Source organism: Streptomyces sp. NPDC052079 (assembly GCF_040680275.1).
Lineage (GTDB): Bacteria > Actinomycetota > Actinomycetes > Streptomycetales > Streptomycetaceae > Streptomyces.
In genome coordinates this window covers 57,453-115,123 of sequence record NZ_JBFAWL010000020.1, presented here as the reverse complement: position 1 = coordinate 115,123, position 57,671 = coordinate 57,453, and the positions used below count along the sequence as shown (strand labels likewise).

General features: G+C 70.4%; 42 protein-coding genes, 1 other RNA gene and 1 pseudogene (1 of these 44 only partly in view). 10 read left to right on the top strand and 34 right to left on the bottom strand.

What is annotated here, in order from left to right:
• From AB0L56_RS25115 to AB0L56_RS25080, 8 genes are all read right to left on the bottom strand, one after another.
• Window positions 1-2,007 carry the 5' portion of a 2Fe-2S iron-sulfur cluster-binding protein gene (locus AB0L56_RS25115; protein WP_365426675.1) on the bottom strand. It extends 555 nt beyond the left edge of the window, so 2,007 of the gene's 2,562 nt are visible here — the first part of the coding sequence; the start codon lies at window positions 2,005-2,007; its stop codon lies off the left edge, out of view.
• Complete coding sequence (locus AB0L56_RS25110) at window positions 2,004-2,897, bottom strand: FAD binding domain-containing protein (protein WP_361030721.1); 894 nt, start codon at window positions 2,895-2,897, stop codon at window positions 2,004-2,006. Before AB0L56_RS25110 ends, AB0L56_RS25115 begins: the two co-directional genes overlap by 4 nt.
• A gap of 305 nt (window positions 2,898-3,202) precedes the next feature.
• Window positions 3,203-4,846 (bottom strand): beta-N-acetylhexosaminidase, encoded by a 1,644-nt coding sequence (locus AB0L56_RS25105; RefSeq protein ID WP_365426672.1) that lies wholly within the window; start codon window positions 4,844-4,846, stop codon window positions 3,203-3,205.
• A 1-nt stretch (window position 4,847) separates the two neighbouring features.
• Window positions 4,848-5,717 (bottom strand): carbohydrate ABC transporter permease, encoded by an 870-nt coding sequence (locus AB0L56_RS25100; RefSeq protein ID WP_365426669.1) that lies wholly within the window; start codon window positions 5,715-5,717, stop codon window positions 4,848-4,850.
• Between the two features lie 5 nt (window positions 5,718-5,722).
• Entirely contained in the window at window positions 5,723-6,685 is a 963-nt protein-coding gene (locus AB0L56_RS25095) for a sugar ABC transporter permease (protein ID WP_365426666.1), read from the bottom strand.
• A complete protein-coding gene (locus tag AB0L56_RS25090) occupies window positions 6,682-7,974 on the bottom strand; it encodes an extracellular solute-binding protein (protein WP_361030733.1) in 1,293 nt (430 codons plus the stop codon). Before AB0L56_RS25090 ends, AB0L56_RS25095 begins: the two co-directional genes overlap by 4 nt.
• 240 nt (window positions 7,975-8,214) lie before the next feature.
• Window positions 8,215-8,496, bottom strand: a complete 282-nt coding sequence (locus AB0L56_RS25085) for a DUF3039 domain-containing protein (RefSeq protein WP_159533333.1) — start codon at window positions 8,494-8,496, stop codon at window positions 8,215-8,217.
• 30 nt (window positions 8,497-8,526) lie between these two features.
• Window positions 8,527-9,099, bottom strand: a complete 573-nt coding sequence (locus tag AB0L56_RS25080; protein ID WP_361030737.1) for a YqgE/AlgH family protein — start codon at window positions 9,097-9,099, stop codon at window positions 8,527-8,529.
• 314 nt (window positions 9,100-9,413) lie between these two features.
• On the opposite strand from AB0L56_RS25080, the gene murA reads away from it, so the two are divergent.
• Entirely contained in the window at window positions 9,414-10,760 is a 1,347-nt protein-coding gene (gene murA, locus AB0L56_RS25075) for a UDP-N-acetylglucosamine 1-carboxyvinyltransferase (protein WP_365426661.1), read from the top strand.
• Between the two features lie 186 nt (window positions 10,761-10,946).
• Here the strand turns inward: murA and AB0L56_RS25070 are convergent, their stop codons facing one another.
• The 10 genes and pseudogenes from AB0L56_RS25070 to AB0L56_RS25025 form a co-directional block, all read right to left on the bottom strand.
• Window positions 10,947-11,228: an HU family DNA-binding protein gene (locus tag AB0L56_RS25070; RefSeq protein ID WP_361030743.1), complete on the bottom strand. Its 282-nt coding sequence runs from the start codon at window positions 11,226-11,228 to the stop codon at window positions 10,947-10,949.
• 335 nt (window positions 11,229-11,563) lie between these two features.
• Window positions 11,564-12,982, bottom strand: a complete 1,419-nt coding sequence (locus AB0L56_RS25065; protein ID WP_361030746.1) for an NAD-dependent malic enzyme — start codon at window positions 12,980-12,982, stop codon at window positions 11,564-11,566.
• A 374-nt stretch (window positions 12,983-13,356) separates the two neighbouring features.
• Window positions 13,357-15,654 (bottom strand): UvrD-helicase domain-containing protein, encoded by a 2,298-nt coding sequence (locus tag AB0L56_RS25060; RefSeq protein ID WP_365426657.1) that lies wholly within the window; start codon window positions 15,652-15,654, stop codon window positions 13,357-13,359.
• Window positions 15,655-15,714: 60 nt separating this feature from the next.
• Complete coding sequence (locus AB0L56_RS25055; protein ID WP_365426654.1) at window positions 15,715-16,476, bottom strand: zf-HC2 domain-containing protein; 762 nt, start codon at window positions 16,474-16,476, stop codon at window positions 15,715-15,717.
• 74 nt (window positions 16,477-16,550) lie between these two features.
• Entirely contained in the window at window positions 16,551-17,135 is a 585-nt protein-coding gene (locus AB0L56_RS25050) for a sigma-70 family RNA polymerase sigma factor (protein WP_004930798.1), read from the bottom strand.
• Window positions 17,136-17,427: 292 nt separating this feature from the next.
• Window positions 17,428-18,021 carry an ABATE domain-containing protein gene (locus tag AB0L56_RS25045; RefSeq protein ID WP_365426651.1) on the bottom strand — a complete coding sequence of 198 codons (594 nt, stop codon included), beginning with the start codon at window positions 18,019-18,021 and terminating at the stop codon, window positions 17,428-17,430.
• Window positions 18,022-18,135: 114 nt separating this feature from the next.
• A complete protein-coding gene (locus AB0L56_RS25040; RefSeq protein WP_365426648.1) occupies window positions 18,136-19,290 on the bottom strand; it encodes a uroporphyrinogen-III synthase in 1,155 nt (384 codons plus the stop codon).
• 119 nt (window positions 19,291-19,409) lie between these two features.
• Window positions 19,410-20,768, bottom strand: a complete 1,359-nt coding sequence (locus AB0L56_RS25035) for a nitrate/nitrite transporter (RefSeq protein ID WP_365426645.1) — start codon at window positions 20,766-20,768, stop codon at window positions 19,410-19,412.
• A gap of 236 nt (window positions 20,769-21,004) precedes the next feature.
• Window positions 21,005-21,673, bottom strand: a pseudogene (locus AB0L56_RS25030) (hypothetical protein); the annotation flags it as partial.
• Between the two features lie 26 nt (window positions 21,674-21,699).
• On the bottom strand, window positions 21,700-22,161 hold the full coding sequence (locus tag AB0L56_RS25025; RefSeq protein WP_365426708.1) for an ATP-binding protein: 462 nt from the start codon (window positions 22,159-22,161) through the stop codon (window positions 21,700-21,702).
• A gap of 51 nt (window positions 22,162-22,212) precedes the next feature.
• Between AB0L56_RS25025 and AB0L56_RS25020 the strand changes: the two genes are divergently transcribed.
• Together AB0L56_RS25020 and AB0L56_RS25015 are read left to right on the top strand one after the other, a co-directional pair.
• Window positions 22,213-23,067, top strand: a complete 855-nt coding sequence (locus tag AB0L56_RS25020; RefSeq protein WP_365426642.1) for a helix-turn-helix transcriptional regulator — start codon at window positions 22,213-22,215, stop codon at window positions 23,065-23,067.
• Between the two features lie 11 nt (window positions 23,068-23,078).
• A complete protein-coding gene (locus AB0L56_RS25015) occupies window positions 23,079-23,267 on the top strand; it encodes a DUF397 domain-containing protein (protein ID WP_365426639.1) in 189 nt (62 codons plus the stop codon).
• Between the two features lie 121 nt (window positions 23,268-23,388).
• On the opposite strand, the gene AB0L56_RS25010 is transcribed toward AB0L56_RS25015, so the two are convergent.
• Window positions 23,389-26,859: a DNRLRE domain-containing protein gene (locus tag AB0L56_RS25010; protein WP_365426635.1), complete on the bottom strand. Its 3,471-nt coding sequence runs from the start codon at window positions 26,857-26,859 to the stop codon at window positions 23,389-23,391.
• A 567-nt stretch (window positions 26,860-27,426) separates the two neighbouring features.
• Here AB0L56_RS25010 and AB0L56_RS25005 point away from each other — a divergent pair.
• From AB0L56_RS25005 to AB0L56_RS24990, 4 genes are all read left to right on the top strand, one after another.
• Entirely contained in the window at window positions 27,427-34,536 is a 7,110-nt protein-coding gene (locus AB0L56_RS25005; protein ID WP_365426632.1) for a polymorphic toxin-type HINT domain-containing protein, read from the top strand.
• A 441-nt stretch (window positions 34,537-34,977) separates the two neighbouring features.
• On the top strand, window positions 34,978-35,181 hold the full coding sequence (locus tag AB0L56_RS25000; protein ID WP_365426630.1) for a hypothetical protein: 204 nt from the start codon (window positions 34,978-34,980) through the stop codon (window positions 35,179-35,181).
• 56 nt (window positions 35,182-35,237) lie between these two features.
• On the top strand, window positions 35,238-35,747 hold the full coding sequence (locus AB0L56_RS24995; RefSeq protein ID WP_365426627.1) for a winged helix-turn-helix domain-containing protein: 510 nt from the start codon (window positions 35,238-35,240) through the stop codon (window positions 35,745-35,747).
• A complete protein-coding gene (locus tag AB0L56_RS24990) occupies window positions 35,693-36,304 on the top strand; it encodes an IS630 family transposase (RefSeq protein ID WP_365426624.1) in 612 nt (203 codons plus the stop codon). Before AB0L56_RS24995 ends, AB0L56_RS24990 begins: the two co-directional genes overlap by 55 nt.
• A 36-nt stretch (window positions 36,305-36,340) precedes the next feature.
• On the opposite strand, the gene AB0L56_RS24985 is transcribed toward AB0L56_RS24990, so the two are convergent.
• The 5 genes from AB0L56_RS24985 to AB0L56_RS24965 all read right to left on the bottom strand — a co-directional run bounded on the left by AB0L56_RS24985 (window position 36,341) and on the right by AB0L56_RS24965 (window position 43,310).
• Window positions 36,341-36,505 (bottom strand): integrase, encoded by a 165-nt coding sequence (locus AB0L56_RS24985; protein WP_365426621.1) that lies wholly within the window; start codon window positions 36,503-36,505, stop codon window positions 36,341-36,343.
• Entirely contained in the window at window positions 36,502-37,797 is a 1,296-nt protein-coding gene (locus AB0L56_RS24980; RefSeq protein WP_365426618.1) for an acyltransferase, read from the bottom strand. Before AB0L56_RS24980 ends, AB0L56_RS24985 begins: the two co-directional genes overlap by 4 nt.
• A gap of 57 nt (window positions 37,798-37,854) precedes the next feature.
• A complete protein-coding gene (locus AB0L56_RS24975) occupies window positions 37,855-40,005 on the bottom strand; it encodes a glycosyltransferase (protein WP_365426616.1) in 2,151 nt (716 codons plus the stop codon).
• Window positions 40,005-42,161, bottom strand: a complete 2,157-nt coding sequence (locus tag AB0L56_RS24970) for a hypothetical protein (protein WP_365426613.1) — start codon at window positions 42,159-42,161, stop codon at window positions 40,005-40,007. The genes AB0L56_RS24975 and AB0L56_RS24970 overlap by 1 nt, the downstream gene beginning before the upstream one ends.
• Window positions 42,162-42,341: 180 nt before the next feature.
• Entirely contained in the window at window positions 42,342-43,310 is a 969-nt protein-coding gene (locus AB0L56_RS24965) for a LysR family transcriptional regulator (RefSeq protein ID WP_365426610.1), read from the bottom strand.
• An 83-nt stretch (window positions 43,311-43,393) separates the two neighbouring features.
• Here AB0L56_RS24965 and AB0L56_RS24960 point away from each other — a divergent pair, with 83 nt between their 5' ends.
• Window positions 43,394-44,710 (top strand): MFS transporter, encoded by a 1,317-nt coding sequence (locus AB0L56_RS24960; protein ID WP_365426607.1) that lies wholly within the window; start codon window positions 43,394-43,396, stop codon window positions 44,708-44,710.
• A 249-nt stretch (window positions 44,711-44,959) separates the two neighbouring features.
• On the opposite strand, the gene AB0L56_RS24955 is transcribed toward AB0L56_RS24960, so the two are convergent.
• The 6 genes from AB0L56_RS24955 to ftsE form a co-directional block, all read right to left on the bottom strand.
• Complete coding sequence (locus tag AB0L56_RS24955; RefSeq protein ID WP_365426604.1) at window positions 44,960-45,940, bottom strand: PHB depolymerase family esterase; 981 nt, start codon at window positions 45,938-45,940, stop codon at window positions 44,960-44,962.
• A 150-nt stretch (window positions 45,941-46,090) separates the two neighbouring features.
• Window positions 46,091-46,490: a transfer-messenger RNA gene (gene ssrA / locus AB0L56_RS24950) on the bottom strand.
• A gap of 108 nt (window positions 46,491-46,598) precedes the next feature.
• Window positions 46,599-47,078 (bottom strand): SsrA-binding protein SmpB, encoded by a 480-nt coding sequence (gene smpB / locus AB0L56_RS24945; RefSeq protein WP_365426601.1) that lies wholly within the window; start codon window positions 47,076-47,078, stop codon window positions 46,599-46,601.
• Between the two features lie 72 nt (window positions 47,079-47,150).
• On the bottom strand, window positions 47,151-48,311 hold the full coding sequence (locus AB0L56_RS24940) for a S41 family peptidase (protein ID WP_361030798.1): 1,161 nt from the start codon (window positions 48,309-48,311) through the stop codon (window positions 47,151-47,153).
• Window positions 48,312-48,379: 68 nt separating this feature from the next.
• Window positions 48,380-49,297: a permease-like cell division protein FtsX gene (ftsX, locus tag AB0L56_RS24935; protein ID WP_361030801.1), complete on the bottom strand. Its 918-nt coding sequence runs from the start codon at window positions 49,295-49,297 to the stop codon at window positions 48,380-48,382.
• Between the two features lie 29 nt (window positions 49,298-49,326).
• Window positions 49,327-50,016, bottom strand: coding sequence for a cell division ATP-binding protein FtsE (ftsE, locus tag AB0L56_RS24930; protein WP_030224873.1), 690 nt, complete (start codon window positions 50,014-50,016; stop codon window positions 49,327-49,329).
• 257 nt (window positions 50,017-50,273) lie between these two features.
• Between ftsE and AB0L56_RS24925 the strand changes: the two genes are divergently transcribed.
• Window positions 50,274-50,465 (top strand): hypothetical protein, encoded by a 192-nt coding sequence (locus AB0L56_RS24925; protein ID WP_149552954.1) that lies wholly within the window; start codon window positions 50,274-50,276, stop codon window positions 50,463-50,465.
• Between the two features lie 101 nt (window positions 50,466-50,566).
• Here AB0L56_RS24925 and AB0L56_RS24920 read toward each other — a convergent pair whose 3' ends face one another.
• The 4 genes from AB0L56_RS24920 to AB0L56_RS24905 form a co-directional block, all read right to left on the bottom strand.
• On the bottom strand, window positions 50,567-51,277 hold the full coding sequence (locus AB0L56_RS24920; RefSeq protein ID WP_365426595.1) for a hypothetical protein: 711 nt from the start codon (window positions 51,275-51,277) through the stop codon (window positions 50,567-50,569).
• 306 nt (window positions 51,278-51,583) lie between these two features.
• Window positions 51,584-52,690, bottom strand: a complete 1,107-nt coding sequence (gene prfB, locus AB0L56_RS24915) for a peptide chain release factor 2 (RefSeq protein WP_361030809.1) — start codon at window positions 52,688-52,690, stop codon at window positions 51,584-51,586.
• Window positions 52,691-52,872: 182 nt separating this feature from the next.
• Complete coding sequence (locus tag AB0L56_RS24910; protein WP_365426591.1) at window positions 52,873-54,117, bottom strand: serine/threonine-protein kinase; 1,245 nt, start codon at window positions 54,115-54,117, stop codon at window positions 52,873-52,875.
• Window positions 54,118-54,226: 109 nt separating this feature from the next.
• Entirely contained in the window at window positions 54,227-55,858 is a 1,632-nt protein-coding gene (locus AB0L56_RS24905) for a serine/threonine-protein kinase (protein ID WP_365426588.1), read from the bottom strand.
• A 456-nt stretch (window positions 55,859-56,314) separates the two neighbouring features.
• Between AB0L56_RS24905 and AB0L56_RS24900 the strand changes: the two genes are divergently transcribed.
• The coding region (locus AB0L56_RS24900; RefSeq protein ID WP_365426705.1) for an FHA domain-containing protein at window positions 56,315-57,671 on the top strand (1,357 nt) is incomplete at its 3' end.

Sequence of the window (57,671 nt, the reverse complement as noted above, 5' to 3'; positions counted from 1 at the left end):
GTCCTTGGCGCCGGCCAGGCCGAGCCGCTCGCGCAGCACATAGAGCAGCGACTCGCCGATCCAGGCGTCGCTGACGGGCCGATCGGTGCCGTTGACGCGGAGCACATAGGAGGCGAGGGGGTGGTCGTCGTGCGGGGAGCTCACCGTCGCCGGTTCGGCCGAGGTACCCGGTTCGCCCGGAGTGTCGGAGTCCGGCCCGGTGTTGGGGGTGTCCTCCGCGGGCGTGCCGTCGTCGGGGGCCGCCCCGGCCGCCTTCCCTACGTCCCCGGCGTGGTCGGCGTGATCGACGGAGGGCCCTGACGGGCTGTCTGCGGCCTCGGATGTCTCGTCGGCCCCGGAACCGGGCCGTACGGCGTCCTGGGCGGCGGGGTGCGGGTGTTCCCGGAGACCGTGTTCCTCGGGCCCGGCGGAGGCAGCGTCGGCGGCCTCCGCGCCGGGGCTCCACCGGGGCTCGGCGTGGTCGTCGACGGGCAGCGGCTGGGGCACACCGGACGACCGGGGGCCGGCGTGGGCGGAGCCGTCGGCCCGCCCGGGCTCCCATGCCCCGTCGGCATGCGGGGGCTGCCCGGGGCCGTGCCCCGGGGCAGCGGCGTCCGGTCGTCCCTCAACGGGGCCGGACTGCCGGACGGCGGACGCGTCCCGGCCGTCCCGGCCGTCGTACCTGGGGTCGTCGGATCCCTGGGGCGCGCCTAGGTCCCCGCCCTGGCCGGACCCGCCGTACGGTCCCGCGGCGTGCGGGGACTGCCCGGGCCAGGCGGAGGGCTCCTGCGGGCGCTCTCCGGCCGGCCGGTGCGCGACGGCGTCCGCACCGCCGCCCTGCCCGCCGTACGGTGCCGCGGTGTGCGCGGGCTGCCCGGGACCATGCCCCGGCGTGCCGGGCGCCTCCGGCGAAGCAGCGGCGTCCGGCCGCCCCTGAACGGGCCCGGACTGCCGGGCGGCGGACGCGTCCCGGCCGTCCCGCCCGTCGTACCCGGGGTCGTCGGACCGCTGGGGCGCGGCGAGGTCCCCGCCCTGGCCGGGCCCGCCATACGGTCCTACGGCGTGCGGGGGCTGCCCGGGACCGACCCCGGGCCCGGCGGAGGGCTCCTGGGGGCGCTCTCCGGCCGGCCGGTGGGCGACGGCGTCCGCACTGCCGCCCGGCCCGCCGTACGGTCCCGCGGCGTGCGGGGACTGCCCGGAACCGTGCCCCGGCGTGTCATGCGCCTCCGGCGGGGCAGCGGCGTCCGGCCGTCCCTCAACGGGTCCGGGCTGCCGGGCAGCGGACGCCTCCCGGCCGTCGTACCCGGGGTCGTCGGGCCGCCGGGGCGCGGCAGCGTCGGCACCGCCGCCGGACCCGCTGTACGGTCCCCCGGCGTCCTGCCGCTCCCGCGCGGGACCGGGCTCGCCGCCCTGCTGCTCCGGCTCCTGCGGGACACCGGGCACGCCGGGTCCCCACGGTTGGCCGATGGTCTGGGGGGTGGCCCAGGGGGCCGGGGCGCCGCCCGGGAGGGTGGCCGGAGGCGTGCCGCCGCCCCACTGCTCGACCAGGGAGGACGTGGTGAACTCGCCCGATTCGTCCGGCAGGTCGCCGTCGGCGACCGGGATGGACCACTGGCCGGTGACATCCTGCCCCGGCGCGGGGTTCTCCGCCGCCGCGGCCTCCTCGAAGCCCCACTGCCCGGTGGCGCCCGGGTTGTACGCGAACCGGTCCCCCGCGGCCGCGTCCCCCTCGGAGGCCCCCGGCTCGTGCCACTGCGCGCCGTCGACGGGCGCGCCCGGCGCGGACCAGGTTCCGGTGGCCGCCGGGTCGGTGCCCGCGGTGGTGGCGGGGGAGACCGTTATCTGCGGCGGCACATAGCCGTGGCCGGGCGCGGCGAGCGGGCTCTCCATGGAGTCGAGCAGCGCGTCGATGCCCCCCTCGGGGAGGTTCACGAAGGCCGTGGCGCCGTCGTCGTAGTCGCCCCGGGGCAGCGGGTCCCAGCGGCTGCCGCCGGGGGGCCTGCCCTCTCCGTGCTGGTCGTCGGTCACGACAGCGCCCTCCCCAGTGCTCGTCGGGCCAGCGCGGCGACGGTGCGCCGCAGGTGCAGTACCGCGGGCGGTAGCGGTGGGACGGTGCCGTCCTCGCCGGGGTCGGCGTCGGGGATGCAGGCCGCGGCGACGTACTCCCCGAACGCGCTCAGTGCCTCGGGCACGATCGCGCGGTTGTTGTCCCAGTCGATGAGCTGCGCGACCCACTGCTCGGCGTCCAGGGGCCTGAGCGGCATCGGCGCTATGGCGCCCACCGCGCAGCGCACCCCGCGCCGCGCGGGGTCGAGCACGAGGGCGACGGAGGCGACCGCCCGGCCGGGGCCGGTGCGTCCGGTGGCCTTGAGGAACACCTGGGGGGCGTGCAGCAGCGGCACGCGCACGTAGCCGATGAGCTCGCCGGGACGCAGCAGGTCCATTCCGGCCAGCAGGTGCGACACGGGGACCTCGCGGCGGGCCCCGTCCGGGCCGGCGACGATCAGCGTCGCCTCCAGGGCGGCCAGCACGGGCAGCGCGTCCCCGGTGGGGGCGGCGGAGGCGATGTTGCCGCCGAGGGTGCCGGCGTTGCGGATGTGCGGCGGTCCGGCGGCCCGCGCGGAGGCGGCGAGCGCCGGGATGAGGGCGGCGAAGTCGGGGCGGCCCATGCGCGCGTGCGTGAGTCCGGCGCCGAGCAGCGCGTGTCCGTCCAAATACTGCCAGCCGCGGATCTCGCTGATCCGGCCGAGGCCGACCAGCGCGGCGGGCCTGAGCTGCCCGGAGTTGACGGCGGCCATCAGGTCCGTGCCGCCCGCGACGGGCACGGCTGCGGGCATGGCCGTGAGCGCGGCCACGGCCTCGTCCAGGGTCGTGGGCAGCGTGACGGCCTGCGCCGCCTGCGGTGCGTGCGTGCTCAAAACCGGCTGCCCCTTCCCGCTGCCCCACCTGGTCCCACCTGTGCGCCGTACGGTACGTGCTGACAGGGCGGACGTGGCAACTCTGGCACATCTTGGCAGGCGCCGAAGACGGGGGTCCGCTAGGAGGCATTCGCCCACCTGACCCCGGGCATGGTGGATTTCACCCGGGATCCCCAATCTGCCCTGGATTGGCACTATCGGTGACGCCTGTATCCGTATCGCACGGCCTGTTCGGCCCGGGCGCACGGACGCGCGGGACCCGTTCGGCGTCCCGGGGGCGCGGAAGAGGCGAGAGGAACGGCGGTCTACCGGTTCGGCGGCGGACCGTCGATCGGGCGTCCCAGTACGCCCGGGCGCCGCTGCCAGGGCAGCGGCCCGGTGGGCGGACGGTAGCCGACCCCGAGGGCGTCCAGGCGCCGGTAGTGGGCGGCCATCCGCCGCTCGAACCCGGCGAAGTCCCGGTCGGCGGGTGCGGGCAGGTCGCTCCAGGCGACCTCGGCGAACGCGGCGAGCCGGGGGAACGTCTGGTAGTCGACGCGCCCCTGGTCCTCCATCACCTCGGTCCACACGTTGGCCTGGGTGCCCAGCACCCGTGCGCTCTCCTCCGGCGTCAGCTCCGCCGGCACGGGCTCGAACCGGTAGACGTCCTCCAGGGTGCGCACGTACCCGATCGGCACCGGCTCGTCGGCGCCGGCGTCCTGACGGTGGTCCAGGTACACCTGCTGCTCGGGGCACATGACCACGTCGTGCCCCGCGCGGGCCGCGGTGACCCCGCCCGCGTAGCCGCGCCAGGACGACACCGCGGCGCCGGGAGCCAGGCCGCCCTCCAGGATCTCGTCCCAGCCGATCAGCCGCCGTCCCCGCGCGGCGAGCCAGCTGTCGAAGTGACCGATGAACCAGGCCTGCAGCGCGCCCTCGTCCGCGAGACCGAGGTTGCCGATCTGCTTCTGCGCGGTGTCCGACGCACGCCACTGTTCCTTGGGGCATTCGTCGCCGCCGATGTGCACGTACGGCGAGAACGGCCCGGCGTCCGCGGGGAACAGGTCCAGGACTTCCTCGAGCACCCCTTCGTAGAAGCGCAGGGTGTCGTCCGTGGGGGCGAGTACGTTCGGGTTGATCCCCCAGGTGTCCCAGACGGTCAGGGAGGCGGTGTCGACGACATCGGAGTTGCCGAGTTCCGGATACGCGGCGATGGCGGCCTGTGAGTGCCCGGGTACGTCGATTTCGGGGACGACGGAGATATGCCGCTCGGCGGCATAGGCGACGATCTCGCGGATGTCGTCCTGGGTGTAGTAGCCGCCGTGCGGCTTGTCGTCCCACAGCGGTGAGGCGCGGTGGCCGACTTTCGTCCGCGCACGCCAGGAGCCGACCTCGGTGAGCTTCGGATACCGCTGGATCTCGATGCGCCAGCCCTGGTCGTCCGTCAGATGGAGATGCAGGACGTTGAGTTTGTGCGCCGCCATGAGATCGATAGAGCGGAGCACCCCGTGCTTCGGCATGAAGTGCCGGGCGACGTCCAGCATCAGCCCTCGCCAGCGGAAGCGGGGGGCGTCCTCGATCGTCACATGCGGGACCGCCCACGCCCGGTCGCGGCGGACCGGTGCCCGGCGGAAGGCGTCGGGGCCGAGGAGCTGCCGCAGCGTCTGGGCGCCCTGGAAGACACCGGCCGCGCTGCCGCCGCTGATCCGGACCCCGCCCCGGTCGCTGACGAGGCGGTACTCCTCCGGGCCCAGCCCGGGATCGAGCGCGAGCCCGATGCCGTCCCCGGCGGCGGCGCCGGGCCCCCGCCCCTCGTGCAGCGGCAGCCCGGTCGCCTGCCGGAGGACGGTGCGCAGCCAGTGGCCGGCGCCTTCCGTCCCGTCACCGGCGTGGAGCTGGGAGTGTGCCGTCAGCCGCACCTCGCCGGAGCCGACCACAACACTGCGGGGTGCTGGAATCAGTTCAGTCACGTCAGTCCTTTACCGCGCCGCCCAGTCCGGAGACCAGACGCCGCTGTACGAGTACGAAGAAGACCAGAACCGGAATCGTCATCACCGTGGACGCCGCCATGACCCCGCCCCAGTCCGGGTCGTCGGGTTTGTAGAAGACCAGCAGCGCCATCGGCAGGGTCGACTGCGAGATGTCGCTGATGATGAAGGACTTGGCGAACAGGAAGTCGTTCCAGGTGGAGATGAAGGAAAACACGCTGGTGGCGACGAGGCCCGGCAGGACGAGCGGGAAAAGGATCTGCCAGAGAAAGCGCGCGCGGCTCGCCCCGTCGATGTACGCGGCCTCCTCCAGCGCCTCCGGAACGGCCTTCACGAATCCCCTGAGCATCCAGATCGCGAACGGCAGGGAGAACGCGATGTGCGGGAGGATCAGCGACCACAGCGTGTTCAGCTGACCGAAGTCCCGCATGACGAAGAACAGGGGGATGGTCAGCGCCTCCACGGGCACCATCTGGGCCACCAGAAACATGATCAGCAGGGTGGTCCGCATACGGAAGCGGAAACGCGTGACGGCGGTCGCGGCAAGAAAGGCGATCAGCGCGGAGGCGACCACCACGGCGACCGCGACGACGACGCTGTTGAGGAAGTACCGGCCGAATTCCTGCTGCCCGAACGCCCGCCGGAAGGAGTCCAGCGTGGGGGCGAGCGTCCAGGGACGCGGCTCGGTGGACTCGATCTCCCCGGCCGGTTTGAACGCGCTCAGGACCATCCAGTACAGCGGGAAGGCCACCACGGCGGCGATCAGCAGCGCCGCCGTCTCGGCCACCAGCCGTCCGGGACGCCGGACGAACCTGCGCACAGGTTTCACCCGGGGCCCCCGGTCCTGGCTCATGATCGTCACAGTTCCTCCCCCTGCCGGCGCAGCAGGCGCAGATAGACCAACGTGACGGCGAGCAGGATCAGCAGCATCACCACACCGATCGCCGCGCCGAGGCTGTACTGCGAGGACGCGAACGCCTGCTGGTAGGCGTAGACGTTCAGGACCATGTTCTGGCCCGCGATGCCGCCGCCGCCCGTCATGACGTAGATCTGGGTGAAGACCTTGAAGTCCCAGATGACGGACTGGATGGTGACGACCACCAGGATCGGCCGGAGCATCGGCGCGAGCACGGAGCGCCAGATGCGCCACTGCGAGGCCCCGTCCAGGGAGGCGGCCTCCAGCGCCTCGGACGGTACGGAGCGGATGCCGGCGTAGACCGTCACCATCACGAACGGGAAGGAGCACCAGACCACTTCGAGCAGCACCAGGAAGAAGGCGCTGAACCGCCCGTACGTCCATGAGTGGTCGCCGAGACCCAGTACCCGGTTGACGGGCCCGAAGTCGGGGTCGAACAGGAACAGCCACACCGTGGACCCGGTGATCGCCGGGGTCGCCCAGGCGCCGAGCGCGGCCAGCATCAGCGCCAGCCGCGGCACGGCCCGTACGCGGGTGAGCAGCACGGCGAGCGCACACCCCACGGCCAGCGTGCTGACCACACAGGCCGCCGCGAACACCACGGTGGCCAGCAGCACCTGCCAGAACTGTTCGTCCCCGAAGAGCTCGGCATAGTTCCCGAACCCCTCGAAGGTGGTCGGCTCTCCCCCGCTGACCTGCGCCTGGGTGTAGTGGAAGAGCGAGATCAACCCGAGCTGATAGATGGGGTAGGCCAGCAGCCCCCCGAGGACGACCAGCGCCGGGGCCAGATACAACCAGGGGGCACGGGAGCGCCCGCGCGAGGGGCGCGGGGCACTGCGCGACAAGCCACCGACGGCCGGCAGCCGCACACGGTCCGCGCCCCGCGAGCTCGTGGACACCGTCATCCGGCGGAGCCAAACGCCTCGTTCATCTTCTTCGCCGCATCGCCCGAGGCGGTCGCGACGTCCTTCTTCCCGGAGACGATCTCCTGGAACATCGTCGGCAGCACCTGCGAGGAGTCGATCTGCGCCCACGCCGGGGAGGCCGGCACGAACTTGGTGTCGGCGGCGAGCGTCTCGACGAACGGCTTGACGAAGGCCTCCTTCGCGGCCACCTGCTTCCGCACGTCGGAGAACGTCGGCAGGAAGCCCATGCCCTCGAACAGGGCGCCCTGCGACTTCTTCGACGCGAGCCGCTTCATCAGGTCGACGGCGAGGGTGCGGTGCGAGGTGGACTTCAGTACGCCGAGGTTGTTCCCGCCGGCGAACGCGGGGGCGATGGAGCCCGCCTCGACGCCCGGCAGCGGCACGACGGCGTACTTGCCCTTGACCTTCCCGGCCTCGACGGCCGCGTGGCTGAAGTCGCCGCCGATCGCCATGGCCGCCTTGCCCGAGGTGAAGGCGGTCACCGTGTCGTTGCCGCCCATGCCCGCGCACTTGGCGGCGGGGCAGTTGTCGTCGCCGAAGAGCGAGGTGTACGCCTCGATGCCCTTGCGGGACTCGGCGCTGTCGATGGCGGAGGCGTACGAGCCTCCCTTGCCGGTGGCGAGTTCGCCGCCGTGGGCCCAGATGAAGGGCATCGCGCCGTAGGTGTAGGCACCGCCGACCGCGATGCCGTACATCTCGGGCCTGGCGGCGTGGATCTTCTTGGCGGTGGAGATCAGCTCGTCCTGGGTCTTCGGGACGTCGAGGCCGAGGTCGTCGAAGACGTCGGTGCGGTAGTACAGGGCGCGGACGCCGACAAAGTAGGGGGCGCCGTAGACCTTGCCGTCGACGGTGACCGACTGTCTGGCGGTCGGGTCGGTGTCCTTCGCCTCTTTCCAGGCGTTGAACTCCGCGGTGACGTCGGCGAGTCCGCCGTCCTTCACATAGCCCGCGGTGTCGGTGTTGCCGTACTCGATGAGGTCGGGCGCGGACGCGGGATCGTTGAAGGCGGCCTTGATGCGCTGGGCGCGGGTCTCGACGGGTATGTACTCGACGGTGACCTCGGTGTCCTTGTGCGCCTTCTCGAACTCGGCGAGGACGGAGTCGACGACCTGTTCCTTGGGCTCGTTGTTGACCTCCTGGAAGAGCCAGACACGCAGGGTGCCGGTCTTCTCGTCCTTGTCGGAGGAGGAGTTGTGGGAGGTCTGGGGCGCGCAGGCGGCGGTGACGAGGACGGCCGCGACGGCGACCAGGCGGGCGGACAGCTTCATGGAGTTGCTCCTCCGAACGCGTTGCAGCATATGCAATGGCGATTTCGCTGTGCACAACACATCGGAGGCTAGGGACTGGGTGAACCGCGCCACAAGAGGTCTCAACCAGTCTGTGACCGGCAGACGCACCCTGCGCAACGCACGAACGGCACAAAGGCCCCCAGGGCGCGCAAAACGCACCCCAGGGGCCTCAGCAGAGGACAGACATGACCGGCCGACGCTGCCGGGCTGCCGGGCGGACTACTGGTCGCCCTTGCCCTTGTCGTCGCCGCCGGCGCCCATGGACTCGTAGATTTCCTTGCACATGGGGCAGACCGGGTACTTCTTCGGATCACGGCCGGGCACCCAGACCTTGCCGCACAGCGCCACGACGGGGGTGCCGTCGAGCGCACTCGCCATGATCTTGTCCTTCTGGACGTAGTGGGCGAAGCGCTCGTGGTCACCGTCGCCGTGGGAGGTCTGCGGCGTCGGCTCGACGAGGGTCCCCGTACCAGTCCCGCGCTCGGGCTCAAGAGTGCTCATAACAGCCAAGGGTACTGAAGCTCACACGCATCAGTTGAGCGACGGGTCGTCCGGATACGTGGCGACCATCGCCAGCTCGTTGCGCTGGCGGCGCAGCACCTCGCGCCAGAGCCGCTCCGGGGCCGGAGAGGACACGTCACCGGGCTCGGACTCCACGACGTACCAGGCGCCGTCCACCAGCTCGTCCTCCAGCTGGCCGGGGCCCCAGCCGGCGTAACCGGCGAAGATGCGCAGCGAGCCGAGCACCGTGGCGAGCAGTTCCGGCGGGGCCTCGAGATCGACCAGCCCGATGGCGCCGTGCACCCGCCGCCAGCCCAGCGGCGCGCTCTCCCCGGCCGCCCCGCCCGGGACGACGGCGACACCGAGCGCCGAGTCCAGCGACACCGGGCCGCCCTGGAAGACGACCCCGGGTTCGCCGGTGAGCGCCGCCCATCCCTCCAGGATGTCGCCGACGTCCACCGGCGTCGGACGGTTGAGGACCACACCGAGAGAGCCCTCCTCGTCGTGGTCGAGGAGGAGGACCACCGCGCGGTCGAAGTTCGGGTCCGCCAGAGCGGGAGTGGCCACGAGCAGCCGCCCTGTGAGCGAGGACACCTCGGTCATGCCAGACATGATCCCGCATCTTCCCTCCGCGCGGGGAGGGAAGATGCGGGATACGGGAGGGAATGCGGCCAGGATGCGGAGAGACGGCCTGGTAAGGCCTCGATCAAGGGTGGTGGCGGGAGGCAGGAGGGCGGACGGGAGCACGCCCGGCGCACGCGGGCAGAGCAGTGACGGCACGTGGCCGCCGGGGCACGGTTCGTGTTGTGACAGATCCATGACGTTCCCGGACCCTCCTCGGGCTTACAGAGGGGGGGTCGAGGGCGACTACCCTTTCCTCCTGGCCCTGCCCCATTCCCCCACGGAACGCGAGATCCATGACCGTCAACGGCACTGATGACGTACTGCTTGTCCACGGTGGAACCCCTCTGGAGGGGGAGATCCGTGTCCGCGGTGCGAAGAACCTCGTACCGAAGGCCATGGTCGCCGCGCTGCTGGGCAGCGCCCCGAGCCGCCTGGGCAACGTTCCGGACATCCGCGACGTGCGGGTCGTACGGGGGCTGCTGCAACTGCACGGCGTGACGGTCCGTCCGGGGGACGAACCGGGCGAACTGGTGCTCGACCCCACGTCGGTGGAGAGCGCGAACGTCGCCGACATCGATGCGCATGCCGGCTCCTCGCGAATCCCGATCCTGTTCTGCGGTCCGCTGCTGCACCGGCTCGGGCACGCGTTCATCCCGGGTCTCGGCGGCTGCGACATCGGCGGCCGGCCCATCGACTTCCACTTCGACGTGCTGCGCCAGTTCGGCGCGACCATCGAGAAGCGGGCGGACGGCCAGTACCTGGAGGCCCCGCAGCGGCTGCGCGGCACCAAGATCCGGCTGCCGTACCCGTCCGTCGGCGCCACCGAGCAGGTGCTGCTCACGGCGGTGCTCGCGGAGGGCGTCACCGTGCTGTCCAACGCGGCGGTGGAGCCGGAGATCGAGGACCTGATCTGCGTCCTGCAGAAGATGGGCGCGATCATCGCGATGGACATCGACCGGACGATCCGCATCACCGGTGTGGACAGACTCGGCGGCTACACCCACCGTGCCGTTCCCGACCGCCTGGAGGCCGCCTCCTGGGCGTCCGCCGCGCTGGCGACCGAGGGCAACATCTACGTCCGGGGTGCCCAGCAGCGCTCGATGATGACGTTCCTGAACACCTTCCGGAAGGTCGGCGGCGCCTTCGAGATCGACGACGACGGCATCCGCTTCTGGCACCCCGGCGGGCAGTTGAAGTCCATCGCGCTGGAGACGGACGTGCACCCCGGCTTCCAGACCGACTGGCAGCAGCCGCTGGTGGTCGCGCTGACCCAGGCCACGGGCCTGTCCATCGTCCACGAGACGGTCTACGAGTCCCGTCTCGGCTTCACCTCCGCGCTCAACCAGATGGGCGCCCACATCCAGTTGTACCGGGAGTGCCTGGGCGGCTCGGACTGCCGCTTCGGCCAGCGCAACTTCCTGCACTCGGCGGTCGTCTCCGGACCCACCCGGCTCGAGGGCTCCGACCTGGTCATCCCGGACCTGCGCGGCGGCTTCTCCTACCTCATCGCCGCCCTCGCCGCCCAGGGCCCCTCGCGCGTCCACGGCATCGGCCTGATCAACCGCGGCTACGAGAACTTCATGGAGAAGCTCGCGGACCTGGGAGCCAAGGTCGAACTCCCGGGCAAGGCACTGGCCTAGTTCCAGGGCCCGCACGAACGCCGATGGGGCGGTCACCCGAACCCGGGTGACCGCCCCATCGGCGTATGCACAAGCGCCCTTCAAGCGGACTGCGGACAGGTGCGGCTCCGCCGCGGGCGCGCTCAGCCGCACACTGCCGGCAGTCGCCCGCGGCGCCACACCCGAACGGCGTTCAGGCGGGTCGCCTTACTTGCCCTTGGCCGCTTCCTTGAGCTTCGAGCCGGCCGACACCTTCACGGAGTAACCCGCGGGGATCTGGATCGGCTCACCCGTCTGCGGGTTGCGCGCCGTGCGAGCGGCACGGTGCGTGCGCTCGAAGGTCAGGAAACCGGGAATGGTGACCTTCTCGTCGCCCTTGGAGACGACGTCGCCGACGACCTCGGCGAACGCGGACAGCACGGCGTCGGCGTCCTTGCGGGTCACCTCGGCGCGGTCGGCCAGCGCGGCCACCAGCTCACTGCGGTTCATTTTCTTACTCCCGTGTTCTTCTTGCCGTTGAGGCGTGCCACGCGGCGGAGCCGCATGTTGGGCACGGCCAAGCCGATGCTGCCAGGTTCCTCGTTGAGTCCCCGGACCCGGGTCCGTCGTCGGACCCTCGCGCCCAGGGACGCATCCTGCCTCTACCTGCGGCGGTAAAGCCAATCCGGCACCCGCAGGAGTCGTGAGAACACCCCAGGGAGTCACACGAAGAGCGCCACGGCCCGGCCGCCACGATAGAGGGCTGCCAGGATGTTCGGGTCCCACGACGCGCCGGTTCCACACCGGTCGTGGTGATCCTCACAGCCCTCTTGACGCCGGGCGTCCTACGGGGCAGTCGCCCCCACCGCCTTGGCCGCGTCGCGCACGGCGCCGGCGACCGCGCCCGCGACCTTGTCGTTGAACACGCTGGGGATGATGTAGTTCGGGTTGAGCTCGTCCTCGGTGACCACATCGGCCAGCGCCTTCGCGGCGGCCAGCATCATCTCGGTGTTGACGGTGCGGGACTGGGCGTCCAGCAGACCGCGGAAGACGCCCGGGAACACCAGCACGTTGTTGATCTGGTTGGGGAAGTCGGAGCGGCCGGTGGCCACAACGGCCGCCGTCTGACGGGCGATTGCCGGGTCGACCTCGGGGTCGGGGTTCGCGAGCGCGAACACGATCCCGCCGTCGGCCATCGCGGCGACGTCCTCGCCGTCGAGCACGTTCGGAGCGGAGACGCCGATGAAGACGTCGGCGCCGCGCACGGCCTCCTTCAGGGTGCCGGTGAGGTTCTCGGGGTTGGTGTTGTCGGCGATCCAGCGGAGCGCGGAGCCGGGGGCGGCGTCCACCAGGTCCTCGCGGCCCGCGTGGACGACTCCGTGGATGTCGGCCACCACGGCGTTCTTCACGCCCGCGGCGATCAGCAGCTTGAGGATGGCCGTGCCGGCGGCGCCGGCGCCGGACATCACCACGCGGATGGTGTCGATCGACTTGCCGGTGACCCGCAGGGCGTTGGTCAGCGCGGCCAGGACGACGATCGCGGTGCCGTGCTGGTCGTCGTGGAAGACGGGGATGTCGAGGGCCTCGCGCAGCCGGGCCTCGATCTCGAAGCAGCGCGGCGCGGAGATGTCCTCCAGGTTGATGCCGGCGAAGCCCGGGGCGATGGCCTTGACGATCTCGACGATCGCGTCGGTGTCCTGGGTGTCGAGGCACAGCGGCCAGGCGTCGATGCCGGCGAACCGCTTGAACAGGGCGGCCTTGCCCTCCATGACCGGCAGCGCGGCCTTGGGGCCGATGTTGCCCAGGCCCAGCACGGCGGAGCCGTCGGTCACGACCGCAACGGAGTTGCGCTTGATGGTGAGGCGGCGGGCGTCCTCGGGGTTCTCGGCGATGGCCATGCAGACCCGGGCAACGCCGGGCGTGTAGACCATGGAGAGGTCGTCACGGTTGCGGATGGGATGCTTCGACGCCATCTCGATCTTGCCGCCGAGGTGCATCAGGAACGTACGGTCGGAGACCTTGCCCAGGGTGACGCCCTCGATACGGCGCAGCTGCTCGACGATCTCGTCGGCGTGGGCGGTGGAGCTGGCCGCGATGGTGACGTCGATACGGAGCCGCTCATGGCCGGAGGCCGTGACATCGAGGCCGGTCACCGAGCCTCCGTGGGACTCGACAGCCCCGGTGAGCTGGGAGACCGCGGTTCCTCCCGCGGGCACCTCCAGCCGGATGGTCATCGAGTAGGAGACGCTGGGCGCCGTTGCCATGGCCGACTTCCTCTGCTTTACCGTGTCGCGAGTGGTGCCGTCCGATCGTCGCACCTACCCCTGGGTACGTGGTAGCCGCCCTCAATTGCGGACGTTTTGTTCACCGGGGACGCGACGATTTCGGAAAACAGTTTCCACCATACGAGAGTCGATCAGGCAACGAAAGAGGCCCACATCACTTCGGAAGTGACGTGGGCCTCTCGAAACGCTTCACGACACCGACCCGCCATGCTCGCCTCGCGGCAAGTGGTCGCTCGTAGCGACGAAGGTTGGGCCCGGGGGCTTGGATCGGGCCGGTGTCACGTCAAGGCTAACAAACGGATCCCGTCAGACCATTCCCGTGGCACAGGCGCTTTTTCAGATGCCCTGTCCCTTCAGTCCCTCAGCAGATCGGGCACCCCGGCCGCGTCCGGTTCGTCGCGGTCCGCCGAGACCACCGTGAGCTGCTGCGTGGCCCGGGTGAGGGCCACGTACAGCACGCGCAGCCCGGCCGGGGACTCGTCGGCGATCTCCGCCGGGGAGACGACGACCGTCGCGTCGTACTCGAGGCCCTTGGCCTCCAGGCTGCCGAGCGCCACCACCCGGTCGCCGAGCCCCTCGAGCCAGCGCCGGGCCTCCTCGCGGCGCTGCATGGCGACGACGACGCCGACGGTGCCGTCCACGCGCTCCAGCAGCCGGGCGGCCTCGGCGCGGACGGTGTCGCCCAGCGCATCCCCGGCGACGGCGAAGCGCGGCACGACACCGGTGGAGCGCACCGCCTTGGGGGCCGCGGAGCCGGGCATGGCGAGGGCGAGCACCTTGGACGCCAGCTCGGCGATCTCCGCGGGGTTGCGGTAGTTCACGGTGAGCTCGAAACGGCGGCGCGGGCGGGTGCCGAGGGCCTCGTCGCGGGCCTGGGCGGCCTCGTCCGGGTCGGACCAGGAGGACTGGGCCGGGTCGCCGACGACCGTCCAGGTGGCGTGCCGGCCCCGGCGGCCGACCATGCGCCACTGCATCGGCGTGAGGTCCTGCGCCTCGTCGACGATGACGTGCGCGTACTCGACGCGCTCCTGGGCGAGCCGCTCGGCCCGCTCCCGCTGGGTCTCCTCGCGCACCGGCATCAGCTCTTCCAGGCCGGTTAGCTGGTCCAGCGGGTCGAGCTCGCGCTTCTTGCGGGGGCGGGCCGGGGTGCCGAGGATGGCCTGGAGCTCGTCGAGCAGGGCGATGTCGTGCACGGAGCGGCCGTCCCGCTTCAGCGAGCGGGCGACCTTGCGGACCTCGCCCGGGTTGAGGACGCGGCGGGCCCAGCGGCCCAGGCGCTTCTCGTCCGCCATGGCGTCGAGGACGGCGGCCGGGGTCAGCTCCGGCCACCAGGCGTCGAGGAAGTCGATGAAGTCGTCCTCCGAGGTGATGTCCTCGTCGAAGGAGGCGCGCAGCTCGGCGGCCAGCTCCGGGTCGGTGTGCCGGTTCCCGGCGCCGGAGCGCTCCCACAGGGCGTCGAGGAGCAGCTTGCGGGCGCGGGGGCGCAGCAGGTTGACCGGGGCGGTGCCGCCGAGGGCGGTGCGGCGGATGTCCGCCAGTTCCGCGGCCTCCAGTTCCAGCCGCCGGCCGAACGCGACGACCCTCAGCCGCTCAGGTGAATCGTTCAGCTCCAGTGCTCCGCGCGCGGCCTTCCGCAGCACCTTGAGCATGCGGTACGAGCCCTTGATACGGGCCACCGACGGGGAGTCGTACAGCGTGGCCTCGGCGCCGTCGACCAGGGAGCCGATGGCGCGGACGGCGACCTGGCCCTCCTCGCCGAGGGAGGGCAGCACGCCCTCGGTGTAGGCGACGAGCAGCGGCGTGGGCGAGACGATCAGGATGCCTCCGGCGTACCGGCGCCGGTCCTGGTAGAGGAGGTAGGCCGCGCGGTGCAGGGCGACGGCGGTCTTGCCGGTGCCGGGGCCGCCCTCGACATAGGTCACGGAGGCGGCGGGGGCGCGGATCACCAGGTCCTGCTCGGCCTGGATGGACGCGACGATGTCCCGCATGGTGTGCGTACGGGCCTGGCCCAGCGCGGCCATCAGGGCGCCGTCGCCGATCACCGGCAGCTCGTGTCCGTCGAGGTAGGCGGTCAGCTCGGGACGCATCAGGTCGTCCTCGACGCTCTGCACCCGGCGGCCCTTGGAGCGGATGACGCGGCGCCGCACCACGCGGCCCGGGTCGACCGGGGTGGACCGGTAGAAGGGGGCGGCCGCGGGGGCCCGCCAGTCGATGACCAGCGGGGTGTAGTCCTCGTCGAGGACGCCGATCCGGCCGATGTGCAGGGTCTCGGCGATGTCGGCGGTGTTGTCGGGGCGGATGGCCCCCTCGGCGGGCTCCACGGCGGTGTACGCGCCGTCGGGTCCCTTCTTGCCGTCCTTCCCCCGCAGCAGGTCGATCCGGCCGAAGAGGAAGTCCTCGTACTCGTTGTTCAGCCGGTTGAGGTGGACGCCGGCCCGGAAGACCTGCGCGTCCCGCTCGGCGAGGGCGCCGGGCGTGCCGACGTGGCCGTGCCGGGCGGCGTCGCGCATGAGGAACTCCGCCTCGTGGATCTTCTCGTCGAGGCGCTGGTACACCCGGTCCAGGTGTTCCTGTTCGACTCGGATCTCACGGTCCCGAACGGAGTCGTGAACCGGTTCGGCCGCGGATTCCTGTTGAGCCTGAGCGGCCACCGGGCCCCCTTCTGACGTGCTGGGCAGCCGTCAACCTTACGCGAAGGGGACCCCGTGAGGCTACGCGTCGACCTGGACGAGGAGATCGCCGTCGAAGTTCATGACCTCGAAGTGATCGATGTCGTCGGGCGCGAAGGCGGCGCCGCCCTGGACGTACAGGGGCTGCTTGGCCTTGTCCGACTTGGCGTCGGGCAGGCCGTAGCCCTCGCCGGGCACGGACCAGGAGTTCACCGTCTCGCGTTCGCCGTTCTTGCCGACGGCGATCAGCGAGCACTTCTGGTCGCCCTTGACGTTCTTCAGCTCCGTGACGATCTCGGTGCCCCAGAGCTTCTTCTCCAGGGCCACGGTCGCGGTCACCTGGGTTCCGGGGTCGGTCGCCATGATCTTCTCGGAGCTCTGGTCGAACGCCTCCTTCGCGGGGTTGGCCGCGAGCGTCCGGTTGGCGCCGCTGCCGCCGCCCCCTTCGCCGCCCCCGCCGCTCGCCGCCACGGCCACGAACGGACCGCTGACGATGAGCGCGCCGGCGGCGGCCACCATGTAGAAGTTGCGGCGGCGCTTGCGCGCGCGGCGTTCGGCGACCTCGTCGACCAGCTTCTCCACCACACGCGGTGAAGGCTTGGCGGACAGCGACTCGCCCAGCGAGGGCGTCCCGGTGCCGGGAAGGTCCGCGAGCGCGGCCAGCATCGGTTCCATGCCGGCGAGCTCGTCGAGCTGCTGGCCGCACCACTCGCAGGTCGCGAGGTGCGCCTCGAAGGCGGACGCCTCGGCGTCGTCGAGGATGCCGAGGGCGTAGGCACCGACGGTCTCGTGCTCGTTCGGCACCGGTGATCCCTCCATGGCACCAGACATACCCCTACCGCCCGTGCCGAATCCCTGGTTTCCCCCGTACACACTCATCACGCCGTCACCCCCCGCTCCTCCAGAGCCAGCTTCATCGACCGCAGGGCGTAGAAGACCCGGGAGCGGACTGTGCCGCTCGGTATCCCCAGGGTCTGTGCCGCCTCATTGACGGTACGCCCCTTGAAGTACGTCTCGACGAGGACCTCCCGGTGGGCCGGGGTCAGGTCGTCGAGCGCGTCCGACAGCGTCATCAGCCACAGCGCCTTGTCGATCTCGTCCTCCGCGGGGATGACCTCCAGCGGCGACGGATCGACCTCCTGCGGCCGGGCCTGCCGGCTGCGGTGGCCGTCGATGACGATGCGCCGGGCGACCGTCACCAGCCAGGGGCGTACCGAACCGGTCGCCCGATTGAGCTGACCGGCGTTCTTCCAGGCACGGATGAGCGTCTCCTGCACGACGTCCTCGGCGCGCTGCCGGTCTCCGGCGACCAGGCGCAGGACGTAGGCCAGCAGAGGCCCGGCGTGCTCGCGATACAGCGCACGCATCAGCTCCTCGTCTGGTTCCGAGGGCTGTGAGGACATGCGATGTCGGGCCCTCGCTCCACGTTCATTGGCCACGGCCGCATCCTTGCGCACGCCCACCTCCGGTGTCCGGGGGATCCCCCAGTCGGTCGCTCGACAACCGGTACGGACGGCGGGGGTTGGGTGTTCAACGCGAGGTCACAGTTTTCTGCGGGCGGACACGACGACCGGGACATGAGCCCACATTCCCCCCGCCACTTGTTTACATTTCCGACACAGCGGCAACGACGACCGGTCTTTTTGCACCGCGCGGAGGGCGAACGGGGGTGTAACCGACGTCACTTCGGAAACTTTCTGCCGGGCGGCGCGCAGAAGTCGCATAGCGCGCAAGGCGGTTGAGTCGGACAGTCCCTCAGGCGCGGGTGAGGGCCGCGCGGCGGCGGTGGCGGGCCACGCGTTCGCGGTTGCCGCACACCTCGCTGGAGCACCAGCGCCGCCTGCGCCCGCGGGAGGTGTCGACGTACACGATGGGGCAGTTGTCGCCGTCGCACTGGCGCAGGCTCGCGCGGGCGACCGGGTCGGTCAGCAGGTCCACCGTGTCCCGCGCGACCGCCGCGAGCAGCGCGGCCCGGCCGGGCGGCCCGTCGAGCCGGCGCACCAGCGAGCCGTCCTCGCCGTGCACCGCGCGGGGGGCCGGGGGCGCCGCGCGGGCGAGCTCGTTCACCCGGGCGAGCGCCAGATCGTACGAGCGGACGCCGGGCGCCGGACGGCCGCGCACCAAGGGGCCGATCCGGCCGCGCAGTTCACGGAACGCCACCAGCCAGGAGGTGTCCGCGTGGGTCAGCGCGGTGCCCTCGGGCACGAGACCGGAGCCGGTGATCCAGGCCCGCAGCACCGCGACGGAGTCGAGCCGTTCCTCGGGATGGGTGGTCGCGAGCAGATCCAGGCAGACCCGCCCGGTGTCGAACCTCAGCTCGTAGGACGCCGTGACCGTACCCAGTGCCATGTTCCTGCCACCGCCTAGCGTGGCCCCGCGCGCGGGACCGGTGAGCGATCCGGGAAACCGTTCCCCTCCCACAGTGCCCGCCCGCACCGGCGCCCGGAACCCCTCCGGCCAACGTCAGCCCTCGCCGTACTTCGAGTCCGCCGCCGGGTCCAGGGCGAGGCGGTAGCCGCGTTTGACGACCGTCTGGATCAGCTTCGGTGTGCCGAGGGCGGACCGCAGGCGGGCCATCGCCGTCTCCACCGCGTGCTCGTCGCGGCCCGCGCCCGGCAGGGCACGCAGCAGCTCCGCGCGGGAGACGACCCAGCCGGGCTGCCGGGACAGCGCCCGCAGCAGGGACATCCCGGCCGGCGGCACGGGTTTGAGCACGCCGTCCACCAGGACCGCGTGCCCCCGGATCTCCATCCGGTGCCCGGCGACGGGCAACGCGCGGGCCCGGGCGGGCAGTTCCCGGCAGAGCAGCTGGACCAGCGGGCCTAGCCGGAAGCGTTCGGGCTGCACGGTGGTGATGCCGCGGGCCTGCAACGGCAGCGCGGTGACCGGACCGACGCAGGCGGTCAGCACGTCGTGGTCGAGGGCGGCGAGCAGGTCGTCGAGCAGCCCGCGGTCCTCCGCGCGGGACAGCAGGGACACGGCGGCGGGCGCGCTGGTGAAGGTCACCGCGTCCAGGGTGCGAGCGACGGCCGCGTCGACGAGGCGGTCGACCGGGCCGAGGTCCTCCGGCGGCAGCCACCGGTAGACCGGCACGCCCACCACCTCCGCTCCCCCGGCCCGCAGCGACTCCACGAACCCGGGCAGCGGTTCACCGTGCAGCTGTACGGCGATCCGCAGTCCGTCGACGCCCTCCTCCAGGAGCCGGTCCAGCACCTCCGCCATCGACTCCGACGCCGGCGACCACTCCTCCGTCAGCCCGGCGGCCCGAATCGCGCCCTTCACCTTCGGCCCGCGCGCCAGGATCCGCACCCCGCGCAGCCGCGCCAGCAGGTCCTCGCCCAGTCCCCAGCCGTCGGCGGCCTCCACCCAGCCGCGGAAGCCGATGGCCGTGGTGGCGACCGCGATATCGGGGGCCTGCCCGATGATGTCCTTGGTGGCGGCCAGCAGTTCGCTGTCGTCGGCGAGCGGCACGATCCGCAGGGCAGGGGCGTGCAGCACGGCGGCGCCGCGCCGTTCCAGCAGTGTGCCCAGTTCGTCGGCGCGGCGCGCCGCGGTCACTCCCACGGTGAACCCGGCGAGTGGACCGTGCTCCGGTGGCTGCTCTTGTTCGTCGTACATGGCTCTCGTCCCGGGCTCGAGTCGGCGTACCGCATGGAGGTGCGGCTCCACCTCCATGCGGCCGAGCCTGTCAACGGTCCGTGACAGGCTCGGTTCGGCTTCATGTCACCAGTGTTACGTCATACCTGGGCGTAGCTGAGCTGCGACTTCGCCTCCGTGGCCGGGCTGGTGTCACCCGGGCGGGCCGCGGGGCGGCGAAGGTATACCGCCCAGGTGACCCCGAAGCAGACCGCATAACAGGCGAGGAACGCGACGAACGCGCCGGTGCCCGAGCCGTAGGAGAGGAAGGACTGGCGGAAGGCCAGGTTGATGCCCACTCCGCCGAGCGCCCCCACCGCGCCGATCAGCCCCATGGCCGCCCCGGACAGCCGCCGCCCGTACGCGGCCGCCTCCTCGCCCTCCAGTCCGCGTGCCAGCGCCTTCGCGTGGAAGATGCCGGGGATCATCTTGTACGTCGACCCGTTGCCGAGGCCGGTGAGCACGAACAGGACGACGAAGGCGACGGTGAACAGCGTCAGCGACGCCCGCATGGAGGCGACGACCAGCACGGAGGTCGCCGCACCCATGGCGACGAAGTTCCACAGGGTGATCCGCGCGCCGCCGTACCGGTCGGCGAGCCTGCCGCCCACCGGGCGGATCAGGGAACCGAGCAGCGGGCCGATGAAGGTGACGTACGCGGCCTGGAGCGGCGTACGGCCGAACTGGGTCTGGAGCACCATCCCGAAGGCGAAGCTGTAGCCGATGAACGAGCCGAAGGTGCCGATGTAGAGGAACGACATGATCCAGGTGTGCGGGTCGCGCGCGGCGTCCTTGGCGGCGCCGGTGTCGTTCTTCACCGTGGCCAGGTTGTCCATGTGGCGTGCCGCGAGCACGGCGGCCACGACGATCAGCGGAATGTAGAGGCCGAGCAGCACCCGCGGTCCGCCGCTCGCGCCGATGATCGCGAGGGCGGCGAGCTGGATCACCGGGACGCCGATGTTGCCGCCGCCGGCGTTCAGTCCGAGCGCCCATCCCTTCTTCCGCATCGGGAAGAAGGCGTTGATGTTGGTCATCGAGGAGGCGAAGTTGCCGCCGCCGATGCCGGCCAGCAGGCCGACGAGGAGGAAGGTGGAGAAGGACGTGCCCGGCTCCATCACGGCGAACGCTGCGACGGTGGGCACGAGCAGCAGCGCGGCACTGATCACCGTCCAGTTCCGTCCGCCGAAGACGGCGACGGCGAAGGTGTACGGGACCCGGACCACGGCGCCCACGAGCGTGACCATCGACGTCAGCAGGAACTTGTCGGCCGGGGTAAGCCCGTACTCCGGGCCCATGAAGAGCACCAGCACCGACCACATGGTCCACACGGAGAACCCGATGTGCTCGGACAGCACGGAGAAGACGAGATTGCGGCGGGCGATCGGTTCTCCGGTCCGGTTCCAGAAGGTCTCGTCCTCCGGATCCCACTGCTGGATCCAGCGGCCACTGCGGGCTGTCATGAGGCCTCCACTGCTCTCCGGGGGCGCGGACGGTGCCGCGCGGGGATGGTCCCGAAGGTAGGGAGACAGCGTTTCCGGACTGTGCCGCACAGTGACCGGCAGGGAACGTTGCTCTCACCCCTGGCGGGCGCGGGGTGAGAGGTGTCCGGCGCCGGTCGGGGGCGGTGCGGTGAGGTTCAGCGGCGCGGGGGCTGCGGGGGCGGGGCGTACGGCATCGGCTGATGCTGGAAGTGCTGGGGCTGGTGCCCGTAGCCGGGAACGGGAGCGCCGTACGGGCCGCCGCCGAAGGGGTTGCCGTGCCCCGGCATCTGTCCCCCCGGAGGCAGATAGCGCACCCGGCCGGTCTCGTCCGTCACAGGGGCGAACCCGGCCGCCAGCAACCGGGCCGCGAACTTCGCATTGCGCTTGCGGTTGACGACGAGACCGATGCCGAAGACCGCCATGAGGGCGAGCCAGATCCCACCCGAGATCAAGAAGTCCGCGGACGTGCCCCCGAGCCGGTAGGCCAGGATCACGCAGCCGATGGAGACACCAAGGGCCGCCCCGTAGCCCATCCGCTTCTCTGCGCTCTTGCCGGTGAGATCGAAGTTGATGCGGGCCTTGAGGAGTTCGACGGCGTCCGGCACGAGGGGCGGCAGGGACACCCCGTCGCCGGCGTTCGGGTACTGTGCCCAGTTCTGCGCGGCCCGGGCCCGCGCCTGCGGGCCGGGGTCCGGCACGATCACCATCTTGAGCTGACTGTTGTTCCCGCCGCCCTGCCGTACGTCGGCGTACTCGTAGCCGAACTGCTGGGCGATGAAGGCGAGTCGGGCGAGCTTCTTCACGGATGCCATCGGGCTGACGAGCTCGACCGGCTCCCCGCTCGCCATCAGCCGCAGCATCTTCCGCGTCTGCCGCTTGCTCATGCGCCCTCGCCCCCTGGACACACCCTTCACTTCCGCAACTGGGGCAGTATCGCACGCCGTCCCACTTCGAACCAGAGCAGCTTCCCCGCCCCGCGCCCCGACGTGCCGTCGCCGAAGGCCCAGCCGCCCCAGGAGTCGGCGTGCTCCCGCACAAGACGTAGCCCGCGCCCGGTTTCGGCGTCGGGCGGAGCGAGCGGAACGGACTCCACGCCGGACCCGCTGAAGGGGGCGGGAACATACGGGTCGCTGTCCCACACCCCGACCCGCAGCCGACCGTCGCTCAACCCGGTGAGCCGCAGAGAAGCAGGCCCCTTGGTGTGCAGGTAGGCATTGGTGACCAACTCCGACGTCAGCAACTCCACGACGTCGACGGTGTCCTGCATGCCGTGCCCGTCGAGCGCCGCCCGCACCGTCATGCGTGCGACGCGTACGGCGCGGGGGTCATGAGGGAGGCGAAGGGCGCCAAATACGGGAGGTTCATCTTCGATTAGCTCGTGTGAGGGACATGAGAGCCGCCTCACGGCCAGGAAGGACACGCTTTGCCGCCCACGAACAATCCGACGCTGCGGCAACGGAGACTGGGCGCCGAGCTGCGCAAACTCCACGAAAAGGCAGGGTTCACGGTGACCGAGGCCGCCGAGCACTTGGGCGTCAACCAAGGACGCGTGAGCATGATCGAGACCGGTCGCAGCCCTGTGAGCGCCGACCTTGTACGCGGGATGGCGTCCGCCTACGACTGCTCCGACAAGGCTTTGGTCGACGCACTGGCCAGCATGACCGGACGCCGGCGCCGGGGCTGGTGGGAGGAGTACCGCGAACACCTGCCTGCCGCACTGGTCGATCTGGCGGAGCTGGAACACCACACACACGCACTACGCGTCGCTCTGGTGATCCACATTCCGGCGCTGCTCCAGACCACCGATCACGCCCGCGCCCTCTTCCGAACCGTGGTGCCACCCATGCATCAGTACGAGATCGAGCACCGTCTCACGTACCGCATCAAGCGGCAGGGCATCCTGCACCGCGAGGATCCGCCGTCCTACTCGGCGATCATTCACGAGTCGGCCCTCCGCATGGGTTTCGGCGGACCTTCCGTGTCCCACGGCCAGCTCACGCACCTGCTCCACATGGGCGAGATGCCCAACGTCACCATCCGGGTCATCCCGTTCGGCACGGCCTATTTCCCGAGCACCGGCCAGTCCTTCGACTACCTTTCGGGCCCTGTACCGCAGCTCGACACGGTCCAACTCGACACGCACCACGGGGGCTGCGGTTTCCTGGACGCGGAGGCACAGTTGGCCAAGTACCGAGCCGTACTGAACCACATGACGTCCTGCGCACTCGCGCCCACCGAGTCCCGCGACTTCATCCACAACCTCATCCGAGAAGCCTGAGAAGGAACGCCGTGCCCACCATCCGCTGGCGCAAGTCGTCCCACAGCGGCGACAGTTCAAACTGCGTGGAAATAGCCACCGACCCGGCGGCCGTCCTCGTACGCGACTCCAAGACAACACCCGGCCCCCGGCTCGACTTCTCCCCGACCACGTGGGCCGCCTTCCTCACGCACGTCAAGATCTGCTACAGCCCCGATTGACGCCAGCGCTTTGCCGAGCCATCCGGGGACCGCTGCAGAAATTCTCCGGGTATAAGCCTGCCGGAGGTACGCCCGGACCCGCCTTCTCAAGGAAGCGGTCCGGGCGCTCCGGGTCGGCAGGTCACCCAATGGCGACGCGGTTCTTCCAGTAGGAGCGAGCCGTGATGATCTCTGTTCCTGAGCCGGTGAGTACGTCGGTTTTCCCGGCGTACACGCGGACCGAGCCGTCTGCGCGAACAGTCCAGATGTCGGGGACGGAGTCGCCTGTGACGTCGGGAGTGCCGATGATGTGCGGGATGGAGGCACGGGACCAGCCGCTTGCGCCGTACGTGATGTCCACGCCACCGGCGGAGTTGGCCCCGGAAGTCAGCGAGTTCAGGTCGACGCCGTTGCCGGAGGCGTTGGCGATGCCCTTGCGGAGACGGAGGGAGGCGTGCGGGTCGGTCCGGTAGATCATGTCGGCGATTCCGTCGCCGGACACGTCCCCTACGGTGACGATGTCCCGCTGGTCCCAGAGGGTTGCCGTCAGCCGGGTCGCGCTGCTCACGGTGGCCCCGTGATATCCGACCAGTGCCCAAAGCTCTGTGCCGGCTCGGGCGAGGAAGTCGGTCCTCCCGTCACCGGTGATGTCGCCCGCTGCCATGATCTGGTCCATGGACGCAGGTGAAGGGGCGCCGACCGGAAGGATGATCTCCCGGCGTTTGTCGATGTTCACGGCACCGTAGCCGTCGCCCGGGTAGACCCACAGCTTCCCGCCGACCCTGACGACGAGGTCCTGGAGGCCGTCACCTCCGTAGATGTCACCGTTGTGTGTGATCAGGGAGTCCTGGAAGTGGCCGGAGGGTGCTGCGACGAACGGTGGAAGCCCGTCCTCGGAGCCCGGGTCCTTGGCGGGATTGGCGCGGTAGGCGCCGGACATGGAGTAGTCGAGGTCACCGCTGGCGCGGGCGAGGTCGGGTGTGGCCTGGGACGGGTAGAGAGCGAGATTGCCCCCGGCAGTCACGACCATGAGATCGGCCAGGTCGTCGCCCGTGAAGTCGCCGGCGCTGTCGGCTTCGTCACGCGGGCTGACGTAAAAGAAGTAGAGGGCCGGGTCAGAGGGGTTGCCTGCCGAGTCGACAGCACGGATGTAGAGGACGTTGGGGCCGGCCGTGGGAGGCTTGGCGTCGGTGATGGTCGTCGGGGTGGTGACGGCCGTCCCGGCGGTACGGCTCTTGGAGAAGTTGTAGTTGGAACCGTTGAAGGAGTACTCGAAGCGTACGGTGTCGGTGGAGCCGGCGTAGACGGTGAACGAGCCCGCCGTACCGAACTTCAGCCTCGACCAGTTGGCGTCCTCGGCATCGTTTCCGAAGCCGTTTTCCGAACCGTCCGCGTTGGGGAAGTCGGCAGAGCTGACTTTGGGGCGGTTGGGTGCGGTGGTGTCCAGGATGAACCGGCAGGGCGTCTTGGCCGGCGAGTAGCCGGAGGTGGCGCCCTTGTCGTCGACGCCGCGAACCCGCCAGGAGTAGAGCGTGCCGTTGGTCATTTTGCTGGTGGAGAAGGCGGGTGTGGAGCGGAGGGCGTCGCCGCCGTCACTACCGGTGGAAACCTTGCCCGTGGAGCCGAGTATGTCGCCGGAAGTGCCCCACCTGCCGGTGGGCCAGAGATCGAAGTCCAGATAGTCGAGGTTGGAGTCCTTGTCCTTCCCCCGTGCGGTGAAGGTGACGCTGCCCGCACCCATCCGGACGTACGGCTCGGTGGTGGTGCACTTGGCGTCGGGGGACAGATCGAGGTTGGTGGGGGACGAAGGGCGACGGTTGTAGACGAGTTCGAGTGCAGGACCGTTGTCGCCGTTGGCCTGGAACTTCTTCCAGGAATGCTGGGAATTCTCGTTCCGGGCACGCAGTCCAAAGGTGATTTTTGAACGGCCGAGGTCAGCGTAGTTCTGTGCGGCCTTCTTCACGTCGAAGGTCTCGTAGGCATCGCGACAGCCGGATTTGTAGCCATGAGCGAAGCTGCGAGTTTGCAGCTTGTTGCCATCGGTGAGTTTCGGGGCGCTCTTCCAATTGGTCTTCTTGCTGATCGCTCCGGTGACGTGGACGCTCATCGACCGCGCACTGCAGGACCAGGAGTACGTTTCCAGGAGGCGCAGCTTGGCGCTGCTGATCTTCGCACCCTTGAGGTTCTTGTCGAAGTCCATGTTGAAGAAGGAACGCGAAGTGCCCCAGGTGTCGGACTCGAAGCCGACTCGGGCCTCGTGGGTGCCGCCCTTGTTGAAGCCCTTGCCGTTGTAGAACGTGGCGTTGGGGTGCCGGCTATAGGCGGTAGTCCAGTTGTCCATGTCCTTGGTGACGGAGGGGTCGACGAAGACCGGGTAGGTCGTCTCCGGACCGTTGAGGAAGTCCAGGTCCGGGGTGATGACCCAGTTGTCGCCCGAGAGGTCGGACTCCACGGTATTGCCGAGGGAATCCGGTGACGGCCCGTCGAGGAGCGGGAGCGAGAGAGTCGCCGCTGGTCCGCTCTGCGACGGGCTCGGGGTGGGTTCGGCGGGAGCGGTGGGGGTGGCGGTCTCCGAGGGGGTGACCTCAGGGCCGTCGGTGGGGGTCGGCAGGCCCGGGGCCTCGGATTCCCGGTCGGTCTGCTCGTCCGACTCGGCGTCGTTCGTCGCCTCCTCGGACGGCACCGCTTCCGGCTCCCAGGACACCGAGTTGCTGGGCTCGGGGCTCTCCGAGCCGGCCGGCTGGGCAGTGGCTCCGACCTGTCCGTCGGTGACGGCGGGCTGGCCGGTGGAGTCCCACATGAGCGGGGTGCCGGAGCTGGCTACTTCGTTCCCGTAAAAGGTCTCCGCAGTGAGGACGCCGGATAGCGGGTCGAGGCGGAAGGTCAGGTCTTCGGAGGTGATGCCGTACGAGAGCTGTTGCACCAGCGGGTTGGCCGCGGCCGCCCGGTTCTTCAGGACGAGGAGCTGGGCGAAGCCGTCGTTGTCCGCCGTGAGTACGAGGTCGGCGCCGGGGAAGATCTCTGGGTACAGGGCGCGAGAGCCGTCGATGATGGGGTCGGGAACCGGCCCCGGCCAGGTGAGTTGGATGGCGTACTCACCGGCATCGCCCACGTAGAGCGTGACGAGGTCGCTTGCTCCGGCGGCCGCGGCGGGAGCGTTCTTCACCAGTGACACACGTTGGACCCCTGCCCGAGAGGCCCGCTCCGGGTCCCTTTTGCCTGAACCTGCGGTGAACACCATCCGGGCGCTGGTGGCCGTGGTCTCCCAGCCGGCCTCGCTGCGCCGCAGATCCGTGTTGATCGGGCGCCATTCGCCGTCCTTGTGGACTCGGACCGGCGAGGCGTGGAACCGCTTGGCAAGCTGACCGTCGGGGCGGGCCCAGGTGGTGGAGCGCTCGGTGCGGTTTGCGGTGACCTCGACCTGCTTGCCCGTGCGGGCGGCCTGGACGAAGGCGGCGCTCTCGGTGACCGCCTTCGCCCGCTGCGGCTCGGCTTGCTGTTGTCCGTCGGAGCGCGTATACCCGGCGTAAGCGATGCCGGTCGCTGCGACCGCCGTGGCGAGGGCGGCTGCCAGGGTGCGGCGTCCGGGCATGCGGAGCTGAGTGGTTGGCATCGTGAGAGGTCCCTTTCCCCATGCCCGGCACACGGATCGACGCGTGCGAGCTCCTCCGGAACGATGTGGCCGGCCATGGCGAAGCGGACCGTTCCGTACGGGGGCGCGGGCATGGCAGGGCGAGCTGATGATGACTCATGAGCTGTCTGACGTCACCCTGTGGATTCTCACGCCATGAAGTCAGACTCGGTGATTTCCGTTCGCTCGGATGTCGCTCCGTTGAGGTTGGTGGGCGTCCACCGTGCCGGGAGAGGTCTCATACCAGCACGAACCCCTCGTGCCACAGGGGCATTTGATCGTGCATCAGGCACGATCAAATGAAGTAGGGCCTACGTCAGAATGCATTGCCCTTCGGGCGAGTGGCGCCCAATCGGTGCCCTCTGTGGGTGATTACGGCGTTACGGCTGGTGACAATGATTACTAATGGTCTGAGCCTCTAGCGTTCCTTCACAGTGCCCTCACAGAATTCGCCCGATCTGTTTCGTCCTGCGCGAGGTCCATTCCGGCCCCGCTCCAAGTGGTCCGGGGGGACCCTCCGTGTTCGGTCGAACTCACCTTTCCCGAAGCATGCGTGTGCGCAGAGCTGTTGCCGCCGCAGCCGGCGCCGCCGTGCTCGTCGGTCTGCTGCCCACGGTGGCGACGGCCGTGCCGCCGGTCCCGCCGGTCGACGAACCGGGGCGCGAGGCCCTGCTTCTCGAGTCGCTCGCCAAAGTCGTCCCGGCCGACGGCACCCCGGTCAACCAGGACGTCGAGAGCCTGAAAATCGATGCTCCGCAGGACAGGGAGGCGGCGCCACCCGGCACCGACACTCCACTTCCCGCGTCCACCACAACAGTCACGTTCCCGTCCGGTGCCGCACGGAGCCTGTCCGCCGCCATCGAGCCCCAGGCGCCGGACCAGGTCCCGGTCACGCTCGCCCCGGCCGAGGGGCAGCCCACCCCCACTGGTACGTGGGGTGTCACCGTGGATGCCCGTACCGACGTCACCACGCAGGGCGTGGACGGTGCGGTCATCCGCGTCCACCCGCCGGACACGGGCGCGGTACCGGTCTCACTCTCACTGGACTACGGCACCTTCGAGAACCTCTACGGCGCCGACTGGGGTTCCCGCCTGCGTCTGGTCCAGTTCCCCGCCTGCTACCTGACCACCCCTGACGTGGAAGAGTGCCAGGCGTACACCGAGCTGGAGACGGTCAACGACCCGGACACCAACACGGTCTCCGCGACCGTCGACCCGGCCGCCGACGACATCGCCGCCCCGGAATCCGAGGGCACCTCCGTCCAGTCGGCGGGCTCACGCCTGCTGGCCGCGGAAGGCAGCGGCGACTCCACCGTGATTGGCGCGGTGGATTCCGGAGCCGGTCCCGGTGGTTCCTTCAAAGCGACCCCGCTTGCCTCGACCGGCTCCTGGTCGCACGCCGGCAGCTCCGGCGCCTTCGTCTGGTCCTACCCGCTGACTGTCCCGGCGGCCCCGGCCGGCCCCACGCCGAAGATCGCGCTTACCTACAACTCGCAGTCCGTGGACGGACGCACGGGTGTCTCGTCCCCTCAGGCCTCCTGGATCGGCGAGGGATGGGACTACGATCCGGGCCACATCGAGCGCCGCTACCGCAGCTGCAAGGACGACCGGAAGACGCTTGACGCCGGCGCTCCCAACAACACGGCCAAGACCAACAAGACGTCCGACCTGTGCTGGGTCTCGCACAACGCGGTGATGTCCCTCGCCGGCCGGAGCACCGAGCTGGTTCGCGTCGGCACCACCAACACCTACCGCCCCGCCTCCGACGACGGTAGCCGCGTCACCCTCAAGACCGGTGCGGCGAACGGTGACAACGACGGCGAGTACTGGGAGGTGACCACCACCGACGGAACCGTCTACACCTTCGGCCGTCACGAGGTCGGCGGCGGTCACGCCGACACCAACTCGGTCTCCACGGTCCCCGTCTTCGGTAATCACCCCGGCGAGCCCTGCCACGCCACGGCCTTCGCCGACTCCCGCTGCGGCGCCGGGAAGCAGCAGGCCTGGCGCTGGGGCCTGGACAAGGTCGCCGACGTCCACGGCAACGTGATGGTCGTCAACTGGAAGCAGGAGACGAACTATTACGCCGTCCGGGACAAGCGCAAGACCCCGGAAGCCTACGAGCGCTTCGCCTACCCCACCACTATCGACTACGGAATGCGCTCGGGAGACCTCTCCAAGCCCTCCGCGCAGGTCAGTTTCGGCGTCAAGCAGCGCTGCCTGAAGTCCACCACCGCCTGTGACGCGGCGAACTTCGCCAAGACCGACGACCCTGGCGCCTACCGCCCCTGGTGGGACACCCCCGGGAACCTCAACTGCAAGTCGACGTCGAAGCTCTGCCCCGGCTTCCCGTCCTTCTGGACGCAGATGCGCCTGGACACCGTCACCACCCTTGGTGCCCGGCCCGGCGTGACCGGCCTCGGCAAGGTCGACGTCTACGCCCTCCACCAGTCCTTTCCCAGTGACTGGTACGACACCTCTCCCGGCCTTTGGCTCAACTCGATCACCCGCACCGGCTTCGGCCCCGGAGACACCACCGGCACCCTCCAGTCGCAGGACGGCGTGAGTTTCGCCGAATACCGCGTCGGCTCCTCCTCCCCACTGCAGTCCCGCCTGCGTGACCGCCAACTCCCCAACCTCGTCCGCACCGGCCCCAAGGACCAGCGCCCCGCGTTCACCCGCCCCCGGATCGGCACCGTGGCCACCGAGGCCGGCGCCGACATCGAGGTCGAGTACACCGGCGGCTGCGCCACCCCGCCCGCCGAGGACAAAGAGAAGGCGAACGGAACCTGCTTCCCGGTCCGCTGGTCCCCGGACGGCGACGAGCGGACCCCAGCCAAGGTGTGGTTCAACAAGTACGTCGTCGCCTCCGTTGTGGAGACCGACAAGGTTACCAATCACGGTGTGCCAATCGTCACCAAGTACAAGTACACCGGCCCGGCCTGGGCCAAGTCCGACGACGAGTTCCAGCGACCCGCCCTGCGCACGTACAGCGACTGGCGGGGATACCGCCAGCTCTCAGTGACCAAGGGCAGCAAGACCACGTCCAGCGACACCGGCAACGACGACCCACAGTCGCAGTCGTATTCCGAGACGCGCTACTTCCTCGGAACCGGTGGTGAGGTCAAGGACACCACCGGCACCTACACCCTGGTCAGCGACGACGCCCCGCAGTACGCGGGCCAGGTGGCCGAGGCCCTCACCTACAAGGACTCCGACAAGCACCTGGTCCGGCGCACCCTGAACTTCCCCTGGTCCAAGCAGACCGCCTCCCGCACCCGGGAGGCCGAGGACGGCTCGGCCATGGATCCGCTCCTCGCCCACCGCGTCGGCATCAAGCGCACCGACGACATCCAGTCCCTCGACCCTGGCTGGCAGTCCAAGCGCACCCTCACCAGCGTCGACGACACCTACGGTCTGGCCACCGAGATCGAAAGCTTCGTCGTCAAGCCCGACGGCTCCGGCGGCGAAACGCTCTCCGAACAGGAGTGCACCCGTAACACCTACGTCCACAACACCGACGCCCATCTGATCGGCCTGATATCCCAGAGCCGGACGATCGCCGTACCGTGCGACCGTTACGTTGGCGCGAACTACGCCACGCACCTGCTCAAATCGGTCCGGACCAGCTACGACAACCTCGCCCACGCCGCCACGCCGCTCAAGGGCCTGCCCACCACCGTCGCGGAATCCAACGGCGAGGGCGACGCACACAGCGTCGTCACCACCACCACCTACGATCCGCTCGGCCGTGTCCGCAAGGTCACCAGACCGGATCAGGGCACCACCGAGAACGTCTACACCCCCGCCGACACCGGAGGCCCGCTCACCGGGCTCAAGACCATCAACGCTCTCGGGCACGCCACCACGAGCACTTTCGACCCCGGCCGCTCCCTCCCCCTCACCGTCACGGACCCCAACGGCCGCGTGACGCGGTACGAGTACGACGCCCTCGGCCGCCTGGTCAAGGGCTGGTCCCCGACGCGCTCCAGTGGCAGCCAGACCCCCGACGTCCAGATCGGCTACCAGCAGGCCTCCGCAACCCCCTCCAGGACCAGCCCTGCTGCCGTCACCACCAAGACGATCAGGGACGACGGCAGTTACGCCTCCTCGGTCACCATCTACGACGGCCTGCTCCGTCCAGTTCAAACCCAGAACGAGGCCCACGGCCCTGGCCGCATCATCACCGACACCTCGTACGACGACCACGGCCGTCCCAGCATCGTCACCAGCGGCTACCTCGCCGCGGACCAGCCGACCACCACGCTGTTCGAACCCAAGTCGACCAAGCTCATCCCCAGCTATCTGAAGACCCAGTACGACGGCATGGGCCGCACCATCCGCCAGGCGACCTACCACGACGGTGAGTTCGAGCACGAGACGTTCACGTCCTACGGGCCGGACACGATGCATGTGAACCCCCCGGGCAACACCTCCCCGGCAACGTGGACCACCACCGACGCTCTCGGCCGGGTCACCGAGGTCGAGCAGTACACCGACGCCGGCCAGTCGGCCACCCGATCGACCCGCTACGCCTACGACGTCCGCGGCAACCGCTCGGAAGTGACCGACCCGGCCGGCAACAAGTGGACGTACAAGCATGACGCACGCGGCCGCATAATCGAGGCCACCGACCCGGACACCGGCACTACCAGGACGACCGCGTACGACGGCGCCGACCGTCCCCTCGCCACCCTGGACGCCAACGGCAAGTCCCTGTACACGACCTACGACGTGCTCGGACGAGTGACGGCTGTCCGCGAGGGTTCAGCCACGGCCAGCCCGATCAAGTCCTTCACCTTCGACGCTGTCGGCGCCCTCGGCATGCCTGTCGCCTCGACCCGCCACACGCCGAACGGCGACTACGTCACAAGGATCATCGGCTACACCACCGACTACCAGCCCACCGGGCGGGACATCACCATCCCCGCCAACACCAAGACCACCGGGCTTTCAGGCACCTACAGCTACACCTACGGCTACACGCCGACCGGCAAACCCTTCTCCGTGACCTACCCGTCAAAGGGCGGAATCTCCTCCGAGAAGGTGGTCACCCGGTACAACGAGGACGGCCTGCCCGAGTCCACGGCGGGCTCCAGCTGGTACACCGCGGACGTCACCTACTCCCCGTTCGGCGACGTCCTCCGCGCCGTTTCCGGCTCCCAGCCCTACCGCCTGTGGACCACCAACTTCATCGATCCGCATACCGGACGCCTCCAGCGCACTGTCGCCGACCGCGAGACCGCCTCACCGCACCGCATCACCGACAGCTACTACTCGTACGACGCTTCCGGCACCATCACATCCAATTCCCGCAAGCTGAGCGAAGCGTCGGGCTCCACCTGGGACACGCAGTGCTACACCTACGACGCCCTCGGTGAACTCGTCCACGCCTGGACGTCCAACATCGCCCCCACCGGCACAGGCAACGGCTGCAAGACCGCCAACGGTGCCACCTTCGGCTACCGAACCGACTACGCCGACTCGTCCGGCCCCGTCGCGGACGCCCCGAACACGGCCGGTGACACTTCCAGCCCGGACGCCTCGCTGACAAGCACGCTCGCCGCAGCCGCCCCGGCCACCGGCACGGTGGCGACTTCCGCCACCGCATACCGCCAGGCATTCACCTACGACTGGATCGGCAACCGCTCCACCCTCACCGAGCACAACGTCACCGACTCCACCAAGAACATCACCTATCACTCCGGCTACGGCACCACCGCCGGAAACGGCGCCACCCAACCGGTCACCACCCAGCCGCACACCCTGGCCTGGGTCTCCACAACCCCCACAGGCTCCGGCAGCGCCTACACCTACGACCCGGCCGGCAACACCACCAAGCGCGACCTCGCCAACGACACCCAGAGCCTCACCTGGAACACCGAGAACAAGCCGGCCACCGTGACCACCGGCGCCACCACGGTCAACTACACCTACGACACCGACGGCCAACGCCTCCTGGAGAACTCCAGCGAAGGCTCCACCCTTTACCTTCCCGGCGGGGAACTCACCACCGACGCCACCGGAAAGATCACGAAGGCGACCCGCAACTACGCCCACCCCGGCGCCCCCACAGTCGTCCGCACCTCGAATGGCACCAGCACCGGCCACACCCGCAACATCCAACTCGCCGACCATCTGGGTACCGCCAACACCACCATCCAGATGGCCGCCAACCAGCCGGTGACCAGGCGGGCCTTCAAGCCCTTCGGCGAGGCCCGCGGCCCCAAGCCGACCTCCTGGCCCGACAGGCGCAGCTACCTGGGTGTCGGCATCGACGACACCGCCACCGGACTGACGCACATCGGCGCTCGCGAGTACGACCAGGCCAACGGCCGCTTCATCAGCGCGGATCCGTTGCTGGACATCACGGACCCGTTGCAGATGAACGGCTACTCCTACGCCAAGAACAGCCCCATCAGCACCAGCGACCCCGACGGCCTGAAGCCGGTCACGGATTGCTACCGGGGTTGTTCGGACGGCCCCAATGACCTCTACCGGGACTGGATGGTCCCGAATGGTTCCGGCGGCTGGAAATACGAGGGTGCCGTTTACACCTACGACGTGGTGGGTGATCTCCACAGCGTCTATCGCTTCGGCGGCCATCACCCGCCGTTGGGCACTCGGACCGTCATCAAGCCGTACGACACGAAAGCCCAGAAGAACAGTTTCAAATTCATCGCTTCCCTCGTCATCCCTGACGTCGAATCGTGGAAGAAGGTCGTCTCCGGAGAGGCGAACGGCTGGGACTACCTCGGTATCGCTACGGACCTTCCCTTCGTCAAGGTCTTGAAGCTGGTGCCCGACTCGGTTGCGAAGAAGGGCAAGGGTGCCATTGAGGACTGGCTCAAGAATTACGCCTCAAAGTGCAAGTGCTTCCTCGCCGGCACCGAAGTCCTCATGGCTGACGGTGAGACCAAGAAGATCGAAAAGATCAAGGTAGGCGACGAGGTCGTCGCAACAGACCCGGAAACAGGGGAAACCCGCCTCCGGAAGGTGACCCGTCTAATCGTCACCGAAGACGACAAGCACTTCAACGAGCTGACCGTCGAAACACCTGACGGGCGCGAACGGCTCACCGCTACACATGAACACCCGTTCTGGGTTCCTGAGATCGGCGACTGGGTCGAGGCACGCAGCCTTGCCGCCGGCATGACCCTCAGAACCCCCGACGGCACCACGGTCCGAGTCCTCAGCAACCGCGCCTACACCAAGCACGCCCGGACGTACAACCTCACAGTCGAAGACCTGCACACGTACTATGTACTCGCCGGAGCCACGCCAGTTCTGGTTCACAATGCCGGAGAATGTCCCACCACCGGGATCCCCCATGGCGCGCTGGGAGAAAATGCCACACTGGACCGGCTTCGGAGGTCGGGCTACGCGAATATCACAAGAGAGGTGCGATTCAAGAATAGTCAAGGTGATGTTTTCCGCGCGGATTTCGTTGCCCAAGATCCATCGGGAAACTGGGTGGCGGTCGAAGTCAAGACTGGGCGCGGAGCGTCCCTGACTGACAACCAGAGGCTTGGATACGCCGAACTCGGTCACGGTGGGGCAATTCTGAACACGAGCAGACTCCCAGGACTGAAGAAGGGGAGCAATGTCACGATGAAGGTGGAGGTGGATCTGTGGGATTGCCCCGATTGCGTACCGTGAAATTCCAGGCCGATAATGATGTGTGCGGAGGTTCCGATGGGATCTAAGGCTGCCATTCTGGTGCTCACGGATGAGCGTCCGGAAGGTCTCTTCCGTGGTGCTGTTGGGTGGGATCGTTCCAGGTCGCTGGACCTTGCAGCGAGGTTTCTGGGGGGCACTCCTCGCGAGTCGGGCGTACGTCCACTAGACCTGGCTGTCTGGCCCGAGGACGGGGCGGCTTGTGTGGCGAGTTTCCCGCGCTTTGATGTTGTTTGCTCGCGCAAGATAGCCCGGGATCACCCAAGCGACCTCGCGAGTGAGGCTGCCCGCTTGGCTGGAAAGAGGAGTGCGTATGCGGTATGCATGGAGAGCTCCGAAGATTGGGCTTCGATTTTTGCCTGGTCCCCGACTGGGCCCTTTCGGGCGGTAAGTATGAGTCCGGGATCAGGAGTGATCGAGGACGTGGGACAGAAGTTCCCATTCGAGCAGCCCTTCTGGAATGGTCAGCGCCCGGTTCGGGCGAGTAGCTATCGACTTCCGTTCCATCCAATCGACCTGGGGAATGAGGCTCTCCGACATTTTTTCGGCTTCATTCTTGAAGGGGCAGAAGATTACCTCTGCGTAGATCCGGAAGAGGTCGAGATTCCGGTCTTCGACCGTTCTTGACGCTGACGTTGAAAGGGTGGGGTGACAGCGGGCGTTGGTGGTGCTACATCCTCGTCATGAGGTACGCGGATGGCGGCGGTCTGACCGCTGCGGGGCGGGCGAAGCGTGAAGCGGTGCGCTTCGAGGCCGCGGAGATGTTCGAGCAGGGGGTGCGGCCGCCGGAGGCGGCCCGCCGGTTACGGGTGTCGCGGAAGTCGGCGTACGCCTGGCACGCTGCCTGGCGCAAGGGCGGCAGAGCGGCTCTGGTGTCCAAGGGGGCCGGCGGCTTTCCGTGTCAGCTCAGCGATGGCCAGGCGGAACGCCTGCAGGTCGAGTTGGAGGCCGACCCGGCCGCGCACGGCTGGATGGAGGACCAGCGGTGGACCCTTGCCAGGGTCGCGGAGCTGATCCATCGCCTGTTCGGCCACCGGTACACCCCGCGTGAGGTGTCGTATCTGCTGCACCGGCTGGGCTGGTCGCCGCAGGTGCCCGCGCACCGGGCGGTCGAACGCGACGAGCAAACGATCGTGCGGTGGCGGACGGAGTCGCGGGTAAGAGGACGGCCCAGCTCCTGGGCGCGTGGATAGTCTTCGAGGACGAGGCCGGGCAGGACCTGAAGCCTGCGAAGGGCCGTACATGGTCCCGGCGTGGCCGGACTCCGGTGATCAAGGTGACGGGGAAGGGCTCGGGCCGGGTCCTGATGGCCGGGATGATCTGCCTCAGACCGGGCCGCGAGACCCGTCTGATCTACCGGACGCAGACATACCGAAGCCGTACGGGCGAGAAGAAGGGCTTCAGGGCTCGCGAGTTCGCCGCCCTTCTCACCGATACCCACCGACAACTCGGGGCGCCGCTGATCGTGGTGTGGGACAACGCCAGCACCCACCACGCCAAGGCCCTGCGGGAGTTCTGCGACCGCAACAGCGACTGGCTCACCATCGTCAAGCTCCCGCCCTACGCGCCCGACCTCAATCCCGTCGAAGGCGTCTGGGCCCACCTGAAGAAGTCCCTGGCCAACCTTGCACCCCGCGCGATCGAAGACCTCACTCCGCTCGTGAGGAACCGGCTACGCGGCATCCAACGTCGACCCGAGGTCCTCGACGGCTTCATCGCCGAGACCGGACTGGCGCTGGAGCCCCCGTAGCCCAGTCACCCCACCCTTTCAACGTCAGCGGCAACGTCAGCGGACGACGGCTGCGGTGGGCGGGTCGTCGTTGTCGTCGTCGGCCCGGCTGAGGCTGTCGCCGAGGGTGTCGATGGCTTGGCGTTGGAGGCGGAGTCGGACGTGGGCGTAGACGGTGGCGGTGACGCCGATGTGGACGTGTTCGAGGAGTTCCTTGATCACGACCAGGTCGACGCCTTGGCGCGGGCGTGGCTCCGGCCGCGGCGGCGGGTTTCGCAGCGGTTTGAGGAGCCGTCCGGCCACAGGCGGGGGCGGCGCTTGGCGGCGATGTCCTCCATCCAGCCGAAGGCCAGGACGCAGCCCGAGATCAGGATCCACGTCAGGGCCAGCACCGGCCAGGAACTCTCCAGCAGCCAGGGAACGTTGAGCTCCAGCGTCTCGAAACCCCACAGCCGGTCGTAGAGCGTGGCGGCGGTCAGGATGCACACGTTGTGCCAGAGGTAGACCGTCACCGCGCGGGAGTTCAGCAGGGTGATCAGCCGGTCCCAGCGGCGCAGCGCGCTCGGCCACTCGGCCCACGAGGGGCTGATGTGCAGCAGCAGGAGGACGGTCGCGAAGGACCACACCGCCTGGGCGAAGGGGATGGAGTCGAGGTCGTAGCCCGACTTGAAGCCCTGGTGGAAGGCGTACCAGAGGGCGAAGGCGGCGACGAGCGGCGCCAGGGAGGGCACGATGTACTGCGGGAGGCGTTTGAGCACGCCCTGCTGGTGGGCCATGCCGAGGAGCCAGCAGGCGCCGAACGTGCTGAAGTCGGTGAGCGCCGAGTCGATCCGCTCGCTGTGGAGCGAGAGCCAGCCGGCCTCCAGGACCGCCGACAGCACGAGCGGGGCGACGATCACCGGCCACGGCCGGACGCGCAGCAGCTTCAGCAGCAACGGGGAGAGCAGGACGAACCAGAGGTAGGCGCGGATGTACCAGAGGGGGCCCGCGAGTTCCGAGGCCCAGTCCTCGCCGAGCACGCCCTGGATCCCGGCGACGCCCTCGGCGTAGGGCGGGTCGCTCAGCGGGAGCACCCAGAAGGTCAGGTGGAGGAACCACCAGCCGGGGTGGCCGTCGTCGTCGGGGCTCCAGCCCTGCGCCAGCATGCCCGTCACGCCGATCGCCCCGAGCAGCCACAGCGGGGGCAGCAGGCGGCGCATCCTGCCCCGTACGACCTGGACGGCGGGCCGCTTCAGGGAGCGGGCCATGAGATTCCCGGCCAGGGCGAACATCACGCCCATGGACGGGAAGACGACGGGCAGCCAGGCCCAGCCCATCAGGTGGTAGAGGACGACGCGGAAGAGGGCGACCGCGCGGAGCAGGTCGAAGTAGCGGTCGCGGGCGGGCTGGCGTACGGCCGGTTCGGACCGGGACGCGTTGTCCGCCCCGTCCCGGCCGCCCGCATGAACCGTTCCGTGAGTTCCGTCGGTTCCGTCGGTTCCGTCTGTGTCGGTCGGCAGGAGGGGTGCGCTCACGAGCGTGGTCTTCCTGGTGCGCCGCCTTACTGGCGGGATGTGGAGGAGCGGGGCGGTCTACCCCACCGGACTGCTGTCCAGGGCCTGCGGATGCTGGGCGGAGGCCCCGGGCGGGGCGGAGACGCCGCCCTTGCGCCGCAGCTTCTGCCAGCGCAGCCGGCCGCCGGTGAGGGCCGTGATCCAGGACTGCAGCAGCACGACGTACATCAGCTGCCGGTAGAGGATCTGCTGCAGGGGCAGGGAGAGCAGCGGGGTGAACTTCTCCTTGTCGAGGATGAAGGAGTAGGCCGCGCAGGCCGCCTGGAGGGCGAGCACGGCGAACCAGGCCAGGATCGTCTTGCCGGTCGGGCCGAAGATCAGGCCGTAGATGAGGAATACGTCGATCAGCGGGGCCAGCAGCGGGGCGAGGACCATGAACAGCGAGACCAGCGGCAGTCCGACGCGGCCGAAGCGGCCCGAGGGGCCCCGCTCGATCAGCGCGCGGCGGTGCTTCCAGATCGCCTGCATGGTGCCGTAGGACCAGCGGTAGCGCTGGGACCACAGCTGCTGCACCGACTCGGGTGCCTCGGTCCAGGCGCGGGCGTTCTCCGCGTAGACCACCTTCCAGCCGTCGCGGTGGATGGCCATTGTGATGTCGGTGTCCTCGGCGAGGGTGTCGTCGCTCATGCCGCCGACCCGCTCCAGCGCGGAGCGGCGGAAGGCACCGACGGCGCCGGGGATGGTGGGCATGCACCGCAGGACGTCGTACATCCGGCGGTCGAGGTTGAAGCCCATCACGTACTCGATGTGCTGCCACGCCCCGATCAGCTTGTCCTTGTTGCCGACCTTGGCGTTGCCCGCGACGGCGCCGACGTGCGGGTCGCCGAAGGGCTGCACCAGTTCGCGGACGGTGGTCGGCTCGAAGACCGTGTCGCCGTCCATCATGACGATGATGTCGTGACGGGCGTTGGCCACACCGCGGTTGAGGGCGGCCGGCTTGCCCGCGTTGAGCTGGCGGACCACCCGGACGCCCGGCAGGCCCAGGGACTCCACGATCCGCGCGGTGCCGTCGCTGGAGCCGTCGTCGACGACGATGACCTCGATGGGATGGTCGCTCGCCACGAGGGAACGCACCGTGTTCTCGATGCACTTGCCCTCGTTGTACGCCGGCACCAGCACCGACACCGGTTCGGTGACCGGCGGTCCCCAGGCGAAGCCCTTGCGGCGCACTTTGCGAGCGTGGACGGCGGACAGGACGAGCATGAGGACAAAGCGCGCGATGACCAGGAAGCCGATGATCGCGAGGCCGACCACGAGGACGCCGGTGATGTTGTCGGAGGCCTGGACGAGGAAGACCCAGGCCTTGCCCTTCCACAGCTCGAGGCCGGTCACCGGGGAGTGCGCGCTGGGCGCGTCGAGGGCCTCGGTCAGGTTGTCGAACGCGTAGCCCTTGTCCTTCAGGTCGGGCAGCATCCGGTCGAGCGCCTGGACGGTCTGGTGGCGGTCGCCGCCGGAATCGTGCATCAGGACGACGCCGCCCTCGCCGTCCTGGGGCGTGGAGCGGCGGATGATCTCGGCGACGCCGGGCTTGCGCCAGTCCTCGCTGTCGTGGGTGTTGACGACGGTGATGTAGCCGCGGTCACCGATGTACTGGGTGACCGGCCAGGAGTTGTTGTCCATGGCGCCGGCCTGGGAGGAGTACGGCGGCCGGAACAGGGAGGTGCGGATGCCCGCGGCGCCTGTTATGGCGAGCTGGTTCTGGGACAGCTCCCAGTCGATGCGCTCCTTGGACTGCAGGGCGAGGTCGGGGTGGTTGAAGGTGTGCAGACCGATCTCGTGGCCCTCGTCGACCATGCGGCGGACCAGGTCGGGGTAGCGGGAGGCCATCGTTCCGGTGACGAAGAAGACGGCGTGCGCGTCGTGCTTCTTCAGCACGTCCAGGACCTTGGGGGTCCAGTCCGGGTCGGGGCCGTCGTCGAAGGTGAGCACGACATGACCGTCGGGCACGCGCAGGGTCTCCGCGCGGCCGCCGCGGGTGTCCAGGACCGGGCCGCCCTCCAGGACCTTGTCCGGCACCCGGTCGGACGCGGCCGGGGACTGGACGCGGTGGTCGGCGAGGATCTCGCTGTGCACATAGCCGCGGAGCATGAGCATCGCCATCAGGGCGACGAGGAAGAGCACCGGCAGCAGCAGCCGCAAGGACAGCCGGCGGCGGATTCGGGATGCCATCAGAGGACGTACTCCGGGGACGGTGCGGCGGGCGGGGCGGAGGGCTCCGGCTCGGCGTCGGGGCCCTCGGCGGCGACCGGACGGGCGGGGGCGGCGGCGTTGGTGTCGGCACCGGTGCCGCCGGCACCGCCGTCCGTGGGGGCGGTCGGCCCCGGAGTGGGGTCGTCGACGGGCGGCGGGGGGTCGGCCGGCGCGGTGGTCGGCGTCTCGGCGGGGGCTTGCGTCGTGGGGCCGTCGCCGGGTCCGGTGCCCGGCTTCTGGGTCTTCCCGGTTTGGGAGGGCTTCGGGTCGGCGGTCGCGCCGGGCCGGTCCGGGGCGGCGGTCGCGCCGGGCCCTGCCATGCTGGCGCCGGGTTTGGGCAGGGTGGGGGCGCCCGGGCTCGGGGGACCGCCCGGGAGGAGGCTGGTGCCGGCGCCGGGGGTGGCGGCCGTCTCCCCGGGCTTCGGGGTGGTCTCCACCTTGCCGGCGGGCTTCTGCTCCTGCTGCTGTCCGGGGACGGGCAGCCAGGGGGCGTCGGACGTGCCGGAGAGCAGCGTGGCGACGATGACGACGGCGTAGCCCGCGCAGAGCAGACCGATGGACATGCCGATACGGCGGTATCTGCGGCTACGGCGGCCGGACTCGTCGACGAACACGGGCCCGTCGGAGCCTTCCTGAGCCGCGTTCGGACGGGCGGGCGCCCGGCGCAGCACACCGTCCTTGAACTGCACGGCGTCGAGCTGAACGGTCACCTCGTGCGGATCGTGCGTGGCCGCGACGGCCTCGCCGGAGGGCTCCTCCTGCCACGGGTCGCGGACGGTGGCCCCGACGGCGGCGTCGGCGTCCGCGGACGAAGCGGACCAGGGGCTCTTCGCCCCGGCACGGGGACTGCGCAGCACCGTGGTCTGCTCCCCGTCCGGCGACTTGGCGACCGGGCCCGCGTCGCGCGCACCGGCCGCCCGCTCACCATGCGGTGCGTCGGCGGCCTCCTTGTGGAGCAGTGCCGCGGGTCGGTCCGCGTCGCGCGGAGGGGTTACACGACCCGCGTCCGCGCGGTCGCCGCGCGAAGTCGACGGGCCGTCCGCCTGCTCGCCGCAGGAGGGCGCGGTCCGGTCCACGTTCCGCTGGCCCGGCGCCCGCTCACCGCGCGGGGTCTCGGCGTCACGGGCGTCGCGCGGGGAGGGGGCGTCCTCGTCGGGGAACGCCGTGGCGGCGTCGCGCGGGGCGTCCGCGCGGCCGGGGCGTGCCGCCGACGCGCCGCTCGTCCGCTCGCCGCGCGGTGACCCGGTGCCGGCCGCGTCGCGCGGAGTGTCCATGGGCTCCTCGCGGCGCAGGGCCGTGGTGCGGTCCGCCTCGCGCGGGGCGGGCGTGCGCCGGTCGCGCAACGGGGCCGAACGGTCGGCGTCCCGGGCCTCGCGCGGGGAGGACGCGTCCTCGTCGGGGGACGCCGTGGCGGCGTCGCGCGGGGCGTCCGCGCGGCCGGGGCGTGCAGCCGACGCGCCGCTCGTCCGCTCGCCGCGCGGTGACCCGGTGCCGGCCGCGTCGCGCGGGGTGTCCACGGGCTCCTCGCGGCGCAGGGCCGTGGTGCGGTCCGCCTCGCGCGGGGCGGGCGTGCGCCGGTCACGCAGCGGGGCCAAACGGTCGGCGTCCCGGGCCTCGCGCGGGGAGGACGCGTCCTCGTCGGGGAACGCCGTGGCGGCGACGCGCGGGGCGTCCGCGCGGCCGGGGCGTGCCGCCGACGCGCCGCTCGTCCGCTCGCCGCGCGGTGACCCGGTGCCGGCCGCGTCGCGCGGGGTGTCCATGGGCTCCTCGCGGCGCAGGGCCGTGGTGCGGTCCGCCTCGCGCGGGGCGGGCGTGCGCCGGTCGCGCAGCGGGGCCGAACGGTCGGCGTCCTGCGGGGCGGACGCCTGCTCGTCGCGGGTGGCCGGCGGGCGGTCCTTGTGCGGGAGCGTGGCGCGCACGGAGTCCGTGCGGAGGGATACCGTGTGGTCCGCGTCGGGCCTTCGGCCGTGCGGTGGTTTGTCGTTCACGGTGGGGAAGACTCCGATGCGGGCCCAGCGCTCCTCGATCGAGTCCGTCTCCGCGGAGTCCCCGTCATCCTCGCCCTCCGGAAGTTCGTCGGCCGCCGTTGCGTCCTCAAGCTTCTCGGGTTGGGCGTCATTTCGCCACTTTTCCACGCGCACGCACTTCCCCCCAGGGACAGATCCGGGTGCGCGTACGACCTGAGCACTTGCCGCCGGTCCGGGCCCCCAACCCGCTCCGAGCGCCCCGTTTATCACACTGTGCTCAGGCATTGAATGTAGCGCACGCGGAGGTTCCGTGTTTGCCGCGTGAGCTTTCGTGTCAGTTGCGGGACATCACGGGGACGCCATCACGACAGAGTCGTCGGCCGGAATCCATCCGTCCACGGGGATCCTCAACCAGCCCTCCTCCGCGCCGACCAGGGCCGCAGCCCGCCGAAGTCCCTCCAGGGCGGGGTGAATCAGCCCCTTACGCCATACGAGGGACACCGGCGACAGCGGAACGGGGTCCACAAGCGGCCTCAGGACCATCGACGGCAGCGGCGGGAAGTCCACGACGGTGAGGACCGGGTGACGCGTTCTGGCCATAATCCGCTGGAACTCCTCGTCGCCGACCGCCAGCGGCGCCGGCGGCGCGAGCGCGATCCCCCGCCCCCGGAACAGCTGCCGGGCCAGGTCGGTCCACTCCGGTGTGCGGGGGTTCCCGGCCCCGGCGTACACCGTCTCGCCGGCCAGTTCGGCCAGCGGCACCTCGGGCAGCGCGGCCAGCCGGTGGTCCTCGGGCAGCACGATCGCCATGGGTTCGTAGCGCACGGGCTGGTGTTCGAGTCCGGACCGCAGTACGGGGGCGAGTCCCGCGAACCGTCCGAACGACGCGTCGAGCCGCCCCGCGAGCAGTTCCCCCGCGGCGCCGGTCAGCCCACTCTCGTAGCGGGCCATCAGCTCGTGGCCGGAGGCGAGTTCACGGGCCCGGTGCAGCACCCGGCGCGGGGTCTCCAGGCCGGGGGAGTTGAGGTCGACCAGCAGCGGCCGGCTCCGTCCGGCGGCGGCGAGCAGGTCCTCCTGCGCCTGGAGCACCGCGCGGGCGTACGGCAGCAGACGTTCGCCGTCGGCGGTGAGCGTCACCTGGCGGGTGCTGCGGACGAACAGATCACTGCCCAACTCCCGTTCCAGCCGCCGTACGTCCCGGCTGAGCGCCTGCTGGGCGACGTAGAGGCGCACGGCCGCCCGGGTGAAGTGGAGTTCCTCGGCGACGGTCACGAAGGCGCGCAGCAGGCGCGGGTCGAGGTGGGCGGGGGCCGACATCCCGCGAACTTACAACACAGGTGCGTGAATCGGCACCGGGAAGGTGTTGGACCGACCGCCCGCCCCGGGGCGACGGTGGAGCCATGCCTCAGCCGCCCTCCCCGGACATTCCCCTGCTCACCGTCACCGCCGATACCCTGGTCGCCGCCGACTTCCGCCCGCGCACCCGGAGCGGGCCCCGCGCGAGGGGCCCCTACCGCCGTCTCTTCGCGCTGCCCGGTGCCCGCGCGTTCACGGCGGGGAATCTGATCGCCCGGCTGCCGATGGGCATGTTCAGCGTGAGCGCGGTGGTGATGATCGCCGGAACCCGGGGTTCGTACGCCCTCGCCGGCGCCGTCACCGCGGCGGGCCTGGCGGCGACCGCCATGGTCGCGCCCTGGACCGCGCGTCTGGTCGACCGGTACGGGCAGGCCCGTGTCGCCCTGCCGGCCACGGTGTTCGCCGTGCTCGGCTCCCTCGCGCTGCTGCTCTGCGTGCGTCACGGCGCCCCCGACTGGACGCTGTTCGCCTCCTACGCGGCCACCGCCACCACGCCCAACACCGGTGGCATGTCCCGGGCCCGCTGGGCCCACCTGCTGAAGGGGGACCCCAAGGCGCTGCACACGGCCAACTCGTTCGAACAGGCGGCGGACGAGCTGTGCTTCATGCTCGGCCCGGTGCTCGCGGCCTTTCTGTGCGGGACGTTCTTCCCGGAGGCGGGCACCCTCGTGGGCGCCGTGCTGCTGCTGACGGGCGTGCTGCTGTTCACCGCCCAGCGGTCGACCGAGCCGCCGGCCGTCCGGGCCTCCACCGCGCGGGCGCCGTTCCGGGCGCCGGGCATGCGCCCGCTGCTGGCCGTGTGTCTGGCGACGGGCGCGGTGTTCGGCTCGATGGAGGTCGTCACCATCGCGTTCGCGGACGCCCAGGGGCACCGCACGGCGTCCGGTGTGGTGCTCGCGCTCCAGGCGGCCGGTTCCTGCGCGGCGGGGCTGCTGTTCGGGGCGATACGCCCGGCGGTGTCCGAGCGGTCGCTGCTGCCGTGGTGCCTGGCCGGGATGACCGTGCTGATGACTCTGCCGCTGCTGGCGGCCGGCCTCACCGGCTCGCTGCTGGTCCTGGCCGCCGCGCTGCTGGCCGCCGGGATGGCGACGGCCCCGACGATGGTCACCACCATGACCCTGGTGCAGCGGTGCACGTCCGAGGGCCGGCTGAACGAGGGCATGACGCTCGCGGTGACCGGACTGCTCGGCGGCATCGCCTGCGGCAGCGCGGCCGGCGGCTGGACGGTGGAGCACGTCTCGGCGACGGCCGGATACGGCGTGCCGGTGGCGGCGGCCACGATCGCCCTGCTCGTCGCCCTGTGCACCGTCGTCCCGTTCGGGCCGTCGAACCGCTCCAACGATTCCCTACCGGCCCATTGACCCAATGACGCACACCCGCGGCGGCTGGTGGAGGGCTTCACCTCGGCCGCCGACCGGCACCGGCTCGCCTCCGCAGCGAACCCGTGCGGGACCGGCGCGGACGCCACCCGTGCGGTCGCCGGGGGGCTGCTGCGCGAGCTGCATGCGCTGACCGCTCGTATCGGCCCGCTGCTCGACGCCCGTACGGGGGACCACCGCCACCCTGCTGCCGCCGCGGGCGAGCACGGCACCCCGCGGCGGGTGGCCAGTTCAGCCCAGTTCCCAGGCCTTTCCGAGTCGGTATGCGGCGCACAGGCCCACGTCCAGGAAGTACGCCCCGGCCGTCCCGCACTGCTCGTCCCCGCTGCCGGGGTCGACGGGCTGGCCGTGTCCCATGCCGGTCAGGCCGTACGTCTCGACCACCGCGTCACCGCCCGGTCCCCGGAAGACCTGGTGCGGATGACCGGCGACGGTGTCACTGACGTCGGCGGTGCGGTCGGCGCCGTGCACATCGGTCCACTGCTCCACCAGATCGGTCATGTTGGCGGGCTGCACCGTGCGGTCGGCCGTGCCGTGCAGAACGGTGAGGGCCGGCCAGGGGCCGGTGTACCCGGGCCGCGCGGCGCGCACCCGGTCGCCCCACTGCCCGGGCGTCTGGGTGGCGCCGACGTACATGCACACGTACGGCGATCCGGCGGCCTGGGCGCATCCGTACGGCAGCCCGGCGACGACGCCGCCCGCGGCGAACTTCTCCGGGTACGCCGCCATCATCACGGCGGTCATCCCGCCGCCGGCGGACAGTCCCGTGACGTACACGCGCGAGGAGTCGCCGGAGACGTCGGCGAGCTGCCGGTCGACCATCTGGGCGAGGGAGGCGGCCTCGCCCTGCCCGCGCCGGATGTCGGCGTTCTGGAACCAGTTGAAGCACTGGCTGAGGTTGTTGCCGCTCTGCTGCTGCGGCAGTACGACGGAGAAGCCCCAGCGGTCGGCGAGCCGGGTCCAGCCGGTGCCCTCGGCGTATCCAGCGGCGTTCTGGGTGCAGCCGTGCAGGGCGACGACCACGGGCCGGCCGGCGGGCAGCCCGTCGGGGACGTACCGGTACATCTTCAGGGCGCCGGGGTTGCCGCCGAAGCCGGTGACCTCCTGGAGGGAGGCGGCGGAGGCCGGGGCGGGGGCGAGGAGGACGGAGAGGAGGGCGGCCAGGAGGGCCGTCAGCACGGTGGGGCGCAGTGCGGCTCTGGTCTGTGTCATGGGGAGGGAACGTAGAAGCGCGCATCACCGACCGATATGGGTTCGGAACCCATATCCCCGGGCCCTGATCATGTGCCCTCGTAACGAAGGCGGCCGCTCATGACAAAGGCCCCGCCGCTCGACGCGACGGGGCCCGTGCCCACATGGGATGAGTGGAGATGGCGGGAATCGAACCCGCGTCCAACGGTGCAGAACCAGGGCTTCTCCGTGTGCAGTCCGCTTCGCTTTTCTCGGCCCCGGAGATCACGCGGACAAGTCTCCGACGGGCTCAGTCACTGTTTGGTTTCCCTCTTCACCCCGTGACCGGGATCAAGGTTTAGTTCCCTAGCTGATGCCAGGATCCGGGTCGGGAACACCCCCGGGCTGACACTCCCGTAGTAGGAGGCTCGCTCTGCTACCTGAGATCAGGCAGCGAGGGCGAAGGCCTGCTGGGAGGAATCGCGCTTGGAATTGGCGATTATTTTTTTCGGCCTGTGGTTTACGAGATCATGGCCGCTTCCTCGACACGCTTCCCCTGCCTCGACAACCGCTGTCGAAACCGATCATCCCCATGTTGATTTTTCAAACCCTCGCAAGAGGGGGCGCGCACCCTCGGTGGGGTGCAGGTGCCATCGTACGTGACCAACGCACGACCGTGCCAGCCCATTCCCGGGGGGTGTCAGGCCCGCTGCTTGCGGCGGATCGCCGAGATCGTCCGCTCCGCCTCGCGCCGGTCCTGCTTCTCCCGCAGCGCCTGCCGCTTGTCGTACTCCTTCTTGCCCTTGGCCAGCGCGATCTCCACCTTCGCCCGGCCGTCCTTGAAGTACAGGGCGAGCGGCACGACGGTGTGTCCCGTCTCCTGGGACTTCGACTCCAGCTTGTCGATCTCCTCGCGGTGCAGCAGCAGCTTGCGCTTGCGCCGCGCGCTGTGGTTGGTCCACGTGCCCTGGGTGTACTCCGGCACGTGCACGTTGTGCAGCCATGCCTCACCGTCCGTGAGCTGGACGAAGCCGTCCACCAGCGACGCCCGTCCCTGGCGCAGGGACTTCACCTCGGTACCGGTGAGGACCAGGCCGGCCTCGTAGGTGTCGATGACGAGGTAGTCGTGCCGCGCCTTCTTGTTCTGCGCGATCAGCTTGCGTCCTTTTTCCTTAGCCATAGTGCCGCCCATTTTCGCACTACGGAGGGGGTCCGCGGGAAGCCGATTACAGACCGTGCGCCCGGGCGGAGGCTAGCGGCCGAGTCCGCTGAGGACCGTCTCGGCCCGTTGCAGCGCCTGTTCGTCGGCCTCCAGGTCGGGGGTGAGGCCGTGGCCGTCGACACCCCGGCCGGAGGGGGTGCGGTAGTGGCCGACGGTCAGCTCGGCGACGGAGCCGTCGGGCAGCTCGGTCGGCATCTGGACCGAGCCCTTGCCGAAGGTGCGGGAGCCCACCACGACCGCCCGTCCGCGGTCCTGCAGGGCGCCGGTGAGGAGCTCGGCCGCGCTCATCGTCCCGCCGTCGACAAGCGCGACCAGGGGTCTGGTGGTGTCGCCGCCGGGCTCGGCGTGCAGGGCGCGCTGCTCGCCGTCGACGTCGTAGGTGGCGACCAGTCCGCCGTCGAGGAAGGCGGAGGCCGCGGTGACCGCCTCGGCGACCAGTCCGCCGGAGTTGCCCCGCAGGTCGAGAACGATCCCGGCGCCGGCCGGGGCCTGCCGCACCGCGGTGCGGACCTGTTCGCCGGAGCCCGTGGTGAAGGCGCCGACCTTGATCACGGTGACCCGGGAGGGGAGCTCGCGGACGGTCACGGTGTCCCGGGACAGCCGCGCCCGGCGTACGGTCTCGTGCCACGCGCGCGTGCCGCGTTCCAGACCGAGGCGGACCGTGGTCCCGGCGCTCTCTCCGGTGGTGTCGCCGCGCAGTAACGAGACGACCTCCGTGACCGGCCGGCCGTCCACCCGTCGCCCGTCGACGCTGCGCAGCCGGTCCCCCGCGCGGATGCCGGCCTCCGCCGCGGGCGTGTCGCTGCCCACCTTCGTCACCTCGATACGGCCGTCCCGCTCGCGGGCCCACAGGCCGACGCCGGTGTACCGGCCGTCCAGCGACTCCTCGAACTCCTCGTACTCGCCCGGCGAGTAGACGGCGGCCCAGCGGTCTCCGCTGCGGCTCACGGCGCGCTGGGCGGCCTCCATGGGCGACATGCCGTCCGCGGCGGCCTCCTCCGCCGCCCGTGCGACGTCCGCGTGGTGGCCTACGGGGGCGGCCGGACGGGCCCCGTCGTCCGGGTTCTCGTGGCCGGTCCCGGGCAGGCTGCCGGTGGCCGCACCGGCGACGAGCACGCCGGCGAACACCAAGGTCAGGGCGGCCCCGCGGCCGATGCGGCGGGGCTGGCAGAACAGGGCACGACCTGACATGCCGGTGAGTCTAGGACAACGCAAAGGGGCGCACGGCCGGTTGGCCGCACGCCCCCTCTTGGCAAGAGTCACACCTTCAGATACTTGCGCAGCGCGAAGAACGCGGCCAACGCCGGCATCAGCACACTGGTCGCGAGGATCAGCGGGAGCTTCGTCAGGACGGCGTCCCAGCCGATGAAGTTGATGAGGTTCAGCTTCTCGGACAGGGCCAGTCCGTGGTCGATGATGAAGTACCGCCCGACCAGGAGGAAGCCGCACGCGAGCGTGCCGCCGATCAGTCCGGCGACCGCGGCCTCCATGATGAACGGCGTCTGGATGTAGAAGCCGGAGGCGCCGACCAGGCGCATGATGCCGGTCTCGCGGCGGCGGCTGAACGCGGAGACGCGCACCGTGTTCACGATCAGCATCAGGGCGACGACCAGCATCAGCGCCATCATCGCGAGGGCGGCGATGTTCATGCCCTCCAGCAGCCCGAAGAGGTTGTCCAGGATGCCCTTCTGGTCCTGCACCGACTGCACGCCGTCCCGCCCGTCGAAGGCGGTGGCGATGACCTGGTACTTCTCCGGGTCCTTCAGCTTGATGCGGTACGACTCCTGCATCTGGTCCGGAGTGAGGGAACTGGCCAGCGGGGAGTCGCCGAACTGCTCCTTGTAGTGCTTGTACGCCTCGTCCTGCGACTCGTACGTCACCGAGTCGACGACCGACATCTTCTCCAGGTCGGTCTTGATCTGACCCTTCTGGTCGTCGGTCACCGCGCCCTTGGCGCAGTTGGGGTCGGACTCGGCGTCACTCTTGTTGCACAGGAAGATGGAGACGTTGACCTTGTCGTACCAGTAGCCCTTCATGGTGTTCACCTGGTCGTTCATGAGGAGCGACCCACCGAACAGGGCGAGCGACAGGGCGACGGAGACGACGACGGCGAAGGTCATCGTCAGGTTGCGGCGGAGACCGACGCCGATCTCCGACAGGACGAACTGGGCGCGCATGGCGTCTGATCAAGCCTTTCCGTGGAGCGTCAGTGCTGGTAGCCGTAGACGCCGCGTGCCTGGTCGCGGACGAGACGGCCCTTCTCCAGCTCGATGACGCGCTTGCGCATCTGGTCCACGATGTTCTGGTCGTGCGTCGCCATCACCACGGTGGTGCCCGTCCGGTTGATCCGGTCGAGCAGCTTCATGATGCCGACGGAGGTCTGCGGGTCGAGGTTGCCGGTGGGCTCGTCGCAGATGAGCAGCTTGGGCCGGTTGACGAAGGCCCGCGCGATGGCGACGCGCTGCTGCTCACCGCCGGAGAGCTCGCCGGGCATCCGGTCCTCCTTGCCGCCGAGCCCGACGAGGTCGAGCACCTGGGGCACGGACTTGCGGATCTCACCGCGCGACTTGCCGATCACCTCCTGCGCGAAGGCGACGTTCTCGGCGACCGTCTTGTTGGGGAGCAGCCGGAAGTCCTGGAAGACGGTCCCCAGCTGGCGCCGGATCTGCGGCACCTTCCAGTTGGAGACGCGGGCGAGGTCCTTGCCCAGGACGTGGACCTGCCCGTGGCTGGCCCGCTCCTCGCGGAGAATCAGCCGCAGGAAGGTGGACTTTCCGGAGCCGGAGGACCCCACGAGGAACACGAACTCGCCCTTTTCGACCTCCAGGGAGACATCCCTGAGGGCAGGACGGTTCTGTTTGGGGTAGGCCTTGGACACGTTGTCGAATCGGATCACGGATGCACCACGGGTAGCCGGGGGTAGATGAGCGTGACCATACGCGAACCGGGGAGGCGAGTGCAGGCACCGGAGGGGGTTGCGGGAGAGATGCGCCGTTTGTGGCCCCCACGGCGCCGCGGGCGCGCCCGTCTCCCGGCCACCTGTCCGGGAGCGATCCGGCGCGGCTTCCGTGGGAACCTGGCACAGTGGAACGGGGAACGTTCGCGTGCGTGTGGGCGTTGAGCAAGTGAATCCGGTGCGAGGAGGGCGAGCGCATGACGTATGACCGGCTGGTGTGCGCGAACTGCGCCGCGCCCGTGAGCGAGGGCCGGTGCCCGGTGTGCCGCGCGAACCGCGAGCGGCTGCAGCAGGAGAACTTCTTCGCCGGGCTGAACCCCATGACGCTGATCGCCCTGCTGGCGGTGCTGATCGCGGCCGTGGCGCTGCTCGCCCAGCAGACCGTCTGACGCCCGGGACGGGGATGTGACGAAGGGCCCGGGAGCGCTGTGGCGCTCCCGGGCCCTTCGCCCTTACGTCATGTGTACGGTGCGTACACGCGCTGCCACCGTCAGGCGGCGGCGCCGCCGCGGCCGGTCATCAGGCGCGGCAGCACCCGGAAGCCGATACCGCCGGCGATCATCGTGGCGGCGCCGATCACCAGGAAGGTCATCTCGGCGGCACCGGTCTCGGCGAGCTCCTTGCCGTTGCCCTGGGCCGAGGTGGCCGGGCCTTCCTCGCCGGTGTCGGTGAGGGCGGAGGAACCCTGCTCCTGGGTGGAGGCGCCACCGTCGGGGTCGGCGGCGTTGCCGCCGTTGCCGTTGCCCGGCTTCTCAGTGGGCCCCTCGCCGCCGTTACCCGGGTCACCGGATTCGCCGCCGTCACCCGGGTCACCGGACTCGCCGCCGTTACCCGGGTCACCGGACTCGCCGCCGTCACCCGGGTCACCGGACTCGCCGCCGTCACCCGGGTCACCGGACTCGCCGCCGTCACCCGGGTCACCGGACTCGCCGCCGTCACCCGGGTCGCCGGACTCCCCGCCGCCGTCACCCGGGCACTCGGGGTTGGCACCGACGTCGCAACCCGGGTCAGGGTCACCCTCACCCGGGTCCTCGTCCCCGAGTTCCGCCTCGATGCCTACGTTCAGGCCGCCTTCGTCCGCCTGGGCGCTCACGCCTATGTCGAGTGCGGAGGCCGCGCCGGCCGCCGTGAGCGAGGCACCGGCCGCGATCACGGCGCCCGCCGCGATCCGAGCGACACGGATCCGCGTCTTCTTGGTCATCTGGTTGCTACCCCCAGTAGCTCATGGTCAGTGAGGCGGCGCTCGGGGCCGTGATCAACGGAGGCTGCTGCGGTGAAACGCCCCCGGTTCACATGCGCCCCAGAGATACGCATGCCACGCTTCACCCTTCCCAGTTTCCAAAAGAACGTCAAGGCCGTTGCGTGCCGCCATGTCCGGCTACGTGCGCTTTGCGGAACAAGGAAGCTGTGAGTGTGATGTAAATCCCGGACATCCCGGCAAGCAAAAGACAACTGCCGTCACCGGGACGGCAGTTGCCTTGTCAACAATCGGCGTGCGCGCTGGAGGTTACTTCTCCTGCTGCTTGCGCCAGCGAATTCCGGCCTCGAGGAACGCGTCGATCTCACCGTTGAACACGGCCTCGGGGTTGCCGACTTCGTGCTCCGTGCGCAGGTCCTTGACCATCTGGTAGGGGTGCAGCACGTACGAACGCATCTGGTTTCCCCAGGAGTTGCCGCCGTCGCCCTTGAGCGCGTCCATCTTGGCCTGCTCCTCCTGACGGCGCCGCTCCAGCAGCTTGGCCTGGAGGACGTTCATGGCGGTGGCCTTGTTCTGGATCTGCGAGCGCTCGTTCTGGCAGGAGACCACGATGCCGGTCGGGATGTGCGTGATGCGCACCGCCGAGTCCGTGGTGTTGACGCCCTGGCCGCCGGGGCCGGAGGAGCGGTAGACGTCGATGCGCAGGTCGGACTCGTCGATGTCGACGTGGTCGGACTGCTCGACGACGGGGAGCACCTCGACACCCGCGAAGGAGGTCTGGCGGCGGCCCTGGTTGTCGAACGGCGAAATGCGCACCAGACGGTGCGTTCCCTGCTCGACGGAGAGGGTGCCGTAGGCGTACGGCGCCTGCACGGAGAAGGTGGTCGACTTGATGCCGGCCTCCTCCGCGTACGAGGTCTCGATCAGCTCGGTCTTGTAGCCGCGCTGCTCGGCCCAGCGCAGATACATGCGCTGGAGCTTCTCGGCGAAGTCGGCGGCGTCGACGCCACCGGCCTCGGCGCGGATGTTCACCAGCGCCTCGCGGGAGTCGTACTCACCGCTGAGAAGGGTCCGGACCTCCATCTCGTCCAGCGCCTTCCTGACCGACTCGAGCTCCGACTCGGCCTCCGCGCGGGTGTCCGGGTCGTCCTCCTCCTCGGCCATCTCGAAGAGCACGGCGAGATCGTCGATCCGGCCGCGCAGTGCCTCGGCCTTCCGCACCTCGGCCTGGAGGTGGGAGAGCTTGCTGGTGATCTTCTGCGCCTCGTCCGGGTTGTCCCACAGGGACGGCGCGGCCGCCTGCTCCTCGAGCACGGCGATGTCTGCCCTCAGCTTGTCGAGGTCCAGGACGGCCTCGATCGACTCCATGGTCGAGGAGAGGGACTTGAGCTCTTCGGATACATCGACGACTGCCACGCCCTCCAGCGTAACGGTTCCCCGCGTCTGCCCTTGCCGGGCTTGGACGGGGAGGGGTGGGTGGGGTGCTGCGGGGGTGGGTGGGGTGTGTGGGTGTTTCGCCCCCGCCGCCCCTTCCCTTCCCGTCCCTGGGGGGCTTTGCCCCCCAGCCCCCCCCTTTTTTGCGCAGTTCCCCGCGCCCCTTATGGGGTTGTGGGGGCTGAGTTTTTTGTGTCCTGGGGTGGAGTGGGGGGGTCGTTGGTTGTGGCTAGCCAGGTGGCTACGCCTGCGGCTGTTAGGAGGGCCGCCGCCACTGCCAGGGTTAGGCGGCGGCGGCGGGTTACCGCGCGGTTGCGGGCCGAGCCGGGGCGGGGGGCGCCGACCGCTCGGGGGGCGCGGGCCGTGCCGCGGGCACCGCCGGCCAGTTCGTCGGGGGCGGGCACCCTCATCGACGTATGCGTGTCGCGGTTGGAGTCGGACGGCTTGGCGCCCGGGACGAGCGGGACCGCGCCGCGGCGCCGTACCGGCGCGCCGTCGGCCGGGGAGGGAGCGGATGCGGGGATCTCCTCCCCCTTCTTCTCCTCCGGCTCGGCGTCCGGCTCGTCCACGTCCAGCGGCGGCATCCCCGCCAGCATCGGCAGCAGCTCCCGCAGCCGCGTGCCCAGCTCGGATGCGCGCAGCCGGGACGCGGGGGCCTTCGCCAGGCACTGCACCAGCAGCTGCCACAGCTCGTCCGGGATGCCGGGGAGGGGGACGACCGTCTCGGTGACATGGCGGCGCAGCACCGCGCCGGGGTGGCCGCCGCCGAACGGGGTGAAGCCCGCGAGCAGCTCGTACAGGACCGTGGCGAGGGCGTAGATGTCGACCGAGGCGCGCGGCGGCAGGCCCTCCACGATCTCGGGCGCCAGGTAGTCCGGCGTACCGATGATCTTCGTGGCGCGGGTGCGGCGCGGGGTGTCGATGAGTTTCGCCACACCGAAGTCCGTGAGCAGGGCGCGGTGCGAGCCGCCGGGGCCGAGCGGGCCCTGCATGTCGAGGAGCACGTTCTCCGGCTTCACGTCCCGGTGCACGACACCGGCGGCGTGGGCCGCCGCCAGCCCGTCCGCGACGTCGGCGACGATCGCCACGGCGGCCTCCGGCGCCAGCCTGCGCTCCCGGTCGAGGCGGGTGCGCAGGTCCGTGCCCCGGACCAGGTCCATGACGAGGGCGAGGTCGTTGCCGTCCACCACCAGATCGCGCACGGAGACGATGTGCGGATGCTCCAGACCGAGCAGCGCCGTCCGCTCCTGCACGAAGCGGCCGACGAGCTCCTGGTCCGAGGAGAGATCCTCACGCAGCAGCTTGACGGCGACGGGCCCGTCGGGGCCCTCGCCCAGCCACACCGTGCCGGCGCTGCCCCGCCCGAGGATCTGATGGGCGGTGTACCGGCTGCCGATTCTCCGTGCCAAGACTGCTCCTACCGACGCGTGTTGTCGCTAAAACTACGCGTCCGGACAGCCTGCCTTCACCGGGGATACGGAAATCGGCCCCCAGATGTCGACAAATCAGCAAACAAGCTCAGTTGGAGCCGGAGGGGACCGAGGGCTCCTCCGTGCCGCCCAGGTCCTCGATCCAGCGCGTCGCGGTGCCGAACCAGTCGGTGAGCTGGTCCCAGTAGCCCTTGCCGGTGCCGATCCAGTCCTGGAGCGGACTCAGTTCCCAGACCAGCCAGCCCGCGACGAACAGGATGATGATCGTGAACAGGCATCCCTTGAGACAGCCGAGCCCGGGGATCCGCATCGGGTTGGCGCTGCGCTGCCGGGGCTGCCGGGGCTCGCGGGCCGGACGCTGCGGCTCCGGCGGCGGCGCGTACCGCTGCGGCTGGGGCTGCTGCGGGGGCGGTGCGTACTGCTGGGGCTGGTGCTGCGGGGGGTAGCCCGGGCCGGGCTGGGGCTGCGGGCGGCGCTGCGGCGGCTGCTGGGGCCGGGCGACCTGCCGCTGGGGGCGACGGCGCAGCGGGTCCTGGCTCGGGTCGAGGTACTGGACCTGGGTCTGCTCGTTGCGGTCGCGGGCCGCGCGGAGCTGGTTCTGCCAGGGGTGCGGGTCCTCGGGTCCCCCCGGCCCGCCGGCCTGCCCGGGCGGCACCGGGGGCATGACGGCCGTGGGGTCGGCGGTGCCGGCCGGTCCGCCGGTCTGCGGCAGGACGCTGGTCGCGCCGTTGGGGTCGTAGCCGCCCGCGCCGTGCGACAGCACCTGCGTCGGGTCGGCGGATCCGGGGGCGTCGGGCACCTGTGCGGGCGTCGGGTCGGGCATGAGGAGCGCGCCGACGTTCTCCGCGGCGGCGATCTGCGCGGAGTTCGCGTGCACCCCGATGCCCTCGGCGACGACGCGCAGGCCGCGCGCCAGGTTCTCGGCACTGGGCCGCTGGTCGGGGTTCTTGCGCAGGCAGCGCTCGATGACCGTCCACAGCGGGTCGGGGACCGTGGAGGGACGGCGCGGTTCGGCGCTCAGGTGCTGGTGCAGGACCTCGAGGGCGGAGCTGCCGGAGAACGGGGGCCGGCCGGTGACCAGCTCGTACAGCAGGATGCCGGCGCCGTAGATGTCGACGGCGGAGGTCTGCGGGCGGCCTTCGGCGGACTCCGGCGCGATGTACGCGGGCGTGCCGACGAACTCGTGGGTGCGGGTGAGGCCCGGGGAGTCGGCGAGGCGGGCGATGCCGAAGTCGGTCAGCATCGGGTGCATCTCGCCGCCGTTCTGCCGGAGCAGGACGTTGGCGGGCTTCAGGTCCCGGTGCACTACGCCGTCGGAGTGGCTGGCGCCGAGCGCGTCGGCGATCTGCGCGGTCAGCAGGGCTGCGGCGACCGGGGTGAAGGGGCCGTTCTCGCGGAGGTAGCGGTGCAGGTCGGGGCCCTCGACGAGGTCCATGACCAGCGCCAGCAGATCGCCCTCGACCACCAGGTCGCGGACCCGGACGATGTTGGGATGGGTGAGCCGCAACAGCACCGAGCGCTCGCGCAGGAACCGCATCACGACGTCGGCGTTGTTCGCGAGCTCCTCCTTGAGGACCTTGATCGCGACTGTCTCGCCGGGCTGTCCCGGTACGGCCGCCTCGGCGCCCGCGGTCTCGCGCTGGCGGGCTCGCCAGACGGTGCCCGTGGCGCCGCGACCGAGCGGCTCCTCGAGCAGGTACTTGCTCCCTACCGGCCGCACGTCATGCGCTCCCTGCTGCTTGCTTGGCTGGCGTACACCGTGGTCCACCCTGCTGCGGAATGTTCCGACCCACTGTAGTGCCGCCGCGCGGAATACCGGCCGGTCGACTTCGACCCCTCTTATTACGTGCCGGTTCCCGTCCGTGTTCGACGGTTCGAAGGAAAGACGCTCCACTCGGTCGGTTGGTTGCCGTATGCCGGACGTGACCGATCTCAAGTGAGCCCGTAACGATCACCGGCGCGTCACTGGTCAGGCACTTTTGCGGGCAGAGCCGACCAATCAAGATCATTTGCTGCCGGAGGGCGGGCGCGTTGTCGGTGGCAGGTGCGAGGATGCGTGCAGTACTGGCCGTACGTGCGCGTGTGGTGGTGGGGGAAGTCCGCGGTTGGGGGACCGCGGAGCGGCTTCTTTCCCCCGTTGTCGCGGGCGCTCGCGCAGAAGGGACCGCTGACGGCGATGCAGATCCGGCTGACCGTCGTAGACCCGCTGGGCCCCTCCTCCCCCGCGCGGGAGCGGGCGGCGAGCCGCGACGTGCTGGTCACGGCGCCCGCGGGCACGGCCCTGGCCGCGGTCGCCTCCGCGCTGGCCTCGGCGGTCTCCGGCGGCGACGGCACGACCGGTTCCTCGGGCACACCCGTGCTGTACGCCGGTGACCAGCGCCTCGACGCCCAGCGCTGCACCCTGGGCGAGCCGCCGCTGATCGACGGCGCGGTGCTGGCCGTCGGCGCTCCCGGCGAGCCCGAGCCGCATCCCGAGCTGGACGACACCCCGACCCGGCTGCATGTCGTCGCGGGTCCGGACGCGGGCGGGGTGCATCTGCTGCACGGCGGCGAGATCCGCATAGGCCGCTCCGCGGACGCCGACGTACCGCTCGACGACCCGGACGTCTCCCGGCTGCACTGCGCGGTGACGGTGTCCCCCGACGGCCGCGTGTCGGTCGCCGACCTCGGCTCCACCAACGGCACCACCCTGGACGGCCGGCGCGTGGGTCCCCGCCCGGTCCGCCTGGTCCCGGGCGCACTACTGCGCATCGGCGAGTCGGCCCTCCGCCTGACCCCGGCGGCGGGACCCGCGGCGCGGGCGGCGACGACACCGGACGGGGAGGGACACGTCCGGGTGCCGGGACCCCGGGCGGCGGGGGACGCGGCGGGTGCGGAAGTCCCCGGGGGCGTGACGAGCGGGTCGGTCACGGGGGCGGGGCCGCACGCGCACAGGGAGCCCATGGAAGCGCCGCAGGGGCCAACCCATCACGCTTACGGCTCGGCGAACCGGGCCCCCGGCGGTGGCATCTCCGGCGGGCAGGTGGGGGGCGTCGGGGCGCCGGGGGAACCGACCTGGACTCCGGGCGGTCCCAGCGGGCAGGTGCCGGGCGGGCAGGCTGCCGACGGGCGGCAACCGCAGCACGGGCTCGGCGGGCAGACGCCCCACGGACACGGACAGGCCCCCGGCGGACAAGTCTCCGGCAGCCAGGGACCCACCGGGCAGACCCCCCACGGGCAGCTGCCTCCCTACAGCACCGGCGGGCAGACCACCCACGGACAGGCTCCCGGCAGGCAGGTGCCGGGCGGGCAGGCTGCCGACGGACAGCAACCGCAGCACGGGCCCGGCGGGCAGACGCCCCACGGACACGGACAGGCCCCCGGCGGACAAGTCTCCGGCAGCCAGGGACCCACCGGGCACACCCCCCACGGGCAGCTGCCGCCCTACAGCACCGGCAGGCAGACCACCCACGGACAGGCTCCCGGCAGGCAGGTGCCGGGCGGGCAGGCTGCCGACGGACAGCAACCGCAGCACGGGCCCGGCGGGCAGACGC

Bases quoted from the DNA above. Each gene is read 5' to 3' on its own strand.
- AB0L56_RS25065 (WP_361030746.1), bottom strand. From the start codon at position 12,982: ATGGCAACGGCGCCCAGCGTCTCCTACTCGATGACCATCCGGCTGGAG.
- AB0L56_RS25070 (WP_361030743.1), bottom strand. From the start codon at position 11,228: ATGAACCGCAGTGAGCTGGTGGCCGCGCTGGCCGACCGCGCCGAGGTG.
- AB0L56_RS25035 (WP_365426645.1), bottom strand. From the start codon at position 20,768: ATGACAGCCCGCAGTGGCCGCTGGATCCAGCAGTGGGATCCGGAGGAC.
- AB0L56_RS25100 (WP_365426669.1), bottom strand. From the start codon at position 5,717: ATGAGCCAGGACCGGGGGCCCCGGGTGAAACCTGTGCGCAGGTTCGTC.
- AB0L56_RS24925 (WP_149552954.1), top strand. From the start codon at position 50,274: ATGACGTATGACCGGCTGGTGTGCGCGAACTGCGCCGCGCCCGTGAGC.
- AB0L56_RS25045 (WP_365426651.1), bottom strand. From the start codon at position 18,021: ATGGCACTGGGTACGGTCACGGCGTCCTACGAGCTGAGGTTCGACACC.
- smpB (WP_365426601.1), bottom strand. From the start codon at position 47,078: ATGGCTAAGGAAAAAGGACGCAAGCTGATCGCGCAGAACAAGAAGGCG.
- AB0L56_RS24920 (WP_365426595.1), bottom strand. From the start codon at position 51,277: ATGACCAAGAAGACGCGGATCCGTGTCGCTCGGATCGCGGCGGGCGCC.
- AB0L56_RS24955 (WP_365426604.1), bottom strand. From the start codon at position 45,940: ATGACACAGACCAGAGCCGCACTGCGCCCCACCGTGCTGACGGCCCTC.
- AB0L56_RS25090 (WP_361030733.1), bottom strand. From the start codon at position 7,974: ATGAAGCTGTCCGCCCGCCTGGTCGCCGTCGCGGCCGTCCTCGTCACC.
- ftsX (WP_361030801.1), bottom strand. From the start codon at position 49,297: ATGCGCGCCCAGTTCGTCCTGTCGGAGATCGGCGTCGGTCTCCGCCGC.
- AB0L56_RS25095 (WP_365426666.1), bottom strand. From the start codon at position 6,685: ATGACGGTGTCCACGAGCTCGCGGGGCGCGGACCGTGTGCGGCTGCCG.
- AB0L56_RS25080 (WP_361030737.1), bottom strand. From the start codon at position 9,099: ATGACCGAGGTGTCCTCGCTCACAGGGCGGCTGCTCGTGGCCACTCCC.
- AB0L56_RS25005 (WP_365426632.1), top strand. From the start codon at position 27,427: ATGCGTGTGCGCAGAGCTGTTGCCGCCGCAGCCGGCGCCGCCGTGCTC.
- AB0L56_RS25040 (WP_365426648.1), bottom strand. From the start codon at position 19,290: ATGTACGACGAACAAGAGCAGCCACCGGAGCACGGTCCACTCGCCGGG.
- AB0L56_RS24995 (WP_365426627.1), top strand. From the start codon at position 35,238: ATGAGGTACGCGGATGGCGGCGGTCTGACCGCTGCGGGGCGGGCGAAG.
- AB0L56_RS24940 (WP_361030798.1), bottom strand. From the start codon at position 48,311: ATGTCAGGTCGTGCCCTGTTCTGCCAGCCCCGCCGCATCGGCCGCGGG.
- AB0L56_RS24965 (WP_365426610.1), bottom strand. From the start codon at position 43,310: ATGTCGGCCCCCGCCCACCTCGACCCGCGCCTGCTGCGCGCCTTCGTG.
- AB0L56_RS24960 (WP_365426607.1), top strand. From the start codon at position 43,394: ATGCCTCAGCCGCCCTCCCCGGACATTCCCCTGCTCACCGTCACCGCC.
- AB0L56_RS25010 (WP_365426635.1), bottom strand. From the start codon at position 26,859: ATGCCAACCACTCAGCTCCGCATGCCCGGACGCCGCACCCTGGCAGCC.
- murA (WP_365426661.1), top strand. From the start codon at position 9,414: ATGACCGTCAACGGCACTGATGACGTACTGCTTGTCCACGGTGGAACC.
- AB0L56_RS24975 (WP_365426616.1), bottom strand. From the start codon at position 40,005: ATGGCATCCCGAATCCGCCGCCGGCTGTCCTTGCGGCTGCTGCTGCCG.
- AB0L56_RS25085 (WP_159533333.1), bottom strand. From the start codon at position 8,496: ATGAGCACTCTTGAGCCCGAGCGCGGGACTGGTACGGGGACCCTCGTC.